General features: G+C 55.7%; 45 protein-coding genes, 1 tRNA gene and 5 pseudogenes (1 of these 51 running past the window's edge). 27 read left to right on the top strand and 24 right to left on the bottom strand.

From position 1 onward, the window contains the following. From Q0562_RS04930 to Q0562_RS04940, 3 genes are all read right to left on the bottom strand, one after another. Nucleotides 1–569, bottom strand: partial view of a DUF979 domain-containing protein gene (locus Q0562_RS04930; protein WP_298641893.1) — the 5' portion only. 520 nt of this gene lie to the left of the window's left edge; the window shows 569 of its 1,089 coding nt (coding positions 1–569); its start codon is at nucleotides 567–569; its stop codon lies beyond the left edge, outside the window. Between the two features lie 4 nt (nucleotides 570–573). Further along, on the bottom strand, nucleotides 574–1,356 hold the full coding sequence (locus tag Q0562_RS04935; RefSeq protein WP_298641895.1) for a DUF969 domain-containing protein: 783 nt from the start codon (nucleotides 1,354–1,356) through the stop codon (nucleotides 574–576). 313 nt (nucleotides 1,357–1,669) lie between these two features. Beyond that, nucleotides 1,670–2,113 (bottom strand): gamma-glutamylcyclotransferase family protein, encoded by a 444-nt coding sequence (locus Q0562_RS04940; protein WP_298641897.1) that lies wholly within the window; start codon nucleotides 2,111–2,113, stop codon nucleotides 1,670–1,672. Between the two features lie 329 nt (nucleotides 2,114–2,442). Here Q0562_RS04940 and Q0562_RS04945 point away from each other — a divergent pair, with 329 nt between their 5' ends. Next, a complete protein-coding gene (locus tag Q0562_RS04945) occupies nucleotides 2,443–2,577 on the top strand; it encodes a hypothetical protein (RefSeq protein WP_298641899.1) in 135 nt (44 codons plus the stop codon). Here the strand turns inward: Q0562_RS04945 and Q0562_RS04950 are convergent. Genes Q0562_RS04950 through smpB form a run of 3 tightly spaced genes read right to left on the bottom strand, consistent with a single transcriptional unit; the run spans nucleotide 2,567 to nucleotide 4,154 of the window. After that, the gene (locus tag Q0562_RS04950; protein WP_298641901.1) at nucleotides 2,567–2,974 is read right to left on the bottom strand and encodes a GNAT family N-acetyltransferase; all 408 of its coding nucleotides are present in this window, start codon (nucleotides 2,972–2,974) and stop codon (nucleotides 2,567–2,569) included. The genes Q0562_RS04945 and Q0562_RS04950 overlap by 11 nt on opposite strands. Next, nucleotides 2,967–3,665 carry an MBL fold metallo-hydrolase gene (locus Q0562_RS04955; RefSeq protein WP_298641903.1) on the bottom strand — a complete coding sequence of 233 codons (699 nt, stop codon included), beginning with the start codon at nucleotides 3,663–3,665 and terminating at the stop codon, nucleotides 2,967–2,969. The genes Q0562_RS04950 and Q0562_RS04955 overlap by 8 nt, the downstream gene beginning before the upstream one ends. A gap of 18 nt (nucleotides 3,666–3,683) precedes the next feature. Then, entirely contained in the window at nucleotides 3,684–4,154 is a 471-nt protein-coding gene (gene smpB, locus Q0562_RS04960; protein WP_298641905.1) for an SsrA-binding protein SmpB, read from the bottom strand. 40 nt (nucleotides 4,155–4,194) lie between these two features. On the opposite strand from smpB, the gene Q0562_RS04965 reads away from it, so the two are divergent. Together Q0562_RS04965 and Q0562_RS04970 are read left to right on the top strand one after the other, a co-directional pair. Further along, nucleotides 4,195–4,635 (top strand): type II toxin-antitoxin system RatA family toxin, encoded by a 441-nt coding sequence (locus Q0562_RS04965; protein WP_298641907.1) that lies wholly within the window; start codon nucleotides 4,195–4,197, stop codon nucleotides 4,633–4,635. Further along, a complete protein-coding gene (locus Q0562_RS04970; protein WP_298641909.1) occupies nucleotides 4,616–4,894 on the top strand; it encodes an RnfH family protein in 279 nt (92 codons plus the stop codon). The genes Q0562_RS04965 and Q0562_RS04970 overlap by 20 nt, the downstream gene beginning before the upstream one ends. 188 nt (nucleotides 4,895–5,082) lie before the next feature. On the opposite strand, the gene Q0562_RS04975 is transcribed toward Q0562_RS04970, so the two are convergent. After that, nucleotides 5,083–6,189, bottom strand: coding sequence for a lipid A deacylase LpxR family protein (locus tag Q0562_RS04975; protein ID WP_298641911.1), 1,107 nt, complete (start codon nucleotides 6,187–6,189; stop codon nucleotides 5,083–5,085). Between the two features lie 132 nt (nucleotides 6,190–6,321). Between Q0562_RS04975 and rpmH the strand changes: the two genes are divergently transcribed. The 9 genes from rpmH (at nucleotide 6,322) to Q0562_RS05020 (ending at nucleotide 11,777) form a co-directional block, all read left to right on the top strand. Beyond that, nucleotides 6,322–6,459 carry a 50S ribosomal protein L34 gene (gene rpmH, locus Q0562_RS04980; RefSeq protein ID WP_083826227.1) on the top strand — a complete coding sequence of 46 codons (138 nt, stop codon included), beginning with the start codon at nucleotides 6,322–6,324 and terminating at the stop codon, nucleotides 6,457–6,459. 19 nt (nucleotides 6,460–6,478) lie between these two features. After that, a complete protein-coding gene (rnpA, locus tag Q0562_RS04985) occupies nucleotides 6,479–6,829 on the top strand; it encodes a ribonuclease P protein component (RefSeq protein ID WP_298641915.1) in 351 nt (116 codons plus the stop codon). Further along, nucleotides 6,826–7,068, top strand: a complete 243-nt coding sequence (yidD, locus tag Q0562_RS04990; protein ID WP_298641917.1) for a membrane protein insertion efficiency factor YidD — start codon at nucleotides 6,826–6,828, stop codon at nucleotides 7,066–7,068. Before rnpA ends, yidD begins: the two co-directional genes overlap by 4 nt. Next, nucleotides 7,052–8,725, top strand: coding sequence for a membrane protein insertase YidC (yidC, locus tag Q0562_RS04995; RefSeq protein ID WP_298641919.1), 1,674 nt, complete (start codon nucleotides 7,052–7,054; stop codon nucleotides 8,723–8,725). Before yidD ends, yidC begins: the two co-directional genes overlap by 17 nt. Then, complete coding sequence (mnmE, locus tag Q0562_RS05000; RefSeq protein ID WP_298641922.1) at nucleotides 8,722–10,062, top strand: tRNA uridine-5-carboxymethylaminomethyl(34) synthesis GTPase MnmE; 1,341 nt, start codon at nucleotides 8,722–8,724, stop codon at nucleotides 10,060–10,062. Before yidC ends, mnmE begins: the two co-directional genes overlap by 4 nt. 131 nt (nucleotides 10,063–10,193) lie before the next feature. Continuing rightward, a tRNA-Ser gene (locus Q0562_RS05005) sits at nucleotides 10,194–10,282 on the top strand. A 219-nt stretch (nucleotides 10,283–10,501) separates the two neighbouring features. Next, nucleotides 10,502–10,633 (top strand): Arm DNA-binding domain-containing protein, encoded by a 132-nt coding sequence (locus tag Q0562_RS05010; RefSeq protein ID WP_298641924.1) that lies wholly within the window; start codon nucleotides 10,502–10,504, stop codon nucleotides 10,631–10,633. A gap of 68 nt (nucleotides 10,634–10,701) precedes the next feature. Next, a complete protein-coding gene (locus tag Q0562_RS05015; protein ID WP_298641926.1) occupies nucleotides 10,702–11,466 on the top strand; it encodes an integrase arm-type DNA-binding domain-containing protein in 765 nt (254 codons plus the stop codon). Then, nucleotides 11,436–11,777 (top strand): hypothetical protein, encoded by a 342-nt coding sequence (locus Q0562_RS05020; RefSeq protein ID WP_298641929.1) that lies wholly within the window; start codon nucleotides 11,436–11,438, stop codon nucleotides 11,775–11,777. Before Q0562_RS05015 ends, Q0562_RS05020 begins: the two co-directional genes overlap by 31 nt. 482 nt (nucleotides 11,778–12,259) lie before the next feature. Here Q0562_RS05020 and Q0562_RS05025 read toward each other — a convergent pair whose 3' ends face one another. Then, nucleotides 12,260–12,670 carry a hypothetical protein gene (locus Q0562_RS05025; RefSeq protein WP_298641931.1) on the bottom strand — a complete coding sequence of 137 codons (411 nt, stop codon included), beginning with the start codon at nucleotides 12,668–12,670 and terminating at the stop codon, nucleotides 12,260–12,262. Here Q0562_RS05025 and Q0562_RS05030 point away from each other — a divergent pair. From Q0562_RS05030 to ccmA, 13 genes and pseudogenes are all read left to right on the top strand, one after another. Continuing rightward, entirely contained in the window at nucleotides 12,651–12,911 is a 261-nt protein-coding gene (locus tag Q0562_RS05030) for an AlpA family phage regulatory protein (protein WP_298641933.1), read from the top strand. The two genes, Q0562_RS05025 and Q0562_RS05030, sit on opposite strands and share 20 nt — an antisense overlap. A gap of 306 nt (nucleotides 12,912–13,217) precedes the next feature. Next, entirely contained in the window at nucleotides 13,218–13,439 is a 222-nt protein-coding gene (locus Q0562_RS05035; protein WP_298641935.1) for a hypothetical protein, read from the top strand. Continuing rightward, the gene (locus tag Q0562_RS05040) at nucleotides 13,429–13,932 is read left to right on the top strand and encodes a DUF927 domain-containing protein (protein WP_298641938.1); all 504 of its coding nucleotides are present in this window, start codon (nucleotides 13,429–13,431) and stop codon (nucleotides 13,930–13,932) included. Before Q0562_RS05035 ends, Q0562_RS05040 begins: the two co-directional genes overlap by 11 nt. A gap of 89 nt (nucleotides 13,933–14,021) precedes the next feature. Further along, nucleotides 14,022–15,764, top strand: coding sequence for a ShlB/FhaC/HecB family hemolysin secretion/activation protein (locus Q0562_RS05045; RefSeq protein WP_298641940.1), 1,743 nt, complete (start codon nucleotides 14,022–14,024; stop codon nucleotides 15,762–15,764). 74 nt (nucleotides 15,765–15,838) lie between these two features. Continuing rightward, nucleotides 15,839–25,588 carry a hemagglutinin repeat-containing protein gene (locus Q0562_RS05050; RefSeq protein WP_298641942.1) on the top strand — a complete coding sequence of 3,250 codons (9,750 nt, stop codon included), beginning with the start codon at nucleotides 15,839–15,841 and terminating at the stop codon, nucleotides 25,586–25,588. Next, a complete protein-coding gene (locus Q0562_RS05055) occupies nucleotides 25,585–26,184 on the top strand; it encodes a hypothetical protein (RefSeq protein ID WP_298641945.1) in 600 nt (199 codons plus the stop codon). Before Q0562_RS05050 ends, Q0562_RS05055 begins: the two co-directional genes overlap by 4 nt. 78 nt (nucleotides 26,185–26,262) lie before the next feature. Then, the gene (locus Q0562_RS05060) at nucleotides 26,263–26,463 is read left to right on the top strand and encodes a hypothetical protein (protein WP_298641947.1); all 201 of its coding nucleotides are present in this window, start codon (nucleotides 26,263–26,265) and stop codon (nucleotides 26,461–26,463) included. 178 nt (nucleotides 26,464–26,641) lie between these two features. Continuing rightward, a complete protein-coding gene (locus Q0562_RS05065) occupies nucleotides 26,642–29,119 on the top strand; it encodes a hemagglutinin repeat-containing protein (RefSeq protein ID WP_298641949.1) in 2,478 nt (825 codons plus the stop codon). A 27-nt stretch (nucleotides 29,120–29,146) separates the two neighbouring features. Further along, nucleotides 29,147–29,797 carry a hypothetical protein gene (locus Q0562_RS05070; RefSeq protein ID WP_298641951.1) on the top strand — a complete coding sequence of 217 codons (651 nt, stop codon included), beginning with the start codon at nucleotides 29,147–29,149 and terminating at the stop codon, nucleotides 29,795–29,797. A gap of 14 nt (nucleotides 29,798–29,811) precedes the next feature. Continuing rightward, complete coding sequence (locus Q0562_RS05075) at nucleotides 29,812–30,351, top strand: hypothetical protein (protein WP_298641954.1); 540 nt, start codon at nucleotides 29,812–29,814, stop codon at nucleotides 30,349–30,351. Nucleotides 30,352–30,447: 96 nt separating this feature from the next. After that, nucleotides 30,448–30,636: pseudogene (locus Q0562_RS13755) on the top strand (polymorphic toxin-type HINT domain-containing protein); the annotation flags it as partial. Further along, nucleotides 30,633–30,821: pseudogene (locus tag Q0562_RS13760) on the top strand (polymorphic toxin-type HINT domain-containing protein); the annotation flags it as partial. The pseudogenes Q0562_RS13755 and Q0562_RS13760, both read left to right, overlap by 4 nt. Before the next feature lie 198 nt (nucleotides 30,822–31,019). Continuing rightward, entirely contained in the window at nucleotides 31,020–31,610 is a 591-nt protein-coding gene (gene ccmA / locus Q0562_RS05080; protein ID WP_298641956.1) for a heme ABC exporter ATP-binding protein CcmA, read from the top strand. Between the two features lie 68 nt (nucleotides 31,611–31,678). Here the strand turns inward: ccmA and Q0562_RS05085 are convergent, their stop codons facing one another. Further along, entirely contained in the window at nucleotides 31,679–33,130 is a 1,452-nt protein-coding gene (locus tag Q0562_RS05085; RefSeq protein ID WP_298641959.1) for an anaerobic C4-dicarboxylate transporter, read from the bottom strand. A gap of 14 nt (nucleotides 33,131–33,144) precedes the next feature. Here Q0562_RS05085 and Q0562_RS05090 point away from each other — a divergent pair, with 14 nt between their 5' ends. Continuing rightward, a complete protein-coding gene (locus Q0562_RS05090; RefSeq protein ID WP_298641960.1) occupies nucleotides 33,145–33,396 on the top strand; it encodes a hypothetical protein in 252 nt (83 codons plus the stop codon). Between the two features lie 39 nt (nucleotides 33,397–33,435). On the opposite strand, the gene Q0562_RS05095 is transcribed toward Q0562_RS05090, so the two are convergent. From Q0562_RS05095 to Q0562_RS05130, 8 genes and pseudogenes are all read right to left on the bottom strand, one after another. Further along, nucleotides 33,436–33,753: a GNAT family N-acetyltransferase gene (locus Q0562_RS05095; protein ID WP_366144704.1), complete on the bottom strand. Its 318-nt coding sequence runs from the start codon at nucleotides 33,751–33,753 to the stop codon at nucleotides 33,436–33,438. 113 nt (nucleotides 33,754–33,866) lie between these two features. After that, on the bottom strand, nucleotides 33,867–34,190 hold the full coding sequence (locus tag Q0562_RS05100; RefSeq protein WP_298641963.1) for a multidrug efflux SMR transporter: 324 nt from the start codon (nucleotides 34,188–34,190) through the stop codon (nucleotides 33,867–33,869). A 92-nt stretch (nucleotides 34,191–34,282) separates the two neighbouring features. Then, complete coding sequence (locus Q0562_RS05105; protein WP_298641966.1) at nucleotides 34,283–34,471, bottom strand: hypothetical protein; 189 nt, start codon at nucleotides 34,469–34,471, stop codon at nucleotides 34,283–34,285. After that, nucleotides 34,468–35,034, bottom strand: a complete 567-nt coding sequence (locus tag Q0562_RS05110) for an NAD-binding protein (protein WP_298641969.1) — start codon at nucleotides 35,032–35,034, stop codon at nucleotides 34,468–34,470. Before Q0562_RS05110 ends, Q0562_RS05105 begins: the two co-directional genes overlap by 4 nt. Nucleotides 35,035–35,171: 137 nt before the next feature. Continuing rightward, nucleotides 35,172–36,227, bottom strand: a pseudogene (locus Q0562_RS05115) (monovalent cation:proton antiporter-2 (CPA2) family protein); the annotation flags it as partial. A 183-nt stretch (nucleotides 36,228–36,410) separates the two neighbouring features. Then, nucleotides 36,411–37,460 carry an NAD(P)-dependent alcohol dehydrogenase gene (locus tag Q0562_RS05120; RefSeq protein WP_298641975.1) on the bottom strand — a complete coding sequence of 350 codons (1,050 nt, stop codon included), beginning with the start codon at nucleotides 37,458–37,460 and terminating at the stop codon, nucleotides 36,411–36,413. A 212-nt stretch (nucleotides 37,461–37,672) separates the two neighbouring features. Then, nucleotides 37,673–38,041, bottom strand: coding sequence for an adenosylmethionine decarboxylase (gene speD, locus Q0562_RS05125; protein WP_298641978.1), 369 nt, complete (start codon nucleotides 38,039–38,041; stop codon nucleotides 37,673–37,675). A 55-nt stretch (nucleotides 38,042–38,096) separates the two neighbouring features. Beyond that, nucleotides 38,097–38,240, bottom strand: coding sequence for a hypothetical protein (locus Q0562_RS05130; RefSeq protein ID WP_298641981.1), 144 nt, complete (start codon nucleotides 38,238–38,240; stop codon nucleotides 38,097–38,099). Here Q0562_RS05130 and Q0562_RS05135 point away from each other — a divergent pair. Continuing rightward, a complete protein-coding gene (locus tag Q0562_RS05135) occupies nucleotides 38,239–38,433 on the top strand; it encodes a hypothetical protein (RefSeq protein WP_298641997.1) in 195 nt (64 codons plus the stop codon). The genes Q0562_RS05130 and Q0562_RS05135 overlap by 2 nt on opposite strands. Before the next feature lie 27 nt (nucleotides 38,434–38,460). Here Q0562_RS05135 and Q0562_RS05140 read toward each other — a convergent pair. From Q0562_RS05140 to Q0562_RS05170, 7 genes and pseudogenes are all read right to left on the bottom strand, one after another. After that, nucleotides 38,461–38,673: pseudogene (locus tag Q0562_RS05140) on the bottom strand (IS1 family transposase); the annotation flags it as partial. A 9-nt stretch (nucleotides 38,674–38,682) separates the two neighbouring features. Further along, nucleotides 38,683–39,750: an IS4 family transposase gene (locus tag Q0562_RS05145; RefSeq protein WP_298641984.1), complete on the bottom strand. Its 1,068-nt coding sequence runs from the start codon at nucleotides 39,748–39,750 to the stop codon at nucleotides 38,683–38,685. Nucleotides 39,751–39,789: 39 nt separating this feature from the next. Next, complete coding sequence (locus Q0562_RS05150) at nucleotides 39,790–40,104, bottom strand: IS1 family transposase (RefSeq protein ID WP_298641985.1); 315 nt, start codon at nucleotides 40,102–40,104, stop codon at nucleotides 39,790–39,792. A gap of 242 nt (nucleotides 40,105–40,346) precedes the next feature. Next, a complete protein-coding gene (locus Q0562_RS05155) occupies nucleotides 40,347–41,957 on the bottom strand; it encodes a class I SAM-dependent DNA methyltransferase (RefSeq protein WP_298641987.1) in 1,611 nt (536 codons plus the stop codon). Nucleotides 41,958–42,045: 88 nt separating this feature from the next. Beyond that, complete coding sequence (locus tag Q0562_RS05160; protein WP_298641989.1) at nucleotides 42,046–43,227, bottom strand: restriction endonuclease subunit S; 1,182 nt, start codon at nucleotides 43,225–43,227, stop codon at nucleotides 42,046–42,048. Nucleotides 43,228–43,313: 86 nt separating this feature from the next. Beyond that, nucleotides 43,314–44,303 (bottom strand): RhuM family protein, encoded by a 990-nt coding sequence (rhuM, locus tag Q0562_RS05165; RefSeq protein WP_298641991.1) that lies wholly within the window; start codon nucleotides 44,301–44,303, stop codon nucleotides 43,314–43,316. Nucleotides 44,304–44,316: 13 nt separating this feature from the next. Then, nucleotides 44,317–45,749: pseudogene (locus Q0562_RS05170) on the bottom strand (restriction endonuclease); the annotation flags it as partial.

Genomic DNA, 45,749 nt, shown 5'->3' on the forward strand with positions numbered 1-45,749 from the left:
ACGAGCGACAGCAATGCGGCTACGCCGAAGCCGATGAGCGCGCCGAGGTCGGTGATGCGCTGCCAGGCGATGAAGAAAGTCAGCACACCGACGCCGAGTACCGGAATGAAGAGCGCGTTGCCGAGCCGGGCGGCGGCCGCCTGTTTGGCTTCCGCTGCCGCTTCCCGGTAGTCGCCTTTGCCCAGTTGTTTGGCAGCAACGATGACCGCCATGAAGATGACCAGCCAGCCGGCGATTTCCCCGGCGCTGACGTGCTGCCTGAATACGGCATCCATATAGCCGGGCAGCAGCGCGCCGCTTTGCGACAGGGGCAAGGCCAAGGCCGCAACCGCTTTGCGCGCCGCCGCATAAATATCGGCATGGAAAAAAGCATTGGCAATATGGTCGCAGCCATAAAAAGTAACGGCATAGATTATCCAGAACAATGCCGTGCCGATGCGTTTGGGATTCTTGCGGTCAAATATCGTCAATACGCCGAATATCAGCAGGTAAATCGCGCAAAAGATATAGACGTAATCCAGGGTGATGAAGCTTTTCAGATGAAGCAGGGGGATGATTTCTTCTTTCATGACATTATTCCTGGGGCTTCGCGGCAGTTGCATCGGAAATTGCAGCAGAATCAGGCATTACGGTATCGTTTTGTGTGCTTTGTGCGTTATAGGCGGCGATTTCTTTTTCGATGGATTTATCGAAGAGATAAAAGCGGACAATAGCGAAGAGCAGGGCAATAACGGCCGTCGGCAGGCAATAACGCGCCATCGTTGCCAAATCACTGGGCAGATGGTATTGATCAAGCACGCTTTTAATCAGCAGCAAACCGCCGGAGGCGACAAAGAGCAGTTGCCCGAAGAAATTGCCGTAGTTTTCACTGGCGGCTGCCTGTGCCCGGATACGGTCGAGAATCGCCTGCGAGGCACGGCGGTTTTTCAACGCGGCTGCCTCACCCATCGGTGCAATGAGCGGGCGGATAAAAGTCGGATGGCCGCCAATCGATACGCCGAGGGCGACAATCAACTGACGCACAAACATATACAGGCTGAATATGCGTCCGGCTGTAACCGCCTTTAATCTGGATATCAAAATCTCGGCGCGTTCGCGCAAGCCGTAATGCTCGGCGAGACCAATCACCGGCAAGACCAGCACGAATAACGACATATAGCGGTTTTTGATAAAGGCATCGCCAATGATGGTCACGATTTCGCGTATGCCCATTTTGGCGGCAAGACCGGTAACGAAACCCGCCACGATTACCACCAGCAGGGCATTAAAACGCAGCGCCAGACCGGCCACCATCACCAGAATGCCCGAAAGCACCCATAATTGCTGCGCATCCAGAAAATGTTGGGCATTTTCCATAAGGAACTCCTGAGTCGGAAAAGAAAAAAAGATATTGTGCCCATAGGGGCATAAAAGCGGTTGCGTGATGGGTGGCTACCTCCTGCAAGGATACGCCGGTGCGGGCGGCGTGGTGTGGAATTGGTGTGGAAATATGCGCTTTTATTACAAAATTGTCAATGTTTTTGTGGAAATACGCATAAAACCCGGCGGGTTTCTGCATTTTCTTGGGGAGTTTCCCGTCTTTTGGGTGAAAAAAAGCGCCATCTGCCTTGCTTATGCAGAAAAAAACCGCTGTTGCGGCGCACAGGGGCGAAATTCGGCGGCAGCAGCATTAGCTGCGCACGGCGCTGCGCAAAATATTCACGTCAAAACCGAAATCGCGGTAGCCGGTTTCACAGATTTCCACATAATGCGCGGCGGGCTGCCCGTGCGGCATGCCGCCCACCATCACGTACAGGAACACCTCGGCGGGCGATTCGCCGCCGCTTGCGTTTTGCAGCATGACCGGCATCGTGACCTTCCCGTACAAATCGGGAAACGCCTCATAGACATCGAGCGCTTGTTCGTCGGCAGTGCTGACTGCCCAGATGCCGAGCGGCACCACGCCGCCCGCCTGCGCCTCGATGGTCAGCATCGCATCGCCCGGCCTGCCGCGATAATGCAGGGCGTAGCCGGTGAGCAACGCGTGGCCGACGCGCACCGCCTGCGGACAACGCTGCTTCATTTCGGCGATGTGCAAATTGCTGCCGTATGCCGCATAGAGTTTCTGCTTCATGATTTTTGTGCCTTTTATCGGTTAAACAAGCGGCGCAAAGTATAGCTTTATGCACTGTTATTCATGGCGGATGCTTCATGCACGATAAAAAAGCCCTCGCTTATGGGCGAGGGCTGAACAAATCGCGTCAGTGACCGCATGCGGCAATGACGCCGCTTGATGGCAGCTTGCCGGGAGGAAGGATTGCCGTCTGCCCGGCGTCGTGCGTGGCGCGGTGTGATGTGTTGCGGGGCGGTCAGGCGATAGCAGGGGCGGTTCGCCGGGCCTTTATTGAGTGATGCGAGGTATGGGCGGCGGCGGTAATAGTCGTTCCAAATGGAACTGACACGATGTTGGCCCGCCTCGCCGTAGTCGCCCACCGCATGGTCTGCCTGGTGCGCGACGGGGAAACGTTGCTGTCCGGCGGCAACGCGGTTTGGCAGGTGGCGGTACGGCAGGGATTACAGGGTCTTGCTAATAGTTGAGGGTGGTTTGCCGCTGCCAGCCATGCGCCTGCCAGTAGGCGTTGCCGCCGGTGTTGTCGCCGAGGACGAGCAGGCGCATTTTGCCGATGCCGCGACAGCGCAGTTGTTCTTCAACGCGTTGCAGCAGGCGGCGGCCGATGTGTTGTCCCCGATAGGCGGCGGCGACGCAGAGGTGGTAAAGCGTCGCGCGGCGGCCGTCTTCGCCGCAAAGCAGCGTGGCGATGAGGCACCCGCCATCCAGCACGACGCCGCTCAGTTGCGGGTTGCGGTCAAGAAAGGCGGCGAGCGCGCCCGGTTCGTCGGCGGCGTCCAGCGCGAGGCCGTCCGTGCCGCGCCACAGGGCAAGGGCGGCGGGGATGTCCGCCTTCTGCATGGCGCGGCAGTGGTAGTCAGCCATGCAGCACGGCATCCAGTTCGGCGCGGCTGATCGGGCCGTAAGGGGTGTGGCGGGTTTTGCCCGCGAGTTCCATGCGGTAGCGGACGAAGTCGGCCTCATCCTCAATCATCAGGAAGGGGTTGCCGGCAAGCTGTTCGCCGAGGGTGCCCGTTTCCGCGATGCCGTAGTGGTGGCCGACATGCAGGCGGGTTTCCGGCGGCAGGGCTTTCAGTTTTTGCAGGCTGTGGTAGAGGGCATGCGGGTCGCTGCCGCTGAGGTCGGCGCGGCCGCAGCCGTAAATGAAGAGGGTGTCGCCGGTGATGAGGTCGCCGCCGATGCGGTAGCAGCAACTGCCGGGGGTGTGGCCGGGGGTTTTGATGACGCCGATGTCGGTGTCGGCGAAGGTGATGGCGTCGCCGTCGCTGAGGAGGATGGCGTCTTCGGGGCAGTCCGGCCAGTGCGGGTATTCGTCTTCGCTGATGAAGAGGCTGACGCGCTCGCCGTAGAGTTCGGGCACGGCGTTGACGTGGTCGTGGTGGCTGTGGGTGATGAGGATGCCGGTGAGGGTGAGGTTCTCTTCGGCGAGGACTTCGCGGATGCCTTCGGCGTCCCAGGCGGGATCGACCACGAATGCCTCGTTGCGCTTGCGGTCGGCGAGGATGTGGATGAAGTTGTCGTGGTCTTCGACGATGAGGGTGATGATGTCGTACATGGCGGTTCCCGATGATTTTTAATGGATTTTCATGAGGCGCTCTTTTTGCCGCGACCAGTCGCGGTCTTTTTCGCTGGCGCGTTTGTCGAAGGCTTTTTTGCCTTTGGCGATGGCGAGGTTGACTTTGACGTAGCCGTTTTTCCAGTAGAGGTTGACGGGGATGAGGGTGTAGCCGTCGCGCTGCGCCGCGCCGATGAGTTTGGCGATTTCGCGGCCGTGCAGCAGCAGTTTGCGCGTGCGCGAAGGGTCGGCGATGACATGGGTGGAAGCGGCAGGCAGCGGGGTGATGTAGGCGCCGAAGAGGTAGATTTCCCGGTCTTTGACGAGGATGTGGCTTTCCTTGATTTGCACGCGCCCGGCGCGCAGGGCTTTCACTTCCCAGCCCATCAGGGCGATACCCGCTTCAAAATGTTCTTCGAGGAAGTAGTCGTGGAAGGCTTTGCGGTTGGTGATGATGTTGTTGTCGTGTTCTTTGCTTTTTTTGCTCATGGGGTAGAATGCCGCGTCGTTATTGAGTTGGGGACGTATTGTGCCACAAATACACAGGTCAAAAAGGCTGCCCTATTCGCCCGCGCAGATGTTCGATTTGGTCGCCGATGTCACGCGTTATCCGGAATTTTTGCCGTGGTGTGCCGAGGGGCGGCAGGTAAGCCGCACCGACAACGAGCTGGTCGGGCAGATCACCGCACAGAAGGGCACGTTCAGGAAATCGTTCACGACGCGCAACCGCTTCGACTACCCCAACTGGATGGATATTGCCCTGGTTGAAGGCCCCTTCCGCCATCTGCGCGGCCGCTGGGAGTTCCGCCCGCTGGATAACGGCGGCTGCGAGGTGCATTACATGATGGATTTTGAGGTGCCTTTCCTGCTTGCGCCGATTTTCGGCGGGCTGATGGAATATATGACGAACACGATGGTGGACGCCTTTGCCCGCCGCGCGGAAGAGGTCTATGGGCACCATCCGCGTTGAAGTCGCCTACGCCGAGCCCGACCGGCAGAAAATCATCCCCCTGATCATGAACGAGGGCGCGACACTGCAACAGGCGGTGGAGCGCTCCGGCATGGTGCGTTTCTTCCCGCATCTGGACATCGGCAAGGCGGATTTTGGCGTGTTCAGCCTGCCGCGCCCGCGCGATTATGTACTGCGCGACGGCGACCGCGTCGAGATTTACCGCCCGCTGATTGCCGACCCGAAGGAAATGCGGCGGCAGCGGGCGAGAAAGCATTAGGCAGGGTTGTTCTTCGCGCACGATAGGAATGCACAAATGGTGTAAATATACGCTGCGCCCAACTTTATGGAAAAAGCGTCCCGAATGGCCGCAGCGGATAGCCTGATAGCAAGCACAAAACCGCGCATGCCGGATGTGCCAAACCCTTAGAACGTGTTCATAGTCTCTGTTGTAAACCATCCCCCTGTTCAGAAGCGGTAGCCGACGGAGATGGCACCGAAGCTCGAGCTTTTTGCCAGCGGGCTTTTGAATTCGCGGCTGCGCCAGTTGACGGTGTAGCTGATGCGGAAGTTTTTGTGGTTATACGCCGCGCCGAGGGCGAGGTCTTGCACGAAGGGGCGGCGTTTGACGCGGTGGCTGTCTTTCCAGGTGTTGCCGTCAAGGAAGATGTTGTGCGCCATGTAGCGGGCGTCGTAGCCGAGGTAGGTCATCCAGCCGTGGCCGTCGGTGTATTCGAAGTAGCCGCTGCCGGGAATGGCGGGGCGGACGCGCACCGGCTGCGTCTGCCAGCGCAGGTTGGCCGGGGTGAGGTCGATGGTGAAGCCGGCATTGGCATAGGTGTAGATGTTGCCGAGGGTCACACCGCCGTGCGGGGTAAAGCGGGCGTGCAGGTTCTTGCCGATGTCGGCGGTGTACCGGCCCGGCCAGGAGCGCTCCCAGGAGAGGATGACGCCGGGTTCGTCGCGCAATTGGTACTTCCAGCCATGCGGCTGGTAGTCGGCGTGGATGAGGCGGTGGAATTTGTCCTGGATGAATTCGCCCTGCGCCGAGGGGCCGACCCAGCCGAGGGTGAGTTCGACGTCGTCCATGTGGCGGCCGGTGATGGTGCTGACGCCCGCCGAGCCGTAGAGGAAGGCGGCATAGGGGCGGTCGCGCACGTCGAGGGTGCTGCGGTCGATGTCGCTCGGGGTGTAGAGGTTGTGGCCGAAGGAGAGGTAGGTGCTGGTGGTTTTGTTGGCATTGAAGGTCGGCACGAGGCGGTCGATCCAGTCGGCGTAGAAGGGCTGTTCCGCGCCGACGTTGAACCAGGTGAGGCGCAGGCCGTTGGTGTAGTCGCGGTCGTAGCCGCTGCCGAATTTGTCGTTTTCGATGTTGATGGTGAGGAAGCGGTCGTTGCCGTTCAGGATGTGTCCCGGCACGCGTTCGACCAGCGGCTCGGCAGGCTTTTCGATGGTGAGTTCGGGGGTGTCAAGGATGACGTCTTCTTTTTTGGGGGTGAAGAGCTGCCCCCACCGGTTTGTCTCTTCGGCGTGGGCGGCAGCAGTGAACAGCAGAATCAGGAACAGGTAGCGCATGGGTTTCGGGATGATTTGTGAGGATGCGGTAATGTAACGCAATCGCCCCGCGCGCGGTAGCCCCGTCGTTGACTTTATATAGGGTCGCCCGTATGATTGCGCGCTTTGAATTTTCCCGATGGAGTCCCTGAAATGTCGAAAAGAACGTTCCAACCGAGCAATATTTCCCGCAAGCGTACGCACGGTTTCCGCGCCCGCATGGCCACCAAAAACGGCCGCAAAATCCTCAGCCGCCGCCGTGCCAAAGGACGTTATCGTCTGACCGTCTGATGACGCGGGTCGTCGCGCCGTGAACGCATCTTTTCCCCGCACGGCAAGGCTGACACAGCGCCGCGAATACGACCACGTTTTTCAAGCCCCTGAACGCAAAAGCAGCGACCGCTGCTTTACCGTTTTGGGGCGTTCTTGTTTACAGGGCGGGTCGGCACGCCTCGGACTGGTCGTCGCCAAGCGGCAAATCCGCCGCGCCCACGAGCGCAACCGCGTCAAGCGGCTGGTGCGCGAAACCTTCCGCCAACTGCCGCAACGCGGGGAGAGTGCGCTGGATATTGTCGTCATCGCGCGGGCGGCGGCACAGGACGCCGATAACGCCGCCCTGTGCCGCACCTTGCGCCACCACTTTCAGCGGATTTTTCCATGAAACGGCTGCTTATCGCCCTTATCCGCCTCTACCGCCGCACCCTCAGCCCCTTCATCGGGCAACAATGCCGCTTCGAGCCGACCTGCTCGCACTACGGCGAAGAAGCGATTGCCAGACACGGTGCCTGGCGCGGCACATTACTGACCCTCTGGCGCATCCTGCGTTGCGGCCCGTGGTGCAAAGGCGGCTACGACCCCGTACCTGACACATTCCTGGTGAAGCATGAAAAACAACCCTAAATTACTCCTCTACATCTGCGCCGCCCTACTGGCATTCCTCTTATGGAACAAATGGCAAATCGCCAACCTGCCGCCCGCGCCACCGCAGGCCGCTACCACCCCGGCAGCGGTTGCCCCCGATAACACCGCCGGGGCGGACGTACCGCAGGCAACGGCAGGCAGCGACATTCCGGCGGCAAACGCCGAAAACGGTGCTACCGTGCGCGTCAAGACCGACGTCTTCGACCTGCACATCGCGACCAAAGGCGGCACCATCGTCCACGCCGACCTGCTGAAATACGCCGCGAACAAAAACAGCAACCAGCCGCTCGCCCTGCTGCACCCCGACAATCCGGCGCGCTTCCTGCTGCAAAGCGGCCTGACCTCAGGCAGCGGCGACAAAGCCCCGACCCACCACAGCGAATTTACCGCGTCTGCCGGCGAATACACCCTGGCCGACGGGCAGGACAGCCTTACCGTGCCGCTCACCTGGCAAGAAGACGGCATCACCGTCAGCAAAACCTACACCTTCAAGCGCGGTGCCTACGACTTCACCCTCGAACAAAAAGTCCAAAACGACAGCGGCAAAACCTGGACCGGCAACGCCTACCAGCAATGGGTATTCGGCCAGCCGCTGCCGTCCGGCGGCATGGGACAGGTCGGCACCTACACCGGCGGCGCCGTATCCTACGACGACGACCCCTACGAAAAAATCAAACTGGGCACTAAATTCGACACCAAAACCGAAAACGGCTGGGTCGCCATGCTGCAACACTACTTCGTCGGCGCCATCATCCCGCCGCAAGGCCAGGCGCAAACCTTCTACACCAGCACCAACGCCACCAGCGGCGATCACTTCATCGGCGTAACCGGCGGTGCACAGCAAATTGCCGCCGGCCAAAGCGCCGCCTTCACCGGCACCATCTACATCGGCCCGAAAATCCAGCGCGACCTCAAAACCGTCGCCCCCAACCTCGACAAAACCGTCGATTACGGCTTCCTCTTCATGATCGGCCAGCCGATGTACTACGTCCTGCACTTCATCCACAGCATCGTCGGCAACTGGGGCTGGGCGCTCATCCTCATGACCCTGCTCATCAAAATAATCTTCTTCACCCCCTCCGCCTGGGCCTACAAATCCATGGCAAAAATGCGCCGCCTGGGGCCGGAAATGCAGCGCATCAAAGAACAATACGGTGACGACCGCCAGGGCGCGAGCATGGCGATGATGAAACTCTACAAAGACGAAAAAGTGAACCCGGCCAGTGGCTGCCTGCCGATGCTGTTGCAAATCCCCTTCTTCATCGCCTTCTACTGGGTGCTCATCGAATCCGTCGAACTGCGCCACGCGCCGTGGATCGGCTGGATACACGACCTCTCGGCGATGGACCCCTACTTCATCCTGCCGATCATCAACGCCGCGCTGATGTTCCTGCAACAAAAGCTCAATCCGCCGCCGCCCGACCCGACCCAGGCCAAAGTCATGATGATGCTGCCGCTCATCTTCGGCTTCATGTTCATGTGGTTCCCCTCCGGCCTCGTCCTCTACTGGACCGTGAGCAACGCCTTCGGCATCGTCCAGCAATACGTCATGAACAAACGCTACGGCGACCGCAACCATCCCGCGCCTGATGACGCCCGCTACAAAAAACACGGCAAAAAACACCAAAAAGCATGACGACGAACGACACCATCGCCGCCCTCGCAACGCCGTCCGGAACGGGCGGCGTTGCCATAATCCGCATCAGCGGCGGCGACGCCCTCGCCATCGGCGAAAAACTCAGTGGCAAAACCCTCGCGCCGCGCCACGCTACCCTCGCCGCATTACATGACGCGGACGGCAGCCTCATCGACCAGGGCCTGCTGCTCTACTTCCCCGCGCCCCATTCCTACACCGGCGAAGATACCCTCGAAATCCACGGCCACGGCGGCATCGCCGTCAGCCGGACCGTCCTCGCCGCCGTCCTGAATGCCGGTGCCCGCCTCGCCGAACCCGGTGAATACAGCCGCCGCGCCTACCAGAACGGCAAAATCGACCTTGCCCAGGCCGAAGCTATCGCCGACCTCATCAACGCCCGCACCACCGCCGCCGTCAAAGCCGCCACCCGCTCACTACAAGGCGCGTTCTCCCAAGAAGTGAACGCGCTTGCCGCCGAACTCCTCACCCTGCGCGCCTACATCGAAGCCGCGCTCGACTTCCCCGAAGAGGAAAACGACTACCTCGGCGAAGGCGACCTCGCTGCGCGCCTGCATCACTGGGGCGAACGCCTCGCCCGTCTGCTCGCGCAAAGCGCCCAGGGGCGGCTCATGAACGACGGCATCAACCTCGTCATCGCCGGCAAACCGAACGCCGGCAAATCCAGCCTGCTCAACGCCCTCCTCGGCGAAGAACGCGCCATCGTCACCGACCGGGCGGGCACCACCCGCGACATCGTGCGCGAAACCCTCAACATCGCCGGCATCCCCGTCAACATCCTCGACACCGCCGGCCTGCGCGATGCCGCCGACCCCATCGAAGAAGAAGGCATCCGCCGCACCAGACAGGCGCTTGCCAGTGCCGACCTCATCCTGCTGCTGGTGGATGGCAGCACCCTCGCCGACAGCGACGACCCCGCCGCCGGCCTGCCGCCGGAAACCGCCGCCACCCCGCGCCTCATCGCCTACAACAAAGCCGACCAAACCCCGCCCGCCGTACAGGCACAACACCCCGACGCCCTGTGGCTGTCCGCCAAAACCGGCGCCGGCATTGACGCGCTGCGCCACGCCATCGCCGCCGCCGTCGGCCGCGACGAACACGAAGAAACCCCTTACATCGCGCGCGAACGCCACCTGCGCGCCCTCAAACAGGCCGCCCGGCACCACCGCGACGCCCTCGCCCAACTGGACGCACGCAACGGCGAACTGCTGGCGGAAGAACTGCGCCTCGCCCACGACGCCCTCGGCAGCATCACCGGCGCGACCACAAGCGACGACCTGCTCGGCCATATCTTCTCCTCCTTCTGCATCGGCAAATAAAGCGCTCCGTCCACATAACGCAACCCCTTTGTGCTGCATACCGGGGAAATGAAAGCGACACAACACCTTACGGACAACAGCCCTTCCTTGTCTTCAAAAAGAAAGCGCGTATAATCCGCCGCTCATTTTGCGGAGAGATGGCAGAGTGGTTGAATGCGTCGGTCTCGAAAGCCGAAGAGGGTTCCGCCCTCCCAGGGTTCGAATCCCTGTCTCTCCGCCAACCACGCAAAAACGCCATGTTTCATGGCGTTTTTTTTCGTCCGTATTCGTTCAAAGGTTCGGGGAAAAACCCTTGATAAACAAACTGTAGAGGAAAATTTCTGTTTATTCTCGTTTGTTAAGTTTCATGTTCGTTTAATCCCTTTTTTGGAAAAACGGGGTTCTTTTGGGGTTCATTTCCGCTGGTTACAATCCCGCCGAACCCCTGACTTCCCGCCCCGTGCGACTGACCGAAAAAACCATCAAGAATGCCCCGGCGGGCGAACGCCCCTACAAGCTGTTTGACGGCGGCGGACTGCATCTGTTCATCACCCCGCGCGGCGGCAAATATAGTCGTTTCAAACAGAAATGATACGGTGTTGGCTCGCCTCGCCGTACTATCTGTACTGTCTTCGGCTCGCCGCCTTGTCTCATTCCCGTTTGAAACGACTATGCTGGCGTTACCGTTACCGCTTTGACGGTCAGGATTGCATCCTGTCGCCGGGCGTATATCCCAAAGTCAGGTTGAGACAGGCGCGGCAACTGCACCGTGATGCCCAAAGTCTGCTCGCGCAAGGCAGCGACCCGCACCGCCGCAAGCAGCAGCGGAAACAGGCGGAAAAGCAGCAGGACAGCTTCGGGAAAGTCGCGCGCGAGTGGTACGCCCACCAGCGCCCCGCGTGGAAGAACGAAAAACACGCCCGGCAGGTCATCCACACCCTGGAACGGTACGTTTTCCCGCATATCGGCGGTAAAGCCGTCAGCGGGATACCGCCGCCCGCCATCGTCGGCATCCTGAACCGCCTCGCCGACAGGCCCGAGACCAGAACCCGCGTCAAACAGCGCATCAGTGCCGTTTTCGCCTTTGCCATCCAGACCGGCAGGCGACCGCTCAACCCCGCCTTGTCCGCGCCGAAAACCGTACGCAGCGCGCAAAACCGGATCCGGCACCAGCCATCTTTGCCGGTGGCGGAAATCCCCGCCTTCTTTCGAGACCTCGAACGCTACCCCAACCGCAAGACGGCGCTGGCACTGCGCCTCCTGATTCTGACCCTGACCCGCAGCGGCGAAGTCAGACTGGGACAGTGGGCGGAACTGCGCGGCGACCAATGGCACATCCCCGCCGAACGCATGAAGATGGGATTGCCCATGTGGTGCCGCTGTCGGATTGGGCATTGGCGACGCTGGACGAACTGCGCACGCTGAACCGCTACAACAGCCCGTATTTCGTCACCGGCAATCGCAACCAGCCCTTGAGCGACACGACCCTGTCGCTGGCGATGAAGCGCATGGGCTATGCGGGGCGCGCCGTGCCGCACGGCTTTCGCGCGATGGGTTCGAGCATTCCCAACGAAAGCGGCTGCTGGAATCCCGACGCCATCGAGCGGCAGCTGGCGCACCGTGAGGGCAATCAGGTCAGGGCTGCCTATAATCGCGCCGAGTATCTGGAAGAGCGGCAACGCATGATGCAATGGTATGCGGATTATTTACGCGCGAAGATTGGCGGCGGGGGATAGTGCGATTACGGCATGGCGGCTTTATAACTGCCTTGCCGACTTCCAAAATTGCCATTCCATTGATACCGACACGGATAACGGCGCCCCATACCATGACTTTCCCATCAGCATACTACCTGTCATGTTGAAACTACCCGAAACAATAGGCGTATATTGCACTTAACCATCATGCGGGATAATATAGGACTTGGTCGCTTGGGAGTATAAACCTGCGGTGGGCCGGTCATTATGCACCGGTCGGCGATTAGCCCGGACTGTTTTTAGTAGCAGTTCGGGTTTTATTTTTTATCCGCTCTATTGGCAGCGTATTCATCTTTTTCCTTCAAGTCATGAACGGATGGCATGACAATAGTTATTCCGGCATCCGGTCGCCGTATTGCAGTGAGGAGCATGGTATTGGCACGTTTTTCTGCCCATATTGTCCCGCTTCCGTGCCAATAAGTCCTGGATAGACGCAAATTCGCGCCAGTATGGTCTTCTTTTCATGCCAATAAGCAACAATGGCACGGTTTCGGGTCAATATTGTCCCGCATTTGCGCCAATGCCCCCTTATTGACACACTTCTCCGCCAGTATTGGCAGCCATTCGCGACAATCTCTATATCCATTCTGCTGATAACCATGCTTTGCCATTGGTTCAATTAAACCATTTTTGACCGTTCTGAATAAACGGTAATCCCATTGCGTGCTATTTCTTTCAATACTGTTCAAAGGCTGTTTTTTCAGGCTATTACCGATTTGCTGCTTTTTGACAGGCACGATGGCGGTTGTAGACAAATCTGACGATTTGCCCCAACCGCGCGTGCCAAAGGGGCTGCCGCCCCTTTGCAACCCCGCTATGATGCGCCGACCCCCAAACCAGCGAGAAGAAGCCATGAAGGAAAGTGAAGTCATGAACGAAACCCCATCCCCTGCACCGCAAGAAATGGAAGCGCGCCTGTTACGCGTTGATGAAGTCAGCGCGATAGTGGGCATGAAGCGCACTACCATTTGGCACCGCTGCAATCCCGACAGTCCCTATTACGATGCGAGTTTCCCCAAACCCATCCGCATCGGCAGCCGGCGGATTGCCTGGAACAGCCGCGATATTCAGGCATGGATTGTCACCATTACCGTACAAGGTCATGCCGGTTAATTCGGCACGAATCAATATTTTGCATTGACTATTGCTATTGCCACCGCGATTGTGTAATTTATGCTGTTGCCGCAAAAACGGCGACCGGATTTCGCAGTCCGTTTATTTACGAAAGCGTATTAAAGCGCTAATTGGCGCTATTTTTATGCCCAGTTCTTGCGCCCGTTTTTTATGGCGGTGTGCATGGGAGAGCCGCAAGGCTCGCCGTTTCTTTCGTAGCGGTACTGCGAATCCCGTGTACATCGTCGCCCTCTTGTTTCGCAGCAATGGCGATGGTCATCCTGAAAATTACGAAAGGAGACTGCCATGTCTTGCCACATCACCCTGTCGCTCGGCGATGCTGCCGATAGTGCCTACGAAACCCTCGAAAACTACCTGTCCGCGCTGCTCAATGTCCTGGAATCGGCCAATGCCCATCCCGGCCTGCGTCCGTCCGCCGCAGACACCGCCTGCATCCTCGGCCTGATTGGGCGGCTCAACGCCTGCAAGAACGACGTTTGCCGTCAAAGCGCAGGCGGTGCCGCATGACCGGCCCCGCTTTACCTGCCGCGATGGCGGCCTGTGGTTCGATGGCGGCAACGGCGAGCCGCAGCGCATCAGCGACGCCTTCGAGGTGGTCGGCGACGCCTGCGACGACAACGGCGAACCACACTACATCCTCCACCACAACGGCCGGCACTTCGCCCTGCCCTGGGCGGAAGTCGGCGAACGCAACGGCTGGCGCATCATGCGCCGCCACATCCGCCGTATCCCTACTTCCCGCCGCCAGCAGGAACGTTTGGCCGAATACCTGCAAGCCCAACCCCTGCCGCAACACTGGACGCTCACCGACACCGCCGGCTGGCACGGCCGCAGCTACATCCTGCCCAACGGCGACACCCTCGGCAGCGCCGAGAACATCCTCTTCCGCCAGCCCGCGCCGCATCATGACGCCTTCACCCCGCACGGCACCCCCGCCGAATGGCGCGACAGCATCGGCCGTGCGCCGCCTGACGCGAGCCGGGTATTCATGAACAGATAGTCACATTGGTGCGGCCTTACCGGTATCTTGCCAAATCTATAATTGCCGCTGATCACAACCACGGATGGACCATCATCCAAGGAAGACTCATGCGCTACCTCCCCTGTTTCCTGCTGCTGGCTGCGCTGTCTGCCACGGCACAACAAACCGCTCTCGTTGACCCCGACCTGATCTATCGCCGTGCTGAGGAACGACAGCAGCACCTCAATCAAAACGCAACGCCGCAAGACTTTTCCACCCTTGACTTCGCAGCTCCTGCCACTGACGAAACGCCACTATCGCAAGAAGCACGCGAAACCTGCACCAGCTATAAGAACCTCACACTGCAAGCACCCAATCGTGCTTTTTTCCGCTATCTGGAACGGGCTGTGGGCACTCAGCCTCTGCAAGCAAGTGGGACAAACATTTACCGCAAGACGCAGGGCTGTATCCGTACCGGGGGAGTGATGGACATCATCAAAACGGCGCAAAACCGGCTGATTGCCGACGGTTGGGTAACAACTCGAGTTGTTTTGCAGACACAAGGCGCGCAGCAGGACACCCTGCAACTTGCCGTACTACCGGGAAAAATAACAGCCATACGCGAGGAGAAAAACGGCGTACAGCGGACGCCAAAAACCTTTACCCACCTGCGCGGACGAGTGCTCAACTTACGTGAACTAGAGCAAGCACTAGATAACGTGCGCCGTCTCAGCGGTCTGGACGCCAACATTGACATTGCGCCGGCGGCACGTGAAGGTGAGAGCGAGCTAATCGTGCATTGGACGAAGACCGGACGCCCCTACCAGTTTAGTTTCCTCATTGATGACAGCGGCAGCAACGCGTTGGGAAAATACCTAGCAACTGCCAGTATTGCGGTGGACAACCCGCTGAACTTTAGTGACAGTTTTTATGCGAGCTACACCCGTACCCTCAAACCGGGTACACGCTTGCGCGACCGCGAGGGTAAGCGGCACAAAACCTCTACGGATAACTACTACCTCAACTACACGATCCCCTACCGTGACTGGCAGCTAGGTCTGAGTGCGAGCCGTTACCACTACGACCAAGTCATCCCCGGCTATGCCCGCGTTTACCACTACAAGGGCAACAACCAGAAATTTGCCGCCGACATCAGCAATACCATTTATCGCGATCAGAACAAGAAGACCACGCTTGATGCCGGCTTGTGGTGGCGAGAAAACCGCAACTACATCGGCAGTGCAGAAATTGACGTGCAAAAAAGACGCACGGCTGGCTGGCAGCTGGGCGTACGGCAGAGCATCCTCTTCCCACAAGCCGTCTTTCAGGGCGCTATCCATTACAAAAAAGGAACGCGGATGCTTGGTGCCGACCCTGTACCGGAGGAAGGCTTTAACGAAGGCAACGCCAAAGCGGGCATCTGGACGCTGGATTCCAGCTGGCATGTTCAGCTGGATAAAAACCGCAACTGGAGCTGGCAGAACGACCTGCACCTGCAATACAGCGACAGGCGCCTCATCTCCCTGGATCTGTTGACCTTGGGTGGGCGCAACAGCGTACGCGGCTTCAGCGAGAACAACAGCCTTTCCGGCGATAGCGGCTGGTACTGGCGCAACACCCTGAATTGGGCCTACCAACCAAACCACCAGCTCTACCTGGGGGCGGACATAGGGCAAGTATGGGGTAAGAACACCGCCTGGTTGCAAGACAAAACCATTATGGGTACGGCACTGGGCGTACGCGGCGCGGTGAATTACCACGGGAGCTGGCAATACGACGCCTTTATCGGCACCCCGATTCTCAAATCACGAGACTGGAAAAAAACCGACCGCTTCGTACTTGGCTTCAGCGCCGGCTACCACTGGCAATAACGAAGCCTGAATAACCGCCATCAAGCACAACAACCACGGGCCTTGCCCGCACCACCTGAACACAGAGGACAACCATGAACAAAGGAATTTACAAAACCATCTACAGCGCAGCCCTGCAACAAATTATTGTTACCTGGGAATACGCGCGCGGTAAGGGCAAAAGCCATGGCGGACATAGCAGACGGACGCTAGGAATCCGCATCCGTCTGCTACCGGCCTGTATTACCCTGGCCTGTGGCCTCAACCCACAACTACTCTGGGCAGAAAGCGTAATTAGCGAAGATGATCGCGCCCCTGCCCACGAACGTCCAGTCATTCTGAAAACGGCGAACGGCCTGCCACAAATCGACATCCAGACTCCGGACGCCTCCGGCATCTCGATGAACCGCTACAGCCGGTTTGACATAGACGCGGCAGGCGCCGTGATGAATAACGCGCGCAAAGACAGTGCGACCCTGAGTGGTGGCGTGGTGGCGGGTAACCCGCATCTGGCCAAGGGCGAAGCGGCGCTCATCGTCAACCAGGTACGCAGCCAAGACCCCTCCCACTTGCAGGGCATGGTGGAAATTGCCGGACAAAAAGCCGACGTCATCGTGGCGAATCCGGCGGGGCTGATGGTGAACGGAGGATTTATCAACGCCGGCAAAGTGCAATACACCGCCGGACAAGTCACTATCGAACGGGGCAGTCCGGTGCAACACAGTGCGCCGAATGGCCTGATCGAAATCACCCCCGGTGGACTGAACGCGCAGCAACACGACTACACCACCCTGCTAGCACGGCAAATCAAGCTGAACGGAGCAATCCAGGCAGGTGCCGGGCAAGTGGATCTCATCACCGGCAACAACAGCCTGGGAGCCGACGGCAGCATCACCCCTAAAAATACGGACGGTCAACATGCAGCGCCGCGCTTCGCCGTGGACAGCAGCGCGCTCGGTGGCATGTACGCAGGCCGCATCCGCCTCATCGGCACAGAACAGGGCGTCGGCGTGCATCATGCCGGCACCCTCCAGGCAGAGAGTCTGAATATCCAGCTACCCGGCACCTTGGAAAACAGCGGCAACATCAGAGCCAATGCCCTTGATATCCAGCTGGAAAACCTGCAAAACGATGGCGAACTGCGGCACAACAGCAACAACACCCTCTACCTGCGCAGTAACGCATTCAGCAACCGTGACACAGCCACCTTGCAAGCGCGCACAACTGGACAAGAGCAAGCTAACAACAATACCCCTGAAGCTCCAAACAACGCCGACAACAAAAACAGCAACGCCATTGGCCGCATCACCGCCAGCGGCAAGATAGATAACCGGGGCAACATCAGTAGTGGCGGCGGCATTGACCTTAACATTCGTGACTATCAAAACAGCGGCACCGTCGCCATCAGCCAAATCACCCTGCGCGACGGCAAATTCGACAATCGCGGTGGCACAAGCCACTTTGAAAATGCCGACATTCGGGCGAGCAGCCTCGACAACCGCAGCGGCACCCTCAACTTCGAACGCGCAAAACCCATCATCATTCAGGGTCAGCTGGATAACCACCGGGGCAGCATCAACAGCACCGCGCCGCTTGACATCAGCGCCGGGCAAATCAGCAACACCGGAGGGGGTAACATCAGTAGCGCGACCACCCTCAGTCTCTACGCCCGTCGTGACATCGTGAGCGACGGCAACATTAGCGCTGGCAGCAGCGCCAACCTGAAAGCAGGACAAAATATTACGAACAGCGGCTTGATCAGCGCAGGCGAAGCCCTGGCTCTCGACGCCGGCAATAATATTGAAAACAGCGGCTCCCTCTATGCGGGCAGCACCCTCGATCTCAACGCGGGTAACACCATTGACAATAGCGGCAACATCTCTGGCGAGCTACTTAATATCAGCGCTGACAGCCTGGAAAACCGCGAAAGCGGCACCATCACCCAGCGCGGCCCCTATTCGCTCAACATCCATACCGCCGACTACGACACTGCAACCAGCCCGTATAACAGCATCCGCACCCAAAAACCGGGGACGGGCGCAAACAGTGCAACGGGCACGAGCAGGGGCGAATCCGCCGGCCCCGAAGGCAGCCTGAAAATCCGCTCCAGCTTCAACAATCGGGGCGTCTTTGAAATCAATAACCTGCTCTCGGTCACGGCAAGCAAGAGCTTCACCAATCACCAGGACAGCGAATTTGCCCGCCTCACCCTGACCCAGGGCGCAACCCTCGACAACAGCCACGGCACCCTGCGCAGCCAAAGCATGCGTTTTGATGCAGGCGACATCAACAACCAGCACGGCAGCCTGCAAACCAACACCCTGCACCTGAAAAGCCAGAATCTGGACAACTGTTTCGGGCGCATAGAAGTCGCGGATAAAGCCGAATTCAACATCAGCAAACGGTGGGACAACAGTCACGGCCAGGTGAAAGCCGGCACCCTGCGTATTGACAGCATAAAAACCAGTAACGACGGCGGCATCATCAGTGCCCAGAACAACCTACACCTCTACAACCGGGGACACTGGGACAACGGAAGCGGCCAACTGCTGGCCGGCGGCGACATGGCCCTGAATGGCGGTACCCTGGACAACCGGGGTCGCATCCAGGCGAGCGGCGCACTGCAATACCAGAACTTCACCCAGCTGAACCAGCAGGGCGAACTGTACAGCAACAACATCGCCCTGCATGGCCAGACGCTGCACAACAGCGGCACCACCGCCAGTGCGCAGCACATCACCATCCACAGCGACACCACCGAAAACAGCGGCAAGCTCAGTGCGACGGAGACGCTCACCGTCAACAGCAGGAACGTCAACAACCGGGGCGAACTCCAGGCGGGTGGCAACATCGGATTACAAGCACCAAACACGACGAACAGCGGCCGCATCATCAGCAACCGGGACAGCCGCATCAGCGGCGAAACACTCGACAACAGCGGTCTTATCCACGCCCAACAACAACTCTACCTGCGCAACCGCCACCTCAAAAACAGCGGCACGGCAGCCGCCTCGGGCGAGACCACCATTGATACCGCCGCCCTGGATAACAACGGCAGACTGGCCGGCAAAACCCGCATCACCGTAAACACGCCGCAGTTTGCGAACAAAGGCGGCAACATCGGCAGCGACCAGGAAGTCATCATCAATACCCCTGAGCTGGATAACAGTCAGGGACAAATCGCCAGCCGGGGCCGCCTCACCCTGAATGTCGCCGGCAACATCAACAACAGCGGCGGCGTGCTGGCCACCGAAGAAGACTGGCACATCAAAACCCCGCAACTCAATAACAACGGCGGCAACATCCACAGCGGCAAAAAGCTGCACATAGAAACCCCGAAGCTCGATAACACGGGCGGCAGCATTGACGGCAGCGAATACCACCTGCAAAGCAGCGACATTAACAACCAGGGCGGACACCTCATCGGGCGCAACAAACTGCACATCGAGACCGACGGCGAACAACTGAATAACCAGGGCGGACAAATCGTCAGCCAGGACGAACTGCGCATTGACGGCAAAAAGACCACCATCGACAGCAGCGGCGGCTACATCGTCGGCAACAACCTGAACGTTGACGTCGATAGCGTCAAAGGCGGCAAAGTCGAAAGCTGGGCCGACCTGCAAATGCGCGCGCGCCGTATTGACGACCTGGAAGAAGTGCGCACCGGCGGCAACATGGACATCCGGACTGAAGAACGCTACACCTTCAATGCACCGCATTACAGCGGCGGTTGGGCGAAGATTGGTGCCAAGGGAGGAATAACTTTTGCACCCGATGCCGAATTCGAATTCCAGGAAAACGCCGAAATCACCAGCGATGACTTCATCTACAACGAAGGCCAGATTGCCGCCTACGGCACCCTGCTGCTCAAAGCCGGCACCACCATCGAAAACAGACACAGGGCAAAAATCCAGGGCGGACACGTTGCGATGGAGGCGCAAAGCCTGAAAAACTTCGATGGTGCCACCATCGCTGCCGCCAATCGCATTGACCTGGCCGCTGGCGAGATCATCAACGAAGGTAGCGCCAGAATCGAAAGCGTGGGCGGCCTCCACGTTGGCCGCACCCTCGATGGCAATCACCAGGCAACCGGACAGGCAGACCTCCTGCGCAATGACAACGATGGCAAAATCAACGTGGTTGGCGGTGATGCCAATATCAATGCGGCTCGCATCGAAAACATCGACAGCCGGAAATTTGTCGGTAACGATATTATCAACTTGACAGAAGTCACCTTCTATTCCAACCGAAGTAGGAAGAACGAGTGGATTCCGGAAGAATATCGAAGCCAGACCCCTCATGGACACCACACCAAATACCATTACTTATTAGAAGAAAGTCGCGGTGCAGTACGCAATGTTGCCCCCGGCACCATAAGCGTGAGTGGCAACCTCACCGTCAATGCCGACAGCGCCAACAACGAAGGACACATCACGGCAGGCAGCATTGACGGCACAGCGCAAAACATGTTGAACGGCAGCCTATGGGACGGGTGGCATACCATCCGCGCGGTAAATGGCAAATTTGGTAGCCGGTTTCGCGATGACTACCAGTTATTTAACAATTACACCCCGCCTAATATTGCTGAACCAATACAAATCTCCTTGGGCCACTTAAAGATCGGCGGTAACCACAATGGCAACCGCTACGACGACGGTACCGGTGGTGGCAGTGTCCCCTTCCCCGGCGGTAACGGCGGCGGTAACGGTGGCGGTGGCAACAACGGCACCACCATCGTGGACTTCATTGACAAAAACGGCAAAACCGTCGTCTACCAAACCATTAACGACTACCAGCCCACATTGCCGCAAGATAGCTTCTACCAGATCAACCCGGACAACATTGCTGCTCCTGAAGGCATCCCGGTCAACCCGGCCCGGGGTCTCTATACCCTTGATCCGACCTTTGCCCGTATCCTGGAAAAACACCGCCCCGAACTCTTCAAGAACGGCGAGCTGATACGCACGCCGATGAACCCGCACTACGACCGCTACAGCGACCTGAACGACAAAGGCGCGGCATACAGCGGTACCACGCAGGGCGTGCCCTACATTGACTTCAGCCGCAGCATCGGCGACCGCTACTACAACCAGGAACTCGTCAGAAACCAAATCGCCCGCCTTACCGGCTACCGCTACCTCAAGGGCTACCAGGACGACAGCAGCCAATTCAACGCGCTGGTTGCTGCCGGCGAACGCCTGCGGGCCAAACTGCAGCTCGCGCCCGGCGTTGCCCTGACAGCCGAGCACATGAAGAGCCTCACCGAAGACATCGTGCTGATGGTCAACAAAACCATCACCCTGCCCGATGGCCGCCAGATCGTGCGCCAGGTGCCGCAAGTTTATGCACAAAAACGGCCGGACGACCTCGACACCAGCCACCCAACCATTGGTGCGAACCGCATCGCCCTCAAAGGTAACTACCACAACAACGCCGGCGACATTGGCGGCCGCGACGCCCTCAAACTGTACTACCGCAACATTGACCACAGCGGCACATACACCAGCAACCACGGCGACGTCCATGCCAGCGACACCTACAACGGCAGCGCGGGCACCATCAATGCTGGCAAATACTTCAAAGCCACTGCCGGCAAACAGTTCAACTTCCAGCCCAAAACCGCCGACCACAACGAAAACGCCGCCAAAGACGCGGGCAAGAGCTACCACAACAGCCACACCATCACTGCCGAAGGCCAGCTCAAACGCTACGCCACAGGCAGCACCGTTATCCTCGGCGAAGCGGATGAAACCAACATCGGTACCACCGCACTCGACCTCGGCGACAAAACCAGCACCACCCTCATCCAGGGCAAAAAAACCGACCTGGGTGCAGAATTTGTCTACGAACAAACCCTCGACAAAAAAGACGCGGGCAACTACGACTACCACTACCGGGGCGAACACAAAGGCGTGCACACCAGCGGCGACGGCAAACTGGCCGTCATCGCCACCGATGGCAAACTGACCATGAAAGCCGCCGAACTCGACAGCGGCAAAAGCCAGGTATACCTCTACGGTGCCAAAGGCGTTGACGCCGAGGCGGGAGAAATCGTTGAGCACACCATCAGCGCCCGCGAAAGCAAACAACGCGGCCTCCTCAAACGCACCCACACGCGCGACTACGTCGAAACCGAAATCCACCAGAACAAAGCCGGCACCATCACCGGCGATACCGTCGTCGTTGCGGCGGGACAAGGCGACATCAACGCCACCGGCATGCACATCGTCAGCGACCACGGCACCATGCTGCATACTGACAAAGGCGACATCAACCTCAAAGCCGGCAAAAACAGCTATCGCAGCGTCGAAAAACACAGCAAACACAAAACCGGTCTGATGGGTTCCGGCGGCTGGGGCGTCTTCCTCGGCAGCCGCCGCCAGAGCGGCGAGACCGAACTCGACATCAAGGCCCCCGCCCCGACCCTGGTCGGCGCGATCGACGGCAACATCCACATCCAGGCCGGCGGCCACTACGATGGCACGGGTGCCCTGGTACATGCCGGACGCGAAGGCGGGCCGCTTACCAAAGAACAATGGCTGCAGATGAGCGAAGCCGAACGCAACCGCGCCGGCAACATCTACTTCAGCGCCGAAAGCGGCAGTCTGCGCGCGGCGCGCGGCAGCCAAGACCACGAAATGCACAGCCACTACAAACAGACCGGCTTCACCGCCAACCTGGGCGGCGCCGTGGTCAACGTCGCCCAGACCGCCTTGCAAACCATGAAAACCCTGAGCGATGGCGATAACGCCCGCGTCCGCACCATGAACACGCTCAACAACACCTGGGCCAACTACAAAAGCATCGAAGCGCTCAGCAAAGCCCTGAACGCCACCAGCGAAAAACCTGATAACAACCTCATCAACATCCAGATCACCCTGGGCGGTCAGCACAGCACCGTGCACCACAAAGCCCACGAAGATACCCTGCTGCCCAGCCAGATGACCGGCGACAGCGGCGTGTACGTCGACATCAAAGGTAAAGGCGAAGGCAGCACCCTGGACGTCATTAGCTCCGACCTGGCGGGCAGCGCCATCACCCGCCTCACCGTCGAAGGCAAAAAAACCTTCGCTGCCGACAGCGTGCACAAAACCATCGAAAGCAGCCAGCACAGCGGCGGTGGCGGCGGCGGCATCGCCATCATGTGGGGTCCGAACGGCGGCGGTTTCGGCTTTACCGCCAACGCCAACATTGGCAAAGGCGAAACCAACGGCAACAGCACCACCTACCGCCTGAGCCACATCGGCGGCCTGCAGGGCCACACCGACATCGGCGACGGCAAAACCCTGTTGAGCGGCGCCCAACTCCTCGGCAAAAGCCTGGAAGGCAACACGCGCGAGCTCGTCGCCATCAGCCCGCAAGGCACCATGGACTACGACAGCAACAACTTCGCCCTCTCCGGCTACGTCCTCTACGGTTACGGCTTCTCTGCCGGACTCGATTACGAAAAAACCCGCGTAACCGCCCACGAAAAAACCATCAACAAAGAAAGCGGCAGCCGCAACAGCGTAGACGCCGTGGAAGGCGGCAACGACCGCAGCAAAAACATGGTCGCGAAAATCCGGCAAAACGACGCCGTCGCCAATGCCCAGCAGGACACCCTCGGCGGGCAGAGCGGCTTCTTCGCAGGCGATGACGGCTTCCGCATCAAAAACAGCGGCACCGCCACCCTCGAAGGTGCGACCTTTGTCAGCACGGAAAAAGCCGAAGCCGAAGGCAAAAACCACTTCAGCACCGACCGCCTTATCCGCAAAGACCTGGAAAACCACAGCGAATACCAGGGCAAAAGCATAGCGATTGGCCTGAACTTCGCGCTGGGTGGCAACAAAGACGGCGGCCAGCAACAACAACTCCAGTGGCTGGGCGAAAACTTCAGCCCCATCAACGTGGGCGAAAGCGGCCTGAGCAACCGCTTCGGCTATGACCGCACCAATAAAAACGATCGCGGCACCACCTACGCGAGCATCAACACTGCGAACATCACCATCAACGACGCGGCGGGCCAACAAGCGCTGACAGGAGAAAGCGTGGCCGATACCATCCGTAACGCCAACCGTGGCATGACGCTCGCGACCGCGAAAGCACAAAGCGGCGCGGCCGACGCCCACTTTGATGCGGCGAAAGTCGAAAACAGCGTGCGCACCAACGCCCAAGTGATGAAAACCTTCACCGGCACCGTACAAGAAGCCAAAGGCGAGCTGCGCAAACGGGCGGAAAAAAACCGCCGGGAAGCGATATACCAACGAGACCCGGAAAAGCGGGCTGCCCAACTGCAACGCGCAGAACAACAAGAACAACTGGCCGTCGCGGTGGACATGCTCGGCGGCGCCCTGACGCCGGCGAACAGCGTAGCCGGCGGCATAGCCAACACCCTGGCGCCGGCCATCACCTACAAAATCGGCCAAGAAGCCAAACAGCGCGGACTGGAAGGCACACCGGAGCACATCGCCCTGCACGCCGTGATGGCAGGAGCGAGGACAGCGCTGAATGGCGGCAGCACCGGCGAAGTATTGGCCAGTGCCGCGATAACCGGTACCGCCGAATATAGCGCGCCGCAGCTGGCCAAACTCCTCTACGACAAAGACATCAGCCAACTGACGGCGGCGGAAAAAAGCGCGCTCGGCCAGACCATCGGTGCCCTGACGACGGGGGCAGGCGCAATGACGGGCGGCAACAGCGCGACGACCTACAACGCGGGAAAAACCGCGCAGAATGCGGTGGAGAACAATTATATGGCCAGCCTGCGTGACTACGATAAAAAACCCAAGGTCATCCAGGAGCATACCGATAAACTACTGGCAGCAGGCGCCATGCCGTTTGAAAAGCTGGATGAAAAATACGAAAATTGCAATACCGATAAAGATTGCCAAAACGCAGTCGAAGAAGAATGGAGAAAAGAATCGAAGAAAACGGCTATTTTAGAAAAAGAACTGGTAGAAAAGGGTGAGTTGGAACTTAAACACCTGAACGGCTATCCATCTACAAAAGAACAAAAAGATGAATTATATAGCAGCCAGATGGTCAGGAGCGCCAATAGAAGCAAGACTGCCCTAGGCCAAAGAGAGGCGATGTCTTGGAACACAATAGGGAAACCCCAAGAAGCAGATGAAGCACTGGCAATCGCAATATCCCGCAACGATGACCGATTGGGACTAACTGAACGGGAAAGGGAAAAATGGAATGCCATAGCTGCATCATCGCCTGGCGACTTGATGGCTAATAATAATGGTCTCGCCACAAGACCATTATTGACACCTAAGGTAGAAAAAAATCCAACCCAAATACAAACATCTACGCCTAAAATAGAAAGTGTAAAAACAGAAGGCAAATCTATACACCCCGATCTTAATATAGGGAGAAACAATCCGCAACACTATAATAACAAACCATTGCATGATAAGATCAATTACAAAGGTTTGGAAGAAAAAGCAACTAATATATTACTGAAAGAAATTAATAAAATTCCGTCAAAAAATAAAGCGAGAGAAGTTGCCACCATGATTGCTGCATTTGACCCAAAAACAGGAAAGATTGCCTTTGGTGCTAGTAATGGTAAAGTGACGGCAGATATGTTGCATCCAGAAACGGTAAAATATATAGAGAAACGGTTAGGAGTAAAAATTGGAGAACGCACAAGTTTTTGTAACAATACATCAGGAGCTTGCGCAGAGGTATTTGCAGCAGATAAACTTATACGTCAAGGAGTAAAACCTGAAGATGTGAAATTTACGAAAGCATTGAGACCTACAAAAGCCTGGAAAAATAAAAACCCATGGCAAGATATTGTAGAAACCTGTGAGAATTGTATGATCACATGGCCTAAAGGAGGCGAACCAAAATGAATGATTTAGGACCTAATTGGCATCCGGATTTTGGAACTATTTATACATGGTATGCCATGGATAAAAATGGAAAAATATCTATGATGACTAATAATAATTGGGGGAATATTCCTAGATCTCTTCTTTGTGCAAAAAACATTGAGGAGCAGTTAGGGTACATAAATGAATATGTGTGGGAGGAAAGCAACATTTATAATAATTATACAATTAACAAAAATGGCGAATTTGTTCTTGATATGTATTGTTTTTGGTTTAATAAAGGTCTTAACAAAAATGATGTGTATAAAAAGATGTTGGAAGATTACAAAAATAGAGGAGTCTATAGTGAATCAAACATACCCATAAACAAAGGTTTTTATATTTATGAAGCCATAGATGGTTATAAAGAAGGCGATGATTATCCGGTCGGTTATGATGGCCCGACGAAAATGGGAGATTACTTCCGTTTCTTGCAGCCTACAGTTTATGGCAGTATTGAAGATTTCCCCAAAGAATTAAGGGGGTTGATTGCCGTTTCTAAAACCGTTGATTTTACGGTGGACAGGTTATTGGACAACAATTTAATCAACACCTATTTCCCGGAGGTTTATAAATAATCAATCCGTCATAACACGCTGCCAAGCGGGATAAACACTGGCTTCTTACCGTTTACCCATGTGACGAAGTAGGTATTAATGCCCAAAGCCGACACTTTCGCCTTGGCGAAAACAAAAAATCTGTTGCGGGACGGCGGATTTTTTGCACGAAGCCAGCCTTTACCTCGCTTGACGGCGAAGCCAGTATTTATAGCTAATCAGCTTATTTTTTCATATGACATTTACGCCTATCTTTCCGCATTTGCGCAATCTTCAGGGAAGATTTGTATGAAGGATTAAGAGCATTGGCTATATCCCTCTTGGCGGGAGCCCAGTGTTTACCTCGCTTGGTACGAAGCCAGTATTTATCCCGCTTGACGCAGACCCAGCAAAATCGCCGCTTGGCGAACCCAGCATTTGTCTCGCTTGACGTCCAAACAAGCATAATGCCCGCGTCCCTTACACATCTAGTAACCCCATGACCACCACTGCAAAACCGGCACAGCGCACATTCCGCCTTCGGGCGAAGATGACACTGCTGCCGGTTTTGCTTGCCTGCCTTTCCAGTTGCCACAGCATCACCGTCGAAGGCAAAAAAACCTTCGCTGCCGACAGCGTGCACAAAACCATCGAAAGCAGCCAGCACAGCGGCGGTGGCGGCGGCGGCATCGCCATCATGTGGGGTCCGAACGGCGGCGGTTTCGGCTTTACCGCCAACGCCAACATTGGCAAAGGCGAAACCAACGGCAACAGCACCACCTACCGCCTGAGCCACATCGGCGGCCTGCAGGGCCACACCGACATCGGCGACGGCAAAACCCTGTTGAGCGGCGCCCAACTCCTCGGCAAAAGCCTGGAAGGCAACACGCGCGAGCTCGTCGCCATCAGCCCGCAAGGCACCATGGACTACGACAGCAACAACTTCGCCCTCTCCGGCTACGTCCTCTACGGTTACGGCTTCTCTGCCGGACTCGATTACGAAAAAACCCGCGTAACCGCCCACGAAAAAACCATCAACAAAGAAAGCGGCAGCCGCAACAGCGTAGACGCCGTGGAAGGCGGCAACGACCGCAGCAAAAACATGGTCGCGAAAATCCGGCAAAACGACGCCGTCGCCAATGCCCAGCAGGACACCCTCGGCGGGCAGAGCGGCTTCTTCGCAGGCGATGACGGCTTCCGCATCAAAAACAGCGGCACCGCCACCCTCGAAGGTGCGACCTTTGTCAGCACGGAAAAAGCCGAAGCCGAAGGCAAAAACCACTTCAGCACCGACCGCCTTATCCGCAAAGACCTGGAAAACCACAGCGAATACCAGGGCAAAAGCATAGCGATTGGCCTGAACTTCGCGCTGGGTGGCAACAAAGACGGCGGCCAGCAACAACAACTCCAGTGGCTGGGCGAAAACTTCAGCCCCATCAACGTGGGCGAAAGCGGCCTGAGCAACCGCTTCGGCTATGACCGCACCAATAAAAACGATCGCGGCACCACCTACGCGAGCATCAACACTGCGAACATCACCATCAACGACGCGGCGGGCCAACAAGCGCTGACAGGAGAAAGCGTGGCCGATACCATCCGTAACGCCAACCGTGGCATGACGCTCGCGACCGCGAAAGCACAAAGCGGCGCGGCCGACGCCCACTTTGATGCGGCGAAAGTCGAAAACAGCGTGCGCACCAACGCCCAAGTGATGAAAACCTTCACCGGCACCGTACAAGAAGCCAAAGGCGAGCTGCGCAAACGGGCGGAAAAAAACCGCCGGGAAGCGATATACCAACGAGACCCGGAAAAGCGGGCTGCCCAACTGCAACGCGCAGAACAACAAGAACAACTGGCCGTCGCGGTGGACATGCTCGGCGGCGCCCTGACGCCGGCGAACAGCGTAGCCGGCGGCATAGCCAACACCCTGGCGCCGGCCATCACCTACAAAATCGGCCAAGAAGCCAAACAGCGCGGACTGGAAGGCACACCGGAGCACATCGCCCTGCACGCCGTGATGGCAGGAGCGAGGACAGCGCTGAATGGCGGCAGCACCGGCGAAGTATTGGCCAGTGCCGCGATAACCGGTACCGCCGAATATAGCGCGCCGCAGCTGGCCAAACTCCTCTACGACAAAGACATCAGCCAACTGACGGCGGCGGAAAAAAGCGCGCTCGGCCAGACCATCGGTGCCCTGACGACGGGGGCAGGCGCAATGACGGGCGGCAACAGCGCGACGACCTACAACGCGGGAAAAACCGCGCAGAATGCGGTGGAGAACAATTATATGGCCAGCCTGCGTGACTACGATAAAAAACCCAAGGTCATCCAGGAGCATACCGATAAACTACTGGCAGCAGGCGCCATGCCGTTTGAAAAGCTGGATGAAAAATACGAAAATTGCAATACCGATAAAGATTGCCAAAACGCAGTCGAAGAAGAATGGAGAAAAGAATCGAAGAAAACGGCTATTTTAGAAAAAGAACTGGTAGAAAAGGGTGAGTTGGAACTTAAACACCTGAACGGCTATCCATCTACAAAAGAACAAAAAGATGAATTATATAGCAGCCAGATGGTCAGGAGCGCCAATAGAAGCAAGACTGCCCTAGGCCAAAGAGAGGCGATGTCTTGGAACACAATAGGGAAACCCCAAGAAGCAGATGAAGCACTGGCAATCGCAATATCCCGCAACGATGACCGATTGGGACTAACTGAACGGGAAAGGGAAAAATGGAATGCCATAGCTGCATCATCGCCTGGCGACTTGATGGCTAATAATAATGGTCTCGCCACAAGACCATTATTGACACCTAAGGTAGAGAAGGATTCGGCTCAAATACAAGCACCCGCTCCTAAAACAGAGAGTGCAAGAGCAGAAGGTAAATATAGACACCCAGATCTAAACATAGGAAAAAATAGAGATAACCATAATCCTACGCAAAACTTTGAATTGGTAGGAACGCCATATCTAAAGTAAAGCCCTACCATAGAACGCGGGACGACGGTGCAGCTAAGCCAGCCACACCGATTGGCGAATGGTGAAATACTACCTAAAGGCAGTGTGGTCACCACATCAGACAATATGTTTAAAGCGACACTTCCCGATGGAAAAATAAAAAAGGGAAATGTTAATTTAACTTACCCGCAAGCGGCTTTCCCCAAAGCTGTTACTCCTGAATCCTTACCGCTCTCTAGCAATGTTGGCGTGTACAATCCTAATACATATGGAATCCCCGCAACATCAGCGCATGCAAGGGTTTATCTGCGAGAAAATTACGCCGCTTTAGCGGGTATTCCGCGTAGAATTGATCAAATATGGGGCTCTTCCATTGATGATCTGGCTAGATCATTTCAAATGGATGGCGCAACCGTCACGCTAAAGGCGCCTAGGGGAAGCTCTTCAAGGAAAGCAAAAATATATAAAGTGGAAGGCCGTCCGTTTGTCAAAGAAATCCAAAAGCACCCTGGTGGCGCTACACACGGAAAAGGGGAATATTATAAAATCACCTATAAAGATGACGTGGAGATTAGAATAATAGATCCGAATTCTGGATTTAACCCTCTAGCTATAAAAGAGGGCAAGCAATTCTATTATGACAATCATGGTCACCCCATAGACTATGATTCGGTAAATAAACGATGGTTTAGAAAATGACGGAGGATAAATTAATGGAAACTATAAATTTGAAATTGGCTCCCACACTAGGTGTGGGATATGATTGGATTGTTTTTTTAGATGACATAGAAAAAATCATGACAAGATTGGGGATTCCCATAGATAAAAGAGGTGCTGATAATTTTATTTTTAATAATTTTAAGTATGAAAAATTCAAACTTGGTTCTAAATTTGATGAATGTTATAAATCTGTATTTGAAGAAATTACCCTTGTTGAATTCATAGAAAATGAAGAGAGAGAGCCGTTTAAAATGCGCTTCAGAGATGGCAGGTTGATAGAAATATTCCTTGGCGAGGGCTGGGAAGGGGAAATTTTCGGTATCCGTATCGGCCAATTTGTCTCAGAAAAACGTCCGGGTATAGAACTGGTTTTTGACACCGATTATGATGAATTTGTTGTACATGATGCATCGCAAGAAGAAGTTTTTGGCATTGCGGTTTGGCCTAAGATGGGAATCTATTCCTCTATAGACGAATTGGTGATAGATAAGATCAGTTTGTATGGTCATGATGATGGTTACTGGGATCAGTAGGCGTTGATTGAATACAAATTACCCATTCATATTGCAATAGAAAGAAACATCGCCCAGCGGACAAACACTGAATTTCTATAACTTACCGACGAAAAAACAGGCAACACCGCCTACAAACCCGTCACGGCACACTACCAAAACGACTACGCCGAAACGGTTTATCTCACCCTAACGGCACCAGGCGGCGAAACCCAAACCATCGTCTCCAACACCATCCACCCCTTCCTCGCACAGGCTGACACCCCGTCACCGCCGCGCCGGGACACGACTACCGGGGCGAAATAAAAAACGCGCAGTGGGTCGAAGCCGCCAAACTGCGGCAAGGCTACCGCCTGCTGGGTGACGACAAACGCTGGCACACCGTGAGCAGCGTCCGCATAGCGGAAGAACCGCTCCAAGCCTACAACCTGACCGTCGCCGACTATCACACCTACTTCATCAAAGGAGAAAAAGGCAGCAGCGGCGTTTGGGTGCATAACGACTGCCTGAATGCACTGCCACCTAATGTAAGAGAAGCAAAAATTAGCGGCCAGACTGTCTATTTCTTTGAAAATACAAAAGGGAAAACCGTTAGCTATATCGAAAATCCGAGCTGGAAAGCAGGCGCCCCTAATTATTCAGACCGAATCGGGGATAATGCCGCCTGTTCCAGCCATTCCGCGTTATCAATGCCCCTGCTCGAAGCCGACAATCTCACCCTGCTCAAAGGCAGCACCCTGTTGCTGCGCCGTTACTGTCTGCGTATTGCCGCAGGCGACATCATCCATCTCACCGGCGAGAACGGCAGCGGCAAAACCACGCTGTTGCAGGCGCTGGCGGGTTTGTCCACACCGCAGCACGGCTGTATCCGCCGTCATGCGCCGCTGCTCTATCTCGGCCACCGCCCGGGCATCAAGGGTGTGTTGACCGCCCGCGAGAATCTGCGTTATGCCGCCCGCCTCTATCACGGCATGAGCGGGGCGGGGCTGGAAAGGCGGCTGGATGCGGCGCTTGCTGCGGTCGGCATCGCGCATCTTGCCACGCGGCAAAGCCGCCTGCTGTCGGCGGGGCAGCAGCGGCGCTGTCAGCTTGCTCGCCTGTGGCTGGATACGCCGCCGCTGTGGCTGCTTGATGAACCGCTGACGGCGCTGGATGCGGCGACTGCTGCCACCCTGTTGCAGCATCTCGAACAGCACCGCGCCTGCGGCGGCGCGGCGGTGATTACTAGCCACCAGCCGCTGGCGTTGCCGCGCCTGACGGTATGCGCTGTGGGGCAATGAAACCACCGCCCGCAATAAAAAAGCCCGCGCAAGCGGGCTTTTTGCTGTGTGTCGCGAATGAAGGACTACTACACCCCCGGCACGATGATGACTTTGGCAAGGGCAAGGCCGACCAGGCAGGCGACGACGACGCCGACGAGGCCGGGCGCCATGAAGCTGTGGTTGAAATACCATTTGCCGATTTTCGTCGTCCCGGTCACGTCGAAGGTGATGGTGGCGATGTCGGACGGGTAGTTCGGAATGAAGAAGTAGGCGTAGGTGGCCGGCATGAGGCCGATGAGTTGCGGCGCAGGGATGCCGAGCGTGATGCCTACCGGCAGCAGGATTTTCGCCGTCGCCGCCTGGCTGTTGATGAGTACGGACACGGCGAAAAGCGCGAAGGCAAACATCCACGGCCGCGCTTGCACCATTGCCGTGATGCTGTCTTTGAAGACCGGCATGGCGTGGTTGAAGTAGGTATCGCTCATCCAGGCGATACCGAAGATGGCGACGGTGGCGACCATGCCCGATTTGAAGACAACGCCGTTCGGCACTTTCGCCACATTGGTGCGGGTGGCAAGCAGGATGACACCGCCGAAGCCGAGCATCAGCATCTGGATCATCACGCCCATGGAGATGAGCAGCGGCTTACCATATTGAACCATCCAGAGCAGTTTGTGCTTCATCATCGGGATCATCATGCTGAGCGGGATGAGCAGCGTGTTCTTGTGTTCAGGATCAACCACGGTGCGGATCGGTTTGTACATGGCGACGAAGACGATGCAGGCCAGGGCGAGCAGGAAGAGCAGCACGGAGTTGCGCGCGGCGGGCGGCAGTTGTTCGTTCAGGGTGGTGCTGGTGGTGTTCAGGATGCGTTCGCGCCAGACCGGGTCTTTCATGCGGCGCTGGTATTCCGGATCGTCTTCCAGTTCCTTGCCGCGCCGCAGGCTGTACAGCGAGAGGGCGATGGTGCCGCAGAAGGTGGAGGTGATGGTGACGGCGACGATTTGCAGCAGCGACACGCCTTCAAAGAAGTGGATCTTGGTGATGTCATCCAGATAGAGCGCGACGACCGCCGAGACGGGGCTGGCGGTAATGGCGAGCTGCGAGGCGACGGAAGCGGCGGCCATCGGGCGTTCCGGTCGGATTTTGTTTTTCAGCGCGATGTCGCCGATGATCGGCATGATGGAATAGACCGCGTGGCCGGTGCCGAGCATGACGGTCATCGCCCAGGTAACGATGGGGCCCAGAATCGTCACCCGCTTCGGGTTCTTGCGCAGGATTTTTTCCGCGACCTGCAACATGTATTTCAAACCGCCCGCCGCTTCGAGCACGGAGGCACAGGTGACGACGGCGAGGATAACGAGCATGACCTCAATCGGCGCCTTGCCGGGCGGCATGCGCAGAACCAGCACTTCAAAAAGCAGGCCGATACCCGAGACGACCCCAAGACCGATGCCGCCGAAGCGGCTGCCCGCGTAAAGAAAACCGATGAGCAGGATGAACTCAAAAATGAGCGCATGCTCGACAAAAAAAGACATATTGCCTCCTGATAATGTTGAAAAAGCGTGAATATGATACGCCTTGCCATCTGTTCATGCAGGGCTTTGTACGCGCTGCTGCGGGCGGCTTCGTACGCAGCAAAAAAACGACGCAGCAACAAAACCCCCGCAACACGCCGCTTGACGGGCGCAGTGTTCACGCCGCCCGGCAGCATTTCCGTTGGCACGACAACGCTACGGGGCCCGGCGGGCTGAAGCTCGTCCCGCACAAGCATCCGGTATTGATACCGCTTGGCAGGCACTGAGAGAGCGGCGATAAAAAAGCAGCCGTGCGGCCGCCCGATTCAGGCATCAGGCGGGCGGCGCATATCGATATGCGCGATGCCGTCTTCGGGGTACACGTCCGAGATGGGCAGGAAGCCGAATGCGGCGTAGAAATCCTGCAAATGTGCCTGTGCTTGCAGATACGCCGCTTGTCCCGCGACGAGGCGCAGGGCTGCCTGCATCAGGGTCTTGCCCATGCCGCGTCCGCGCCGGGCGGGGGCGACGATGACCCTCCCGATGTGTACGCCCTCTGCGCCCTGTATCAGGCGGTAGCAGGCGGCGATGGCATCATTTTCCGTGGCGTAGAGGTGGGTTGCCGTTGGGTCGCGGTCGTCCACTTCCTGATAGAGGCATTGCTGTTCGACGACGAAGGTGGCGACGCGCAGGCGGAAGATGGCGTGCCGTTCGGCGACCGCTCAGTGTGGCGAAGGTTTTTGCCTGCCAGTTCATGTCAATGCCCGCTTGACAGCTTCATGATGATCACGCCGCCGATAATCAGCGCCGCGCCGAGCCAGCGGCCGAAGGTGGCGGCGTCGTTGAAGAAAAGCACGCCGACGAGGAAGGCACCCGCCGCGCCGATGCCCGTCCACACCGCATAAGCGGTGCCCATCGGGATTTCTTTTTGCGCGAGGAAGAGCAGGAAGCCGCTGCCCGCCATGAAGAGAATGGCGGCGGCGATGCCGGGGAGGCGGTAGCCGTCCTGCTGCGCGTATTTGAGGCCGAGCGGCCAGCCGATTTCCAGCAGCCCGGCGCTGATGAGGTAAATCCAGCTCATGTTTGTCTGTCCTGTGAGAAAAGGGCGCGCAGGGTATTGCCCGCCGGGTGGCGGGTCAAGTCTGCCCGTTTGCTGCCGCTTCCGCCGCGTTGTCATCCGCTTCCGGCATGTCGCCCCGGTCCCCGGTCTTCTTCGTCTTCTTCGCCGTGCAAAAGCGCCTGTACGGCGTCGTAGAGCAGTTGTTGCTGATGCACGTTTTCTTCGGCCAGGGCGCGGTTCTGGAAGCGGGCGATGTCCGGATTGTACAGCGCCACCATTTTGCCCATGCCGCGCCGGTTCATGCGGAAGAAGAGCTGGCCGACTTTTTCGCCATGTCGTGCGGCACGCCGAGAAATTCCAGTGTCCGCTTGCCGCTGCGGACCGCCGCATCGAAGGTTTCGCGGATGATTTCGTCCGCCCCCGCCTGGTAGAGGCGGAAGGTGCAGAGGCGGTCGTAGGCGCGGGCGACGATTTTGATGTGCGGGTTGACTGCACGCGCGAAGCGCACAATATGCAGCGCCTGCTCCGGGTTGTTGATGGCGACCACCAGCACTTTCGCCGTCTCGATTCCGGCGGTACGCAGGAGTTCGGGGCGCGAGCCGTCGCCGAAATAGCTTTTCATACCGTATTTGTCGAAGCCGGCGACGATTTGTTCATCGAGGTCGATGATGGCCACCGGGTAACCGGCGGCATGCAGGAGGTAATAGACAATCTGCCCGAAGCGGCCGAAGCCGATTTGCAGCACTTCGTGCCGTTCTTCGATGACATCCGCCGCGCGCGCCGGTGCCGCTTTTTGCGGCAGTCTGGCGTGGAGGAGCGTGAAGAGCGGGGTCAGGATTATGGAAAGGACGACGCAGGCGGTCATCGTCGCGTTTTCCGTCTTGCCGATGACGCCCTGATTGTATAGTCAAATATCTAAAAAACCGTAACGGTGTTGCGCCGCCTTGCCGTACTGGTTTGTACGGTCTGCGCCGGTGCGCCATGTTACTGTTTCTTGGCTATTTGACTATAGACGGCGGCATAGAGGATGAAGGCAAACTCGCCGCCTTGCGCCATCAGCACCGCGCGTTCCAGCGCCTCGTCGTGGCTGCTTTTTGCCAGCCGCGCCACCCCGTAGATGCACAACCCCTTCGCCGCCATCATCGCCAACACGCCGCTTGCCACCGGCAGCCAGTGTTCGGCGACCACGCGCAGGTTGAGCGACATGCCGACGGCGAGGAAGAAGAGGCCGAGCAGCAGGCCGCGAAACGGCTCGACATCCGCTTCAAGCTGATGGCGGAAACTCGAATCCGAAAGCAGGACCCCGGCGAGGAACGCGCCCATCGCCATCGACAGCCCGCCCAGTTCCAGCAACTGCCCCGAACCGAGTACGACCAGGAGCGCCGCCGCCGTCATCACCTCGCGCGCCTTGCTGCGGGCGAGCAGGCGGAAAACCAGGTTGAGCAGCCAGTGGCCGACCGCCACCAGCAGCGCGACGCAGGCGAACGCCTTGCCGATGCCCAGCCACAGCGGTGTCGTGCTTTGCGTATGCTGCGGCGAGAGGAAGGTGATGAAGGCAAGCAGCGGCACAATCAGCAAATCCTCGAAGAGGAGGATGGAGACCATCTTCTGCCCGCCTGGCGCGGTTAATTCATGGCGCTCGCCGAGGACGGACATGACGATGGCGGTCGAAGTGAGGACAAACCCGGCGGCGCTGACGAAGGAAATCTGCCAGGAAAAGCCGTAGAGGATGCCGACGGCGGTCAGCAACACCGCCGCCAGCACCACCTGCATGCTGCCGAGGCCGAAAATCTGGCGGCGCAGATGCCAGAGGTGCGCGGGCTTCATTTCCAGCCCGATGACGAAGAGGAAAATCACCACCCCGAGCTCGGCGATGTGCAAAATCGTGGAGGCATCCTGAAAGAGGCCGAAACCGGACGGCCCGATGACCAGCCCGGCAGTGAGATAGCCCAGCACCGAGCCCAGTCCCAAACGCTTGAACAGCGGCACGGCGACCACCGCCGCGCCGGGAAGCGCCACTACCTGCACCACATGAAAACTGCCGCTTGCATCTGCCATATGACCTCCTTGATTTAATGGGAAAACCGCCGCACATAGCAGCAGAGGGGGCGGGCATGACAGAGCGCCACCCCCCGCGAATGCCACACGAAGCGGCACGCCGGGGGGCGCCTTGCGGCGTTTTGCTTGCGGGAATGCGCACAAAAAAGCCCGCTTGTGCGGGCTTTTTATGGTTGAGACCGCTTACAGCGTAGCGATGTCGATAACGAAGCGGTATTTCACGTCGCTTTTCAGCATCCGCGCGTAGGCGGTGTTGATGTCCGCCATCTTGATGATCTCCACATCGGCGGTGATGTTGTGTTCGCCGCAGAAATCCAGCAGTTCTTGCGTTTCTTTGATGCCGCCGATGAGGGATCCGGCAACCGTGCGGCGGCCGAGAATCAGCGGCACGGTGCTGAGTGCCGGGGTCACGGCTCCGAGCAGGCCGACATACACCAGTGTGCCGTCCAGTTGCAGCGTCGGAATGTAGGGGTTGACGTCGTGTTCATAGGGCACGGTGTCGATGATGAGGTCGAACCGGTTCGCCACGCTTTTCATCTGCGCCGCGTCGGTGGAAATCACGATGTTGTGCGCGCCGAGACGTTTCGCGTCCGCCGCCTTGCCCGGACTGCGCGAGAACAGGGTGACTTCCGCGCCGAGGGCGTGCGCCAGTTTGATCGCCATGTGGCCGAGGCCGCCGAGGCCGATAACGGCGACTTTGCTGCCCTTGCCGACGTGCCAGTGGCGCAGCGGCGACCAGGTGGTGATGCCCGCGCAGAGGATGGGCGGCACGGCTTTGGTGTCAAGGTTTTCCGGCACTTTCAGCACAAAGGCATCGCTGACGGTGATGGTTTTGGCATAACCGCCGTAGGTGGGTCGGCCGTCGTGCTTGTCGATGCCGTTGTAGGTGCCGACGAAGCCGTTCTCGCAGTATTGTTCGAGGTCGTGTTTGCAGGGTTCGCAATGGCGGCAGCTATCGACGAGGCAGCCGACGCCGACCAGATCGCCCGCTTTGAACCTGGTTACTTTGTCGCCGACGCTGCGCACGCGGCCGACGATTTCGTGCCCCGGCACGACGGGGTATATCGTGCCGCCCCAGTCGTTGCGGGCGGTGTGCAGGTCGCTGTGGCAGACGCCGGTGTAGAGGATGTCGATGACGACATCATCGGCGCGCGGCGTGCGGTATGTAAAGGTGAAGGGTGCCAGCGGGCTGGTGGCGGATTGCGCGGCATAGGCTTTGACGGTTTCAGTCATGGTGTGCTCCTGTGGGGGTGAAAAACGGTTTGCAGAGTATAAGCGCATCAGCGCCGGCGACAGCGGATATAGTCGCTTCAAACAGAAATGATACGGTGTTGGATCGCCTCGCCGTACTATTTGTACTGCCTTCGGCTCGCCGCCTTGTCTCATTCCTGTTTGAAACGACTATAAACGTCGGCAGCGTCGGGGCATTCCGCGCGGCCTTGCCGTCACGCGGCGGTGTCGCCGCCGGTACCGCGCGGGATAATGCGCCGCCCGTTGTGCGCGGGGCGCAGGGCGGTTTCCAGCACGCGGCAGGCGCTGTCCATGTCGCCGCCGCAGAGGTAGAGGTCGAGCGCGGCGAAGCGGTGTTCCGGCCAGGTGTGGATGCTCAGATGCGATTCGGCGAGCAGCAATACGCCGGTTACACCCGCTTCTGCGCCGAAGTGGTGGAAGTGGGCGGCGAGGATAACCGCCCCCGCCGCTTCTGCCGCCGCGCGCAGGATGTGTTCAAGACGCCCGGCGTCGCCCAGCAGGACGGCATCGCAGCCGTAATAGTCGAGCAGGGTGTGGCTACCGTGGTTGTTGTATGCGGTCATGCGGTAGGTTTATTACGGACGGGGGTGGGTTCGGTGCCATCGGCAAAGGTGATGTTCAGGCGGCAACCGTCCGCTTCGGCGACAGTGTGGATGGTGGCGGCGGTGCCGGGATGTGCTTGCCGGATGGCTTCTGCCGGGTGACGGGTGAAGGCGGCCGGGTCAAGCGGACAGCGGGGAAGCGTTTGTGCAGGATGTTCATGATTCCATATTTCGGGATTATGTTCGCGGCAAGGGTCAGCAGCGCGTTCTTTGTGTTTTCAGCAAAATACCGCTGCATAGCATACATATATTTCGGGGTGTGGCCTGAAAAGTATGCCGGGCTGGACAAAGCCATAGTTGATGTAGTGAAAAGCCGGATTAAAGGCCTTGAAGTGGTAGAGCAATTTCTTTGAAAAACAACAGGTTTCCCTCACAATCCGCCTGATTCTGTGCCTCAGGCGGCAATTATTACCTTCAATTCCCACTGTATATTTCTTGCCAATATTCGATTTTTCACTACCAAATACTTCAACAAAACTTTGCCACTTATCCATTGCAATATTCCCATAAGTAATCTTTAGATCGTTTAAACGTGCTTCTAATTCCCTTACTGTAGCAATATCTCTTTTCCCCCAGACCTTCGTACACGACAAAAAAATCCTTCATCCCACATCCTCCTTGACTACCAGTAAATCCATCACCTCATCGCCTAATACCTCCAACGGCCTCATCCCCCTGAATAACACAGAAACCAGCCGGTCCAACCCCGCCCGGAATAAACTTTGCGCAGGCCTGCCATGCTTCTTCACCTTGATCGGCCGCCGTTTATCTTCTGCTTCCCCCGCGCGGCAGGACAGCACAAAGCCTATCGCCAGCACTGACATCAACCTGTCTATCTTCGCCGGTGCGCTCATATGTGTGTCTTCCAGATTGAACCCTTTGCTTTTCAGGCTGCCAAACAGCGTCTCTATCTGCCAACGCTCACCGTATGCTTCAATCCCCTTGCCCTCTTTGTCACTGCAAACCACCAGTAGTTGCCCGTCAGTCAGACGGGTAGCCTCAAGATAGTGCTGTTGCCCATACAGCATCACCGGCCCCAATCTTTTCCCTTCACCTGTTTTCAGCGCCCGAAAGTGGCTCTTCAACGCCCGCCTTGTGCCACCTTTTCCCGCTATCTGCGCGTTTTCCTTGCAGCGGATGCAGTAAGAAATCCCTGCTTGACGCAGATACGCCAGCCATTCATTGCCAATGAATTCCCGATCCGCATAGAGTGTTTCAATGTGGAGGTCGGGGAAGGTCCCGCGGAAAAGATCCGGCAGGGCGGTTCTTTCGCCTGTGTTGGAATTGCCTTTTTTATCAGCCGTTTTCCACAGTATCGGGATGGCAACACCACGCCGGACCACGGCCGGCACCGGGATGTTGATGCAGGATTTGCCGTATTCCCATGTCGTGCGGTCGAGAGTGAGGCGGACGTTTTGCCAGCCGAAAACCGAGAAGACGAAGCGGGCAACATCAGTTCTGCCGATAAGAGCCCCGGCAAAGAAACGCTGCATACGGCGATAGATGGATTCCGGCTTGGCCTTTGAGGAAAAGGCGTTTTTGAGTGCGGACAGATTGACGGTTTGGCGGACAAACAGTGCGGTGATGATGCTGGCGAGGCAGTCGATTCTTGCTTTGTGCCAGGAAAGGTGTTGCTTTAAGATGTCGGAAAACCCGCTGGAATTTGGCATGGTGTGCGTCGTCGTAAAACTTACACTTTGCTATGTTTTTCAGCGGGTTTTGTTTTTTTGTCGTGTACGAAGCCCCCAGACATAAGCCACTATTTCGCCGCTAGTACGGTCATAAGCATAAATAAGCCATACCTTATTCTTTTTGCTGCCGACGAAAGTCCAGATCTCGTCAATCTCTAAAGTGTCATAATGATTTTTCTTGGGAAGAACATGATGTTGTGACGTTTTCAGTACCTTCTGTACCTTGTACCTGCTGCATCCTGTTATTGCGGAAATATCACGAATACCACAATCACGAACCGGCATTTTGAGGATAATTTTAATAATGTTTGAATGACATCCAATATAGGTCAAAATAATTGGCGGCCGTAATTTTGCTTGGCGTCGCGCTTGGTGCCATTTTTCTTTATACTCTGCCCGTGGTAACGGGGCAACAGAGTGCTGATTGTATTTTCACAGACACGATATAACGCATCTGTCCGTTGCCCTTTTAGTTTCCGTTTACCGACACCAGTGTCAGCATACTTTTTAGGACACCATCTATTATTCAGCGGGTTTTATTTATTTGTCGTGTACGAAGAATCTGGATATAGATTCTATGGATGGCCATCTTGGAATTGCAACAGCCGTAACCTTTCTTTAATTTCCCGTTCCAGCCTGGCCGATTCTGCAAAGAGTGTATCTAAATCCGCTGAGAATTTTGCCATTTTCTCTGTAAATTCGTCGACAGAAATATCCACATAATCAATCTTTACCTCAAAATATTGCCCCGCGGACAGGCTGTAGTTTTTGGCTTTAATTTCATCGTAGCCGACCACCACGCTGAAATCTCCCACTGCCTGTTTGTGCGTGAAGGTATTGCAGATTTTTTGTTCTTCTGCGCGGGAAAGTACGGTTTTTTGGTTTTTGCCGTCTTTGATTTTTTCACCCAATCCCGATGCGTCGATTAACACTACATCGTCTTTATTGGCTTTATCGATAAACAAGATGGAAACGTTGGTTCCCGTCGTGGCGAAAATATTGGAAGGCATGGACACCACGCCGGCGAGCATTTTGTTTTCCACCAAATGTTCGCGGATTTTTTTGTCGATGCCCGATTGGGCGGTAATAAAGCCCGTCGGCAATACAATCGCCGCTTTGCCGTTTTCTTTCAGGCTGAACAGGATATGCTGGATAAAAAGCTGATAGATTTCCATTTTATCCTTATCTTTCGCCTTAATTTTCGGGATGCCGGCAAAAAAGCGTTCGCGGTTTTCATCGCCTTCCAATTGGTCGCGAAAATCGCTGAAATCCAATTTAAACGGCGGATTGGAAACGATGAAATCAAATTTTTTCAGACGGCCTGAAGCGTCTTTATGGGCGGGCGACAAAATCGTATTGCCTTGAACCACATTATTCAGCGAATGCACCAAATTGTTCAAAATCAGATTCAGCCGCAACAGATTGGACGATTTTTGCGAAATATCCTGCGTATAAATCATACATTTGTCTTCGCCGATGGCATGGGCGACGTTCATCAACAGCGTTCCCGAACCAGCCGACGGGTCGTAAACGTCCACGCTGCGGATTTGCCCGCGCACGTCCTCCGGCACCAAAATATCCGCCATAATCCGCGCCACCGCATGCGGCGTGTAGTATTCGGCGTATTTGCCACCCGAATTGCTGTTGTAGTCTTTAATCAGGTATTCAAAAATCGTGGCAAAAAAATCAAATTTTTGCGCAAAAATTGCCTCAAAACTGAAACCCGCCAGTTTGGAAATCAGCGCGCGGCAAAAATCATCGCGTCGGCCTTCGTCAGTAATGTATTGACTGATACGCTCGAACAACACAATTTTCGCCCCGCCTTCGGTTTTCACTGAAAACAACTCCGCATTACAAGCGGCAATATCGGTGAGCGTATCGTCAAAGAGCTTGGCAAAGTCTGCGCCATTTTGTCGCTCCGATAAATATTTGATGGAATGCTCGGGCTTCAAAACGGCCGTTTTTCCCTCAATATCCATATTGACGAACTCGATCGGTTCGTCGGGCTTTTCTTTGCGAATTTGTTTAACTTCGAAATCGTATTTGTCGTTTAAAAATTTATACAAAAAAGCCTGACTGATGATTTTAAATTCGTTGCCGTCATTGCCTAAGCCATAGTTGGCGCAGATGGTTTTTAAGCTGTCAATCAGGGCTTTGGTTTGTTCGGTAAAGTGTTGTTCGGTCATTTTTATCTCGTTTGTTTTATCGCGTAGGTCGTTTTTTTGAATCCGACATTTTCAGCTTGGAATGGTTTGTCAGATACCAGTATCCGACCTATTCCACTACGGATACCTGTCCGTTCATTAGCATGGGTAATAGGAAATCGCGTAGTTGGGTCAGGTGGTAGTTTTGCTGCTGATTTAATAATAACTTTTCAAATAATAAATCAACCTTGGCATTAAATTGCTCTAACACAATATTAGAAGGACAAACAAATAGATCTTTTACAGCTTCAATTGGGCTTAAATTAGACTGTGAGCTTCCATTTGCTAATTTTTCTAGTCTTTCTTTACTTTCACTTCTATTAAATAATAAATAAAAAAAATACAGATATTCTTTATGGCAAATAAATTTTCCAACACGCTGATTTAATAATAGGTTATTCATATCAACAAAACATATTCTGCCGACATTTCCCGTTAGAGAAATTAAGATATCTCCCTTCTTTAATATGCAAAACTCTTTTATATTATTTGGAATTTTTCCGACTTTATCTGTTTTCGTTAAATCAAGATATGTATCTTGAACATTTTTTATTGTAACAATTTGATATTTGCCTCTATCTGTGTAATCTTTAGAATTAAAGGGAAAACCAGAACCTATAGTAAGGATGCTTTCAATTTTCTTAACCTCCCACCCCTTCGGAATTTCCCGTTTCAAGGTTTCGTCAAACACCATTTCGCCGCCTGAGGATTTGTAGGGCTTGCCGTTGGCGTCGGGGAAGTCGAACTGCACGAACCAGTAGTCGTACAGGGTTTTCGCTATCTCTTCCAAGCGCGCGTTGATTTGTTTGTTTAGGGCGATTTTTTTGTCCAAAGCGGATAGGACGGCAGCGATGGATTGTTGGTACTTTGAGTCTGTAAACGCTTTAATTTTTAACGGATGCAGATGATTTCGGTTCATAGTTGGAACACCAGAACCAGTTTTATATTCATTTAATTTTAAATTTTTCAATAAGTAATAAATATAATGGACGTTATTACCCTTGAAATCTTTTACATACAATGCTGTATTATGCGGAAAAAAGTTTTTTGTTATTAAATGCGGAATCCCAACTGTGCCACTTCGTCCAATCGTGATTCCAGGTGCTTTAACCTTGTATTCATTGTGATAACCTAGAATTCCGTTTGAAGATTGAACAGGATATTCTCCTTTGACAAAAGAATCTTTTGGCAAATCATATCCACGTTGAAACTCTACTAAATCACCTAAAATACAATCTTGTAATTCATTCATAAAAATTTATTTCTCTTTCAAAGGCCGTCTGAAAAAACATTTCAAAATCCGACCGCACTTTTTCAAGCAGCCTGCATTGATGCCTGCTATTTTTTCAGGCTCAGCAGTTCGGCAATATGGCGTTCGCCCTCGCGTTCTTTTTCCAGTCTGCGTGCGGCGGCAAATTTTTCGTATTCGATACGGGCTTTTTCGTCTGCCTGCGTTTTGCTGATTGTCCCTGCCGTTTGTAAAACTTGGCGGTCATTGAAGGCGAGAAAGGCATCCAGTTTTTCCACCCAGTCTTGCAGGAATATTTGTTTTTTCATGCTCGCCTGGTCTTCGGCAAAATCCAGCCACATGGAAACGATGCGGTTGAGGGCATCGATTTCTGCCTCGTTCAGGTAATTTTTGGCAACGGTTACATCGGCTTTGGCGATTTCTTTGCCTCGCCAATGGGTCAGACCCATATTGGGTTTCCCCGCATCTGCCCTTTGGTAAATAATTTCAGGGGCAGTATGGCGGGTGCAGGCGTAATGAAGTTTGTTTTGTATGATTTTGAAAAAATGGGTGGTTTCTTTGAAGCGGGGCTGGTAATCCGCCGCCATGGCGAATATTTCGCGTACACGCAGATACATCCGCCGTTCGCTGCTGCGGATGTCCCTGATGCGGTTGAGCAACTGTTCAAACTGATCTTCGGCACGGTTTGTCCCGACAGGCGGGTTTTTCAGACGGTCGTCGTTTAATACGAAGCCTTTGCTGATGTATTCGCCCAATGTCCGTGTTGCCCATTGGCGGAATTGTGTACCGCGTGTGGAGCGGACGCGGTAGCCGACGGCGATGATTAGGGAGAGGGGATAAAGCCCCATGCGGTAGTTTTTGCCGTCTGCGGCAGTTGTAAACTGAAAGTTTACAACTGAATCGTCCAGTTCTTGTTCTGCAAATATCGTCTTGATGTGTTTGCCGATGTTTTGTTTGCTGGTTTGGTAGAGTTCGGCAATTTCTTTTTGGGTAAGCCATAGTTCGCCGTCAAGCTCGCGCAGGGTAAATTCGGATAGTCCGTCTTCCGTGGTGTAGATGATGATGTCGTTGTTGTACATAGCTTTCCTGTATTTATAAATGGTTAAGACTACCTGAAAAACCGCTTCCACAAATCCGACTTTTTTCTTCTAAATATTCTCGCACCAACAGGCGGTTGATGTCTTCGATGTCTTGGCGTTGAACAGGAAATTGCTGTTCCGTTCTAAAGTGTTTTAATACGATGCCTTTCATTTGTTTTTCAAAGTAATTCTGGTTGTCCAAAATCTGCTCCATATCCAGCACTTTTTGGTCGGCGTCGGTTTTTACACCGTTCAGCGCGTTGAAGACTTTGAGTTTGTCGCCGTAGAGAGCGGCGTTTTCCATGAGCCGCTTGTGGGTGCGGGCATATTTGGCGTCGCCGCCGTATTTGTGCCGCAAGAGGTCGTTTTGGCGGTTCAGCTCTTTGATTCGGGCATAGACGGTTTCGAGTGTGGCGATGTTTGCCTGCATTTCTTCCTGTCCAACTTCGGCGAGGTTCTTTTTCTTGAAGATGCGTTCCAGCTCTCCACGCAGGCTGATGTATTCGGGGTCGTCCTGGTCGAAGTTGCCCGCCAGTCCTTCGCGGACTTTGCGCATGATGTCTTTTAAATCGTCGGCAAGTTTGAGTTCGGCTTCGCCGATTTTGACGAACTGGAAGTAAACGTCTTCCAATGCTTCATTGAGCAAATGGGCGGTGTCGCCCTGCTGCAGTTTTTCGGCGAGGTTTAAGGTATCCAGGCGGGCAGCGGTTTCGCGGTACAACAGATTGAGCTTGTCAAAATCCAGATGTGCGAGAAATTCGTGGCTGCCTTGCAGGCGCAGGACGTTGTACAGCTCTTTGGCGGTTTGCAGGGCTTTTTTTAGGGCAAGAAGCTGTTCTTTATCTTCTATTTGGCTGATTTGGCGGCAAAATTCTTCGGCGTTTTCGGTATCGAAATCAAACAGGGCGTTTTTAATGTCAGCAATTTCCTGTTCGATTTCTTCGGCAGTTTTGAATAGCTGGCTGTAACTGCCGATTTCGTCACCCAATTCGTTAGAAAGTTCGTCCCAATAGGCGCGGTTGGTTTTGTCGAATTCGCGCTCGATGTCGGCAAAATCAACGACGTAGCCGTAGCGGTAAGATTTGTAGGTGCGGTTGACGCGGGTCAGGGTTTGCAAAAGGTTATGGGCTTTGATAAGCCTGCCCAAATAGAGCTTTTTCAGGCGCGGCGCGTCAAAACCGGTCAAAAGCATGTTGTACACAAACAGGATGTCGGTTTTGCCTGCTTTGAAGTCTTTAACCCATTGGTCGCGTTCGTCCTTAGTGCCGATGTCGTGCAGTATCAGCGCGGCGGTGAGATTGTGGTCTGAAGCTGTCTGAAAATGGTCAAAATGGTCAAAGAGTTGCCGTGCCTGTTCTGCGCTGTCGCAAACGACCATGGCGCCTAGGCTGTCGTCTTGGTTGGTTTTTCTGAATTTGGCGAAGTCGTCCAAGATGTAATCAAGCA

The sequence above is a fragment of the uncultured Cardiobacterium sp. genome (genome assembly GCF_938028825.1).
Taxonomy (GTDB): Bacteria; Pseudomonadota; Gammaproteobacteria; order Cardiobacteriales; family Cardiobacteriaceae; genus Cardiobacterium.

Coding starts and splice junctions, on each gene's coding strand:
- Q0562_RS04935 (WP_298641895.1), bottom strand. CDS start 1,356: ATGGAAAATGCCCAACATTTTCTGGATGCGCAGCAATTATGGGTGCTT.
- Q0562_RS04940 (WP_298641897.1), bottom strand. CDS start 2,113: ATGAAGCAGAAACTCTATGCGGCATACGGCAGCAATTTGCACATCGCC.
- Q0562_RS04945 (WP_298641899.1), top strand. CDS start 2,443: ATGTTGGCCCGCCTCGCCGTAGTCGCCCACCGCATGGTCTGCCTGGTG.
- Q0562_RS04950 (WP_298641901.1), bottom strand. CDS start 2,974: ATGGCTGACTACCACTGCCGCGCCATGCAGAAGGCGGACATCCCCGCC.
- Q0562_RS04955 (WP_298641903.1), bottom strand. CDS start 3,665: ATGTACGACATCATCACCCTCATCGTCGAAGACCACGACAACTTCATC.
- smpB (WP_298641905.1), bottom strand. CDS start 4,154: ATGAGCAAAAAAAGCAAAGAACACGACAACAACATCATCACCAACCGC.
- Q0562_RS04970 (WP_298641909.1), top strand. CDS start 4,616: ATGGGCACCATCCGCGTTGAAGTCGCCTACGCCGAGCCCGACCGGCAG.
- Q0562_RS04975 (WP_298641911.1), bottom strand. CDS start 6,189: ATGCGCTACCTGTTCCTGATTCTGCTGTTCACTGCTGCCGCCCACGCC.
- rpmH (WP_083826227.1), top strand. CDS start 6,322: ATGTCGAAAAGAACGTTCCAACCGAGCAATATTTCCCGCAAGCGTACG.
- yidD (WP_298641917.1), top strand. CDS start 6,826: ATGAAACGGCTGCTTATCGCCCTTATCCGCCTCTACCGCCGCACCCTC.
- yidC (WP_298641919.1), top strand. CDS start 7,052: ATGAAAAACAACCCTAAATTACTCCTCTACATCTGCGCCGCCCTACTG.
- mnmE (WP_298641922.1), top strand. CDS start 8,722: ATGACGACGAACGACACCATCGCCGCCCTCGCAACGCCGTCCGGAACG.
- Q0562_RS05030 (WP_298641933.1), top strand. CDS start 12,651: ATGAAGGAAAGTGAAGTCATGAACGAAACCCCATCCCCTGCACCGCAA.
- Q0562_RS05025 (WP_298641931.1), bottom strand. CDS start 12,670: ATGACTTCACTTTCCTTCATGGCTTCTTCTCGCTGGTTTGGGGGTCGG.
- Q0562_RS05035 (WP_298641935.1), top strand. CDS start 13,218: ATGTCTTGCCACATCACCCTGTCGCTCGGCGATGCTGCCGATAGTGCC.
- Q0562_RS05045 (WP_298641940.1), top strand. CDS start 14,022: ATGCGCTACCTCCCCTGTTTCCTGCTGCTGGCTGCGCTGTCTGCCACG.
- Q0562_RS05050 (WP_298641942.1), top strand. CDS start 15,839: ATGAACAAAGGAATTTACAAAACCATCTACAGCGCAGCCCTGCAACAA.
- Q0562_RS05055 (WP_298641945.1), top strand. CDS start 25,585: ATGAATGATTTAGGACCTAATTGGCATCCGGATTTTGGAACTATTTAT.
- Q0562_RS05060 (WP_298641947.1), top strand. CDS start 26,263: ATGCCCAAAGCCGACACTTTCGCCTTGGCGAAAACAAAAAATCTGTTG.
- Q0562_RS05065 (WP_298641949.1), top strand. CDS start 26,642: ATGACCACCACTGCAAAACCGGCACAGCGCACATTCCGCCTTCGGGCG.
- Q0562_RS05075 (WP_298641954.1), top strand. CDS start 29,812: ATGGAAACTATAAATTTGAAATTGGCTCCCACACTAGGTGTGGGATAT.
- ccmA (WP_298641956.1), top strand. CDS start 31,020: ATGCCCCTGCTCGAAGCCGACAATCTCACCCTGCTCAAAGGCAGCACC.
- Q0562_RS05085 (WP_298641959.1), bottom strand. CDS start 33,130: ATGTCTTTTTTTGTCGAGCATGCGCTCATTTTTGAGTTCATCCTGCTC.
- Q0562_RS05090 (WP_298641960.1), top strand. CDS start 33,145: ATGTTGAAAAAGCGTGAATATGATACGCCTTGCCATCTGTTCATGCAG.
- Q0562_RS05100 (WP_298641963.1), bottom strand. CDS start 34,190: ATGAGCTGGATTTACCTCATCAGCGCCGGGCTGCTGGAAATCGGCTGG.
- Q0562_RS05105 (WP_298641966.1), bottom strand. CDS start 34,471: ATGAACCGGCGCGGCATGGGCAAAATGGTGGCGCTGTACAATCCGGAC.
- Q0562_RS05110 (WP_298641969.1), bottom strand. CDS start 35,034: ATGACCGCCTGCGTCGTCCTTTCCATAATCCTGACCCCGCTCTTCACG.
- Q0562_RS05120 (WP_298641975.1), bottom strand. CDS start 37,460: ATGACTGAAACCGTCAAAGCCTATGCCGCGCAATCCGCCACCAGCCCG.
- speD (WP_298641978.1), bottom strand. CDS start 38,041: ATGACCGCATACAACAACCACGGTAGCCACACCCTGCTCGACTATTAC.
- Q0562_RS05135 (WP_298641997.1), top strand. CDS start 38,239: ATGATTCCATATTTCGGGATTATGTTCGCGGCAAGGGTCAGCAGCGCG.
- Q0562_RS05130 (WP_298641981.1), bottom strand. CDS start 38,240: ATGAACATCCTGCACAAACGCTTCCCCGCTGTCCGCTTGACCCGGCCG.
- Q0562_RS05145 (WP_298641984.1), bottom strand. CDS start 39,750: ATGCCAAATTCCAGCGGGTTTTCCGACATCTTAAAGCAACACCTTTCC.
- Q0562_RS05155 (WP_298641987.1), bottom strand. CDS start 41,957: ATGACCGAACAACACTTTACCGAACAAACCAAAGCCCTGATTGACAGC.
- Q0562_RS05160 (WP_298641989.1), bottom strand. CDS start 43,227: ATGAATGAATTACAAGATTGTATTTTAGGTGATTTAGTAGAGTTTCAA.
- rhuM (WP_298641991.1), bottom strand. CDS start 44,303: ATGTACAACAACGACATCATCATCTACACCACGGAAGACGGACTATCC.